The following is a 54,550-nucleotide window of genomic DNA, read 5'->3' on the forward strand; positions in this document are numbered from 1 at the left end:
GCGGGCGCGCGCTGCTGGTCGCCATGGGTTCGACCGAGACAGTGGATACGGTGGAGTTAGATGGGCTCGAATTTGCCGACCGCGTGTTCAACGGCATGGTCGCCCCATTGCTGGAGGGCCGTCATGTAGGAGCCGACGGGATCCTTGGACTCGACAGCCTGCAGGACCTGCGCGTGGCGATGGACTTCAAGGAAGACCGGATCGCGGTGGCCGATGCAGAGCAGCTTGGCGGCAACCGTGGCTACGAGATCATCGTGCGCGCGCGTAACAAGCTGGGACAGATGATCATCACCGATGCCAAGGTTGATGGGATCCGCACTGCGGTCATAATCGACACGGGCGCCCAGCATTCCTTTGGCAACCCCGCTCTCCTGAAGAGGTTGTCCCGCCGCAAGGGCGAACGCGACGAGCTTTTCATTTCCGACGTAAACGGGGCGAAGCTGAGCAGCGACCTCGCCTATGTAAGAGAGATCGCAATCGGCGGCGTCACTATAAGGAAGGCTCCAATCGGCTTTGCCGATAGCCCGGCTTTCCATGCGCTGGGCTATACGGACAAGCCGGCGCTGATCCTCGGCTTGCGCAACTTGTCCATGTTCGAGCGCGTCGCGATCGACTTTTCCAGCCGCACGGTATTGTTCGACCTGCCGCGTGGTACAGCGCGACCATCGCTGATGCAGAACGGCATCTTTCACAACCGTCCCGGCGCCTGAGGTTGTCGGCGAAGGCGGGGCGCCCCACATAGCGCCCCATGCCGCCAGACACGATCACATCAGACCAGCGGCACGACGCCGATAGCTGGGCGACCCTCAAGCGTTTCCTCCCTTACCTATGGCCGAAGGGCAATCCGTCCTTGCGGCGCCGGATCGTCATAGCCATGGGGCTGGTCCTGCTGGCCAAGGGCACGGTCCTTGCCCTTCCCTTCGCCTATAAGAACGCGGTCGACGCGATGACCGGGCCGGCGAACGAAGCGGCCATGGTCGCCATGGCGCTGGTGCTGGCCTACGGTCTCGGCCGGTTTGCCGGGACCGCGTTCGACAACTTGCGCAATATCGTATTCGAGCGGGTCGGGCAGGAAGCAACTCGCCACCTGGCCGAAGACGTCTTTCATCGCCTGCATCGCCTGTCCCTGCGCTTTCACCTGTCCCGCCGCACGGGCGAGGTCACAAAGATCATCGAGCGCGGGACGAAGAGCATCGATTCCATGCTCTATTTCCTGCTCTTCAATATCGCCCCCACGATTATCGAGCTGGTTGCAGTCGGCGTGATCTTCTACCTGAACTTCGGCTGGGGCCTGGTGGCCGCAACCGCATTCACGGTCGTCGCCTATATAGTAGTGACCCGGCAGATCACGGAATGGCGCACCAAACTGCGGCGCGACATGAACGATCTCGACGGGCTCGCCTTGTCGCGAGCTGTCGACAGCCTGCTGAATTACGAGACAGTGAAATACTTCGGCGCTGAACGGCGCGAAGAAGCGCGCTATGCCCGCGCAGCCAAGGCTTACAGCGAAGCGGCGATCAAGTCCGACTCATCGCTTGGCCTTCTCAACATAGTGCAGGCCTTCATCACCAATGCGCTGATGGCCGGCGCCATGGCTTATACAGTGTGGGGTTGGAGCCGCGGCGAGCTGTCGGTTGGCGACCTGGTCTTCGTGAACACCTATCTCATGCAACTCTTCCGTCCACTCGATCTTCTCGGCTGGGTTTATCGCACGATCCGTCAGGGCCTGGTCGATATGGCCGCCATGTTCGACCTTATCGATACCAATGTCGAAGTGGCCGACCGGCCGGACGCGCCGGCACTTGTCGTACGCCAGCCCTCCATCGCCTTCGAGAACATTTCATTCGGATATGACGAGGACCGGCAGATTCTGAACGATTTGTCATTCGAGGTCCCTGCCGGAAGCCATGTCGCCATCGTCGGTCCATCCGGCGCGGGCAAGAGCACCATCGCCCGCCTGTTGTTCCGCTTCTACGATCCGCTCTCGGGCCGCATTCTCATAGATGGTCAGGATATTGCAGGGGTCACGCAGGAAAGCCTGCGCGCCGCGATTGGCATCGTCCCGCAGGACAGCGTCCTGTTCAACGACACCATCGGATACAATATTGCCTATGGCCGCGAGGATGCGAGCGAGGACGAAATTGTGGCCGCCGCACGCGACTCTGCAATCCTGCCCTTTATCGACAGCCTGACCGACCGGTTCGACACCGAGGTCGGCGAGCGCGGCCTAAAACTGTCGGGCGGCGAAAAGCAGCGAGTCGCGATTGCCCGCACGCTGGTGAAGAACCCGCCGATCCTGGTGTTGGACGAGGCAACCAGCGCGCTCGACACCAGGACCGAGCAGGACATCCTGCAGACGCTCGACCGGGTCAGCGCAAATCGCACCACCCTCGCCATCGCCCACCGACTTTCAACGATCGCCAATGCCGACAGGATCCTGGTGCTAGACCACGGCCGCCTCGCAGAAAGCGGCACCCATGCAGAATTGCTGACACGCGACGGTCTCTATGCGGAGATGTGGGCCCGCCAGGCGGCAGAGCGCCAGGCGGACCCGGTTACCTGATCATTCGCCGGCCATGGTGAGGGTCGGCGTGGAGAGATCGATCGCTTCGGCATCGATTACCTCGACATCGGGCCGAATTGCCTTGAGGTCGTCGAGAAACTCGCTCGCATTGCCCACCACGATGACGGTGGCCTTCTCCGATCCGACGTAATCGGCCGCTGCCTTGGTCGCGGCTTGCGGCGAAACGGCAGCAAGGCGGTCGGCATAGCGGGCGGCTTCGGCAGGCTCCAACCCGTCGAGCAGCAGGTTCGCGACGATCGAGTTGAAGCCCGAGGAGGTTTCGAGACGACGGGCATAGCCGCCGCTGAGGTAAAGACGCCTTTTCCCGAGCAGCTCGTCATCAATGGCCTCATCACCCAGCCGGTCGAATTCGTCGAGGAACACCTGCACGACCTCGTCCGCAGTGCTGTTCTGCGTCTGCGCGGAAGCAATCAGCATATCCGTGCCGAGCCCGCTGCCCGCGCCGTAACTGATCGAGCGCTTGGTCCGCACCTCTTCGAATAGACGCCCGCTCGAGCCGCCGCCGAGAATGGCATTGGCAATTTCGAGCGGGTGGTAATCGGCAGCCGTGCGCTCGGGCGCGCGCATTCCGGCGTAGACAGCCGCCTGCCCTGCATCGGGCATATTTATGACGATAGTGCGGACGGGCTCGCCCTGCCCGGTCGGATCGGCGATCTCCGCAGGCGGTGCTGCTTCCACCATCCAGCTACCCAACAAGCTCTCGGTCAGAGTGATCGCCCGCTCTGGCGAGATGCCGCCGCTAACAATGACTTGCGTCCGTTGCGGGTGCCAGTATTTCGCCCGGTGCGCGACCAGGTCTTCGCGCGTCAGGGTCGCAAGGCTTTCCTGCGTACCGCTGGGAATAGTGCCGAAAGGCGCGTCACCGTATAAGACGGGCCGGGCAACCATACGGGCAAGCCCACCGGGATCTTTCAATTGAACGGCGAGGCCATCGACTGCTCGCTTGCGTTCTCGCTCGAAGGCCGCCTGCGGATAGTCGGCACTAGTGATGATTGCCGCCAACACCTGGCCTGCTTCATCCATGTTTTCGACCGGGGCGGTGAGGCTGAAGAAAGAGCCTTGTGAGCCCGCAGTCGCACCGAAGCTAGCACCCAGGCTTTCCAGCCGGCGAGCGATCTCGCTTTCGTCCATGCCGCCCGCACCCTTGTCGGCCAGCGTCGCAGCCATCTCGGCGATACCGGCCTTGGCGCGCGGGTCGCTGATCGATCCGCCGGGGACGAGCACTGTCATCGTCGCAAGCGGGACATCGCCGGTTTGCGCGGCCACCACCTGAATGCCATTATCGAGCGTGCGCTCTACGATCTCTGCTGCCTCGACCACCGGACGCTCGCCGGGTCCGGGCACGGGGTCGCGCTCGCCTTCGGGAGCAACAGAGAGCGGCTCGCCGTCGGCCGGCGGCAAGGTGCGGAACTGCGGCATCGGGACCGGATTGGCGTAGGCCGAAGGATCGTCCTCGCCAGCCGTATAGGTAATGTCCGTGCGCGCATCCTCATTATAGTAAGTGCGCGCGACGCGCTGGACGTCCTCGACAGTAACCGCTGCAATGGCTGCCAGCCGCTTGTCCGCGAAGCCGGGATCGCCGGTGCTGACCAGCGCCTCGCCCAGCTCGAAGGCGCGACCGCGGGCGGTTTCGCGTTGACGCAGGGCAGAAGCGATAAGTTCGTTCTTTGCTTCCGCAAGCTCGGCAGCGGAGACCGGCTGATCCATCATACGTTTGCGTTCGGCGACCAGTATGGCGCGCACTTCTTCGGCATCAGCCTGGGGATTGGTAACGGCGAACTGCGCCAGCATCCCGCCTTCTTCCTGGAGATTGGCGAAATGGACCGCCTGGACCGCCTTGCCCGTGCGAACGAGGGCGGCGTGCATGCGGCTGTTGTCACCGCGCGACATGATCGCATCCATCACCTCGAGCGGCGCTGCGTCAGGGTGGGTCAGCGGGGGCAGCTTCCACACGGTCCCGACCAGCGGCAGCGGAACGTTGGGAGCCGTCGCATTGACCGTGCGCGGCGCGGTGCGCTCCATCGCTACCGCGTCGACGGTTACGTCGACCGGATCGGAACGGCGCGGAATATCTGCAAAATAATCCGAGACCATCGTGCGCAGACGATCCATCTCGAAATTGCCGGCAACGATCAGCGTCGCCGTGTCCGGCCCGTAATAGGCCTGATAGAAAGCGCGCGCATCGTCGAGCGTCGCGGCGTCCAGTTCCTCGATGCTGCCGATGCCGGGGCGGCGATAGGGCAGCGTGTCATAGGCGCTTTCGGGCAGCACGAAGCGGCTAAAGCGGCCATAGGGCGGCGCAAGCACGCGCTGGCGAAGCTCTTCCTTCACCACGTCGCGCTCCTTGTCGAAGACCTCCTGGTCGATCACTGGGAAGCCCATGCGTTCGCGGTGGGTCCAGAGCATCGCCTCGAGATATTCGGCAGGGACGGTCTCGTAATAATTGGTGCGGTCGGAGCTATTCGAAGCATTGCGCGTCCCGCCGACGTCGGCGGTCAGGCCATAGATCATGTTGTACGGCATGTTCCGCGTCTTGCGGCTGAGGATATGCTCGAACAGGTGCGCAAAGCCGCTGCGGCCTTCGGGGTCGAGCTTCGAGCCGACTTCGTACCACATGGAGGTAGTCACCGTGCCGGTGGAAGTGTCGGAAATGGCGATGATCTGTAGACCGTTGTCTAGCGTCCAGCGCTCGTACTCGATGGCGGGTGCGGAGATCGCTCCGCCGGCGCCTGCATGGTCGTCGGCGATGGCCGGACCCGTAGCGAGGATCGCAAGCGTCGCTACGCCGGCGCTCAGAATGGCGGATTTCATCATGTCCCTACCCCTGTCGATTGATTTGCCCGAATCTGGCTAGCAAGCGGCAGCCTGTAAACTGACCCCGGCTCGACGGAGGGGCGAGCAGGTTCTGCGAACCACAGGGCACGGCCTTTGCCCCCGAAGGTTGTGTTGCAGCGCAACATAGGCCAAAGGGGCGTCACATGCAGGCCGCTGCCTGCCCAATTCCATGTAAGACGAACGGACAAACGCATGCTCGACCGCAGCGCGATCAAACGCGACTGGTTCTCCAACATCCGCGCAGACATCCTTGCCGGCATCGTTGTGGCCCTGGCCCTCATTCCAGAAGCGATCGGCTTTTCGATCATTGCGGGCGTAGACCCGCGCGTGGGTCTTTACGCGTCGGTCGCGATTGCCATGGTAATCGCGTTCACCGGCGGACGTCCGGGCATGATCAGCGCGGCCACCGCCGCTGTCGCAGTGGTCGTCGTCCCGCTGGTGCGCGACCACGGGGTCGAGTACCTGTTCGCAGCGACCATCCTGATGGGCATCTTTCAGGGCATCGCGGCGCTGCTGCGGCTCGACCTGCTGATGCAATTCGTTTCGCGTTCGGTAATCACCGGGTTCGTCAACGCTCTCGCCATCCTGATCTTCATGGCGCAGCTGCCGCAGCTCGATCCGACCGCAGCGGGCATCGGCTGGATGACCTATGCCATGGTGATCGCCGCTCTGGCGATGATCTACATCATCCCGAAGTTCACCACCGCCATTCCCAGTCCGCTTATCGCGATCATCGTGCTGACCGCGCTGACGATTTGGCTGGATGCACCGGTCAATACCGTGTCGGACATGGGCGAGCTGCCGGAGGGCCTTCCCTATTTCGCCCTGCCCGATGTGCCGCTGACCTGGGAAACGCTTGTCATTATCGCGCCTTATGCTGCGACCATGGCGGCGGTCGGCCTGCTGGAATCGCTGCTGACCGCGCAGATCGTCGACGACATGACGCACACAGGTTCGAACAAGCGCCGCGAGAGCGCGGGCCAGGGCTTGGCCAATGTCGTCGCCGCCATGTTCGGCGGCATGGGCGGCTGTGCCATGATCGGCCAGTCGGTTATCAACGTGACCAGCGGTGGTCGCGGTCGCCTGTCGACCTTCACGGCAGGCCTGTCGCTACTCATCCTTCTGGCGGTCTTGGGCGACCTCGTAGGTCGTGTGCCGATGCCGGCCCTGGTCGCGATCATGATCATGGTGTCGATCGGCACCTTCTCATGGAACTCGATTCCCAACATTTCCAAGCACCCGTGGCAGTCGAGCGTGGTCATGCTCGCAACCGTCGTGGTCGTGGTCGCGACGCACAACCTCGCACTCGGCGTGCTGGCAGGCGTCATCCTGTCGGGCGTGTTCTTCACCCACAAGGTGATGACCATGTTCGAGGTGGTCCGCGAGCGCGAGGGCGACACTGCCATCTACCGCGCCAAGGGCCAGATCTTCTACGCCAGCGTCGAGCGGTTCGAAGCTGCGCTCGGCCCGGAAAGCACCATGCCCGACCCTGCGGATCACGTGATCATCGACGTGCGCAAGGCCCACTTCTGGGACATCAGCGCCGTCGGTGCGCTCGACAAGGTGGTGGAGCGCATGCGCCGCAACGGTCGCAGCGTTCAGGTCCGCGGCCTGAACCGCGCAAGTTCGGACCTGGTCGACAAGTTCGCTCTGACCGACAAGACCGGTGTCGAAATCGGACTGGCGCCGCACCCCTGAGGCCGAGTTTGCCCTTGCGCATCTTGGCCGGTGTTCCATACTCCGGCCATGGCGGAGGGTAAGACACCGGTATTTCTGAACAGGATCGCCGCGCATCTGCGTGAGCAGAACTGGTTCGCTCTTGCGGCTGAGTTCCTGATCGTCGTGAGCGGTGTGTTCCTCGGTCTGCAGGCCGCAAACTGGAAAGAAGAACGTCAGGAGCGCGAAGACGAGGCGAAGATCCTTGCACGGCTTCAGGCCGAAACCGCCACGCTTCTCGGGGTGGTTCGTCAGGAACGCGAAGAACTGCAAACCAGAGCGGACCTCTACACGCAGGCCCAAGGCGTCATCTTCACTTCGGCAGTTCGGCGGCAGCTGACCGAGAAGGAATGCAGCGTAGTGGCTGCATCGCACATCTATCGGCGCGAAGCTGACCAGTTACCAATTCTCGAAGAATTGCTGTCGACCGGGCGATTCGACCGCCTGAAAGATGAGGGGATCAAGAGCCAGTTGCGTCGCTATATCCTCTTTCGGGACCGTCCGCGCGCCAATCACGAAGAACGCACGAACGAGTTGTTCCGCCTGTACAGCCGCCATCCCGATGCAATCCAGATTGCCGCTCTCCCGAGGGGGGCGGATACGGAACTAGATTGGGGCTACATGAAGAATCCGGACGTGCGGTTCGCTCCGCAGTGCAATGTCGAAGAGATGCGCTCCAACCGGCAGTTCCTCAACGAGCTTTTCGACAACATGGGCCGCAACGGACACGTGCTGCTTGGCTATGAAGAGCGCGAAGCCCTGCTGGCCGAACTGCAAAGACGACTGGACGAACTTCCGTCTTCGTGACCCCTGCCCGGGGCGACACACACCAGGTCGGAAAACGCCGAAAATAAGCCTCGCCATGTCAGGGAATTGGCCAGGCATTCCCGCCCGGCCTCAAACAAAGCGGGACAGGCGCGAGCACTCGCTAGAGCCTGTCCCATTGCGAGTTACATTTTCATCCGCAGCTCGCGAAGGATGTAGGTCCCCTTGATCTTGCGGATCTTGTTGTAGAGTTCGCGGACCGTCTGGTTGCTGCTTTCCATGTTGGAATTGCCCCAGGCTTCCATGAACTTGTCATATTCGGCCTTGTCGGGATCGAGCGATTCCATGTTCGGATAGTTGATGCGCAGAACCAGGTTCACTTCGTTGCTGCCGAAGGGCACGACATAGATCCCGTAATCGGTGATCCGGCCCAGATCCTTGGCCACTTCGTTGGCTTTCACCCAGGTCGACCTCAGCCCTTCGAGATAATAATCCAGCTGGCCTTCATCGACCTTCACATAGGTAAGTTCGATTACTGTTTCCTGAGGCGTGTAATCTTCCCAGACGTTCAGCTGGGCAGACGCCGGTGCGCTGAGGGCCAAGGTGCCCGCTGCAGCCGCGATGATCGACGATTTGATGATACGCTTCATATGTATTCTCCGGTTCAGGAGTTAGCGACCCTGATCCGAGGAAATAAGCGACTTGTTATGGTGTGTTCCCCCGCACGCATGATGTCACTCTACCGATCTAGTGTCAAAGCGACGACGGCAAGGTGAGGGCCTGATATACGGCAAGTGTGCGGCCAGGCTCGCTAGCTGGCTGTTATCGCCCGATTTCGAAATCACCATCAGGCAATTGAGACAGCGATTACCGTTGCTGTGATGCCAGATTGCGCAGGACCAAAAGCGCCTCTTCGTTTTGCGCGGCAGGCACGAACGCGTGATCGTGGTGCATCGCGGCAACCATGTTGCAGGCAATGCCCGCCTCGGCCAGGGCGGTCGAAACTGCCGCAGTCAGTCCGACGCCTTCAAGGTCGGAGTAGACCCCCAACGTGATCCTTGCCATGTCCGGACCGTCGACGTCGGCCTGGTCGGCGATCGCCGCCGGGACGATAGCGGATACGCCCTCGTCTTCGCGGAACGTGGCGATAGCAGCGCCGAGCAGTTGCGCCGCATTGGAGGGCTCGATCTGGACATAGCGATACCGGTCCGGGTCCAGCCGCGGCGATAGCTGTTTGAGCATCGCGGCAAGATCACGGACCGTATCGCGGGTCACAGGATATACTTGCTGAGGTCGGTGTCGCCCGCGAGATCGTCGAGCCGTTCGCGGACGTAAGCGGCATCGACCGTGATGGTCTCACCCTTGTGTTCTTCCGCTTCGAAGCTGATGTCTTCGAGCAGACGCTCCATCACCGTCTGCAGGCGGCGGGCCCCGATGTTCTCGACGCTTTCGTTCACTCTTGCGGCGATCTTCGCCACTTCGGCGATCGCGTCTTCGGTGATGTCGAGCGTCACTTCCTCGGTGGCGATCAGTGCGCGATACTGGTCCACCAGGTTCGCGCGTGTCTCTCTAAGGATGCGCACGAAATCCTCTTCCGTCAGCGCACGCAGTTCGACGCGGATCGGCAGGCGGCCCTGCAATTCGGGCAGCATGTCGGAAGGCTTGGCGACGTGGAACGCGCCGCTGGCGATGAAGAGCACGTGATCGGTTTTCATCGGACCGTATTTGGTCGCGACAGTCGTGCCTTCGATCAGGGGCAGCAGGTCGCGCTGGACGCCTTCGCGACTGACCGAACCGCCGCGCACGTCACTGACGGCAATCTTGTCGATCTCGTCGAGGAACACGATGCCGTTCGTTTCGGCATTCTCCAGCGCGACGCGGTGTACGTCCTCCTGGTCCATGCGCTTTTCGGCTTCTTCTTCGACCAGCTTGTCCCAGGCATCGGGGACCTTGAGCTTGCGCCGCTTGGTCGGCGCCTTGCCCATTGCCTTGCCGAGCATGTCGGAAAGATCGATCATGCCGACATTGCCCGGCATGCCGGGAATTTCCATATTGCTGGTCGGCTGGTCCTTCACGTCGATTTCGACTTCGGTGTCGTTCATTGCGTTCTGGACGATGCGCTCGCGAAAGGCCTCGCGCGTCGCTTCGCTGGCGTTCTCGCCGACAAGCGCGTTGAGCAGGCGGTCCATGGCCGCCTTGCTAGCTGCCTCTCGCACCGCTTCGCGGCGGCGTTCCTTCTCGAGCCGGATCGCTTCTTCGACCAAGTCGCGGGCGATCTGTTCGACGTCGCGGCCGACATAGCCGACCTCGGTGAACTTGGTCGCCTCGATCTTGACGAAGGGCGCTTCGGCCAGCTTGGCCAGGCGGCGGCTGATCTCTGTCTTGCCGCAACCGGTGGGGCCAATCATCAGGATGTTCTTGGGCGTCACCTCGTCGCGCAAATCCGCGTCGAGGCGCTGGCGACGCCAACGATTGCGCAGCGCCACGGCCACGGCGCGCTTGGCGTCCTTCTGGCCGATGATGTGTTCATCCAGCGATCCGACGATCGCCTTGGGGGTCAGATTGTCCATGAAATCTCTCAGACCTCTTCGAGGGTCACATTGCCATTGGTGAAGACGCAGATGTCGGCGGCGACCTTCATCGCCTTGCGTGCAATCACCTCGGGATCGTCTTCGTATTCGGCGATCGCCTTCGCAGCGGCGAGTGCATAATTGCCGCCCGATCCGATGGCCGTGATGCCGCCTTCGGGTTCCAGCACGTCACCATTACCGGTGAGGACGAGGAGGTTTTCCTTGTCCGCCACGATCATCAGGGCTTCGAGATTGCGCAGGTATTTGTCCGTGCGCCAGTCCTTGGTCAGCTCGACCGCAGCGCGCAGCAGCTGCCCGCTGTATTGCTCCAGCTTCTTTTCGAGCCGCTCGAACAGGGTGAATGCATCCGCCGTCGCCCCGGCGAACCCGGCGACGACTTTGCCGCCTTCACCGATCCGGCGGACCTTGCGGGCATTGGGCTTCATCACCGTGTTGCCCATGGAGACCTGTCCGTCCCCGGCAACGACGATCCGATCGCCCTTACGTACGCCGATAATTGTGGTGCCATGCCACTGGGTCAGCCCGTGGCGATTGTCTTGTTCACTCATGCCGCCGGATATGGGGTGCCGAGCGAAGGGGTCAAGCGATCAGCGCCCCGGACCGCCCTGACCGCCAAGACCCGGCTGGCCGACCGTGCCGATATTGCCGAACAGGTCTTCGAGGAAGCCACGCTCGCGGCCGAGGGTCGGCGTCTCGTCGCCATCGGGCGAAAGGTAGACGACCTTTTCGATACCGCTTCGGTCGGCGGACACGACATTGCCTGCCGCATCGAACTTCACTGCCAGCACCTGATGCTCGCGGATCGAGGGGCGGACGAAGGGCTTACGGCCTGTCGTACTGGACACGTAATACCAGGTCGGCTCGCCATATTGGCTGGTAAAGGTCGGACGGCCGAGCGTGTCTTCCACGCTGCGCTGATTGTCGATGCCGGGCTGGACCGTTCCGAGCAGGAGCGAATCGACAATGTAACCGCGCGGCTCGCGAATCGACGAGCAAGCAGTCGTTGCGAGACCCGCTGCGAGAATGGCAGCGATACCGAAAATCTTGGACCTGTTCATGGGAACAGCATGTCTCCATCCTGGTGCGCGCTTGGCGTGTTCGCCAGCGCATCCTATATGCGGCTCACGCCCTAAACCGAAAGGCGCGCGCCTTGCAACGTGCGTATCGCGAACCGGTGGGGATGGCGGCTTTAATTGCCGCTGAACGATAGTCGAAGAAAGCGCTTTACCCGATGACCTTTTTTGCCCGCCTGTTCGGCACCCAGGAAGACCCGCGCGAGCAATGGCGCCCGCTGTGGCACCGCGTGGTCGAGGAAGCCCGCGACCCCGACTGGTACCGTATGTGCGGAGTGGCCGACACGCTGGAAGGCAGGTTCGACATGGTCACGCTGGTCCTCAGCCTTGCTATCCTCAGGATGGAAACGGACGAAGACCTTGCGCCGCATACAGCGCTCCTCACCGAATTGTTCGTGGAAGACATGGAAGGCCAGCTTCGCGAAGCCGGGATCGGCGATCCGACGGTTGGCAAGAAAATCGGCAATCTGATGAGCAGCATGGGCGGCCGCCTCGGCGCCTACCGCACGGCGCTCGCCGCCGAAGACCGCGTCGCGCTGGCAGATGCGCTGAAGCGCAATGTCACCATGTCCCAGGAAGACGAAGCCGAAGCTCTCGCTGAACGGATGATCCGCCTGCACAAGCGGCTCGCCCGCACGGACGCGGCGCAGCTTCGCGCAGGGGAGTTCGCCGCTTGAGCGCACCCGAACTTTCCCGCCCGATCAAGCCGCGCGCCCTGCCCGCCGGCACGATGACCATCGAGGCGGACGAGGCAGAACGTGCCGCGCTGGCAAGGCGTTTTGGGATCACCGCGATCCACAGCCTCAACTCAGAAGTCGAGTTCGGCGAAAAGGACGGAGCGGTGCTGGCTGAGGGCAAGCTGGCCGCCACGCTCGAACAGCCCTGTGCGGTGACGCGGGAAGACTTTACCTACAAGGTGTCGGAAACGTTCTCGCTGCGCTTCGTGCCCGAAGGCCAACTGGGCGAGTACGAGGAAGACGCGGAATTCGAGCTAACCGAAGAGGATCTCGACGAGATCGAATACGAAGGCGAAACTTTCGATCTCGGCGAAGCGATCGCTCAGGAACTGGCTCTTGCCATCGACCCTTACCGCGAAGGGCCAAATGCGGATGACGCACGGACCGAGGCAGGGATCGCAAGCGACGAAGAACGCACGCCAAGCGGGCCGTTGGCCGAGGCGCTCAAGGAGCTGAGGAAGGGCTGATCAAAAAGGATTCGGCGGTCGGTTGAAAAGTTCGATGCGCTCGAAGTTCCCGGACACATTGCGCCAGATTCGTACGTCCCAAACCATATTACCGAAGCCATCGGGGAGAAGTTGGAGGCGGTATCCGGTCCAATAGGAATTCCCCGGGTCCATCTCGCTAACTTTTAGAGTCTTTGCCCAATCCATCGACAGGAAAGCGTCTCGCGCTCCAAGGTTGGCCGATTCGTGTGACGCGGAAGCGCCTGAAAGAAGAGCGAAATAGATCTTCTCACCGGAACGAAGTTTAGCTTGCGCGGCTTCTAGCTCACGAACGAGCTCTTCGGCTTCCGTACGCTCCACGCCCTGCAAATAAAGCTCGGCTGGGATTTCCTTCTCCGGCATCTCGCCCGCTTGGGCTGGTGCAGCGGACCAGAGAACCGCAGCTACGGTCAAACAGACTACCGGAATTCTCGCCATATCATCAGTCCTCTCCCAGACGATCTTATCCGCAGGGGAGCACGATACAAGCAATTCGATTAAAACGGGATGTCGTCGTCCAGATCGTCGTAGTTCGATCCGCCGCCGCCGGAACCGCCACCCTGCGAGCCGCCCGACGAACCGCCGCCGCTGCGCCAATTGTCGCCGCCACCCGAGGACTGGCCGCCGCCCTGGTCCCAGCTGGAACCGCCGCCACCGCCGCCGCGATTGCCGCCCTGGGCACCGTCGAGCATGGTCAGCGTGCCATTGAGGCCGCGCAGCACGATCTCGGTCGAGTAGCGATCGTTGCCGCTCTGGTCCTGCCACTTGCGGGTCTGGAGCTGGCCTTCGATGTAGACCTTCGAACCCTTGCGCAGGAAACGCTCGACCACGCCGATCAGACCTTCGGAGAAGATCGCGACGGTATGCCATTCGGTGCGTTCCTGGCGTTCGCCGGTATTGCGGTCCTTCCACGTTTCGCTGGTCGCGATGCGGAGGTTGGCGACCTTGCCGCCGTTCTGGAAGCTGCGGATTTCCGGGTCTGCGCCCAGGTTTCCGATCAGCATGACTTTGTTGAGGCTACCGGCCATCGAATCGTTCCTTCGTAACTGTTAGCCGTGGCCTAACCGAGCGAGCGCACAGGTTCTAGGTCGCAGACGACCTTTCCCCCGAAGCGGAGCTAAAGACCCGCCGCTGTCGCGATCCAGTAGGTCGCCCCGGCGGACAGCCACGCGAGCGCGAAGAGGTAGACCACCATGACGGTTGGCCACTTCCACCCGTTCGTCTCGCGCCGCGCGACGGCAATGGTAGAAAGGCATTGCGGGGCGAATACAAACCAGGCGAGGAAGGCCAGCGCAGTCGGCAGGCTCCACAGCGCAGCGATCTTCGCGGTCACGCCCTCGGCGGCGATGTCCTCATCTTCCGCATCCACAGCATAGGTCGTCGCGAGCGCAGACACGGCCACTTCACGCGCGGCCAGCGCCGGAATGATAGCTAGGCTCATTTCGCGGTTGAAGCCCACCGGTTCTAGTACGGGATGCAGTGTATCGGCCACCGCGCCTGCAAGGCTTGCGTCGAGCTGGCTTTCGCCCGGATCCGCCTTGGGGAAGCTGAGCAGCACCCACAGCGCGATCGTCGCGACGAAAATGATCGTACCTGCGCGGCGCAGGAAGACCCATGCGCGCTGCCACAGGCCGATGGCGAGGTCCTTGAGGCGCGGCAGCTGGTAGCGCGGCAGCTCCATGATGAAGCCCGACGCCGCACCCTTCGTTACTGTGCTGCGCAGGACAAGGGCGACGACCATCGCGCCCACAATGCCTGCTACATAGAGCGCGAACAGGACAAGGCCCTGGAGGCCGATACCCGGCCCTACCGTAGTCTGCGGAATTACCGCGGCAATGACCACGGCATAGACCGGCAGGCGCGCCGAGCACGTCATCAGCGGCGCGATCAGGATGGTGGTCAACCGGTCCTTGGGATCGGAGATTGAGCGCGTCGCCATGATGCCGGGAATGGCGCAGGCGAAACTGGAAAGAAGCGGGATGAAGCTGCGGCCCGAAAGGCCGACCAGTGCCATCAGCCGGTCCATCAGGAACGCCGCGCGCGCCATGTAGCCACTGGCTTCCATCACGAGGATGAAGAAGAACAGGATCACGATCTGGGGCAGGAAGACGACCACAGATCCGACACCCGCAAGTACGCCTTCGACGAGGAAATCCCGGAATAGTCCTTTGGGCAGCCGCTCTGAAAACACGCCCGAAATCGCGCCCACGCCGCCTTCAAGTGCATCGGCGAAGGGCGTGGCCCACGCGAATACGGCCTGGAAAACGACGAACAAGAGACCGAACAGGATGACCGGCCCAATCCATGGATTGAGAAGAATGCGGTCGACACCGTTCTCGATAGTGTGACGGGTCGACTTCGAGAGGATCGCGCTGCGGGCAATGTGCTTGGCCGTGAGTCGGCGTTCGGGCAGCGTCAGGTGCCAGCGCGTATGCGCTTCTTCGTCGGCATGTGATCGTGCTTCTGCGATAGCATCGGTTAGTTCCGCGATGCCTTTGCGGCGCACGGCGACGGTCGGCACCACGGGAACGCCAAGAGCCTCGGACAATGCTTCGGGATCGAGGGTCAGCCCGTCGCGCTCGGCGAGGTCGACCATGTTGAGCGCCACGACTGTGGGCTTGCCCAGTTCCAGCACCTCTTGCGCGAACACGAGGTGCTGCTCGAGGTTTGCTGCATCCAGGACGAGGATCAGCACATCGGGCGCCGCTTCCCCGTCGAACACGCCCTTCACCACATCGCGGGTGACGGCTTCGTCAGGGCTCGCCGCATCGAAGCTGTAGGAGCCTGGAAGATCTAGCAATTCGACCGGCGCACCACTGGGCAAGGTAAGGCGCCCTGCCTTACGCTCGACTGTCACGCCGGCGTAATTGGCGATCTTCTGACTCGCGCCGGTAAGCGCGTTGAACAGGGCCGACTTGCCCGAATTGGGATTGCCGACCAGTGCTGCTGTACGTTTCGCACTCATGCCGCTTCCACCTCGATGGCGCGGGCATGGATGCGGCGGATGGCGATTGTCATGTTGCCGAGGCGGAGCGCCAGCGGGTCGCGCCCACCGAACACGCCGCGATGCACGACCGCGATCTCCGCGCCTTCGTCAACGCCAAGCGCCTTCAGTCGCTTGCCTTCGTCTTCGGCCAGACCGGCCCAGTCCACGGCGACAATGCGCGCCGGTTTTCCGCTGTCGAGAACGTCCAGAGTCATGCTGCCGCCCCTGTCAGAGCGGACAGCTAATTGCAACTGGTTATCAATAGCGTCTTAGCGCGCCGGATAGCGCAGGCGACCGAGGAAGCGTGAGAGGCTGAAGCTTTCGCGATCGGGATTCAGCCATTTGGCCTTCACCTTTTCGAACTTCATCACGCCTTCGATCCGGCGATCAAGGAAGGCCTTGGTCTCGGCCTTGCCCTCGCTGTCGTCCTCTACGAACACCGCGAGTGTCGCGCCATAGAGCGATGCAAGGATCGCCCGCTTGGTATAGTGATTGTAATCGGTCGCCGCATCCCCTGCGAGGCGCCACATCAGGTCGGCGGTCTGCCAGCCGCGCTTGGCGGAAGCGGGCGCATTCTGTGGCATCGCCATGATCGCGAGCGCGCGGCGCAAGGCTTCTTCCTGTCCTTCGACAGCATCGAGGCGGAACTGGACAAGGCTGCGAATTCGCTCGCGAATCTTCATCTGCGCGACCTTCTCTTCCGGGAAGGCGGCTGCCATCACCATGTCGACCGCCTCGATCCAGGCAAAAACCATATCGATGGCACCGCCCTTGAAGGCGAGACGCGCGACATCGATGTCCGCGCCCATCTGGTCGGCAGCCATTTCCAGGGCCGCATCGCTCCAACCGTCGAAAATCGCGGCATCTGCGATGGCCGGAGCCAGCGCGAGCCTGAGCTCATCCAGCGTGAGATCGGCGATATCGGGCGTTTGCGTATCGTCCATCAGCTGGGCCCGTAGGTTTCGGGTTCGGCTTCGCGCGCGGTTTCGGCCTTCTCGATGGCAGCCATCACCTTTTCGTTTGAGGCGAGCAGCTTGGCATAATCGCGCGCGGTGCGGCCGCTGTTGTCGGTCCGGTCGAGATTGGCACCTGCCTCGATGAGGACCTCGATCATGCCGGTGTCGCGGCGATGGATCGCAGTCATCAGAGGGGTCTCGCCGGTCGAATTGGCGACATCGACGTTGGCCCCGCCCTTGATCAGGCGCGCAACGCCTTCGATGAAGCCCAATTGCACGGCAATCTGCAGCGGCGTGACGCCGTTGTTGTCGGCAATGTTCGGGTTGGCACCGCGCTGGAGAAGGAAGCGCACCCAGGTCAGGTCGCGCCGCTGGACCACCGCATGCATGGCGGTTTCGCCCGAGGTGATCTCGCGCGCGTTGACGATCGTACTGCCCGGCTGGTCGAGCAGGGCCGTAGCCTCGGTCCCGTCACGGTCGCGGACTGCCTTGATGAACTTGTACCCATCGGATTGTCCCTGCGCGGCAAGCGGCGTTGCCACCAGGCTTGCCATGCCGATGGTGAGGGTCAGGAAACGAGTGACCGGATTTACGCGCACCTTGTGGGAACTCCCGTGATTTTCCGTCTGAGAACAGTCTGCATGCCCTTGAATGCGGGCGCTTAGCAGACCATGAACCAACCTGTCATGCCCTACAAGTTTCCCGCCGTATTGGCCGCGCTCCTCCTGACCGCCTGCAACGCCCAGCCTGCTGAAGAACCGCCTCTGGCAGGCGCCGCTCTTGGCGGCGATTTCACGTTGACGGGAGAAAACAATTCACCGGTCAGCTGGAGCGACTTCGACGGCAAGTACCGGATCGTCTATTTCGGCTATGCCTTCTGCCCGGACGTATGCCCCACCGACGTGCAGCGCGCCATGGCGGGTCTCAAGCAATTCGAGGCGAGCGAGCCGGAACTCGGCGCTCAGATCCAGCCGCTGTTCGTGACCATCGATCCGGAACGCGATACGCCGCAGGTCATCGCGGAGTTCACCGACGCCTTCCACCCCCGGCTGATCGGGCTGACCGGTTCGCCCGAAGAGGTGAAGGCCGTGGCGGACAAGTTCGCCGTTTATTATGCGCGCGGCGCAGATAGCGAAGCAGGCGGCTACCTCATGGATCACTCCAATATCACCTACCTTTTTGGCCCTGCTGGCGACCCGATCGCCATGCTGCCGACCGACGAGGGGCCCGATTCTGTGGCCGCGGAACTGGCGAAATGGGTGCGTTGAGGGACCGTTTCTGGGAGCTTCCGCTGGCGAAGCTGAACCAGGAAGAATGGGAGGCGCTGTGCGATGGCTGCGGGCGCTGCTGCCTGCACAAGATCGAATATGAAGACACGGGCGAGATCGAGGAGACGAATGTCGCCTGCACCCTGCTCGACTGTTCGACGGCGCGCTGCAAGGACTACAAGAACCGCAAGGCCTTCGTGCCGGACTGCCTGCGCCTCACGCTCAAGCTGGTCGACAAGGTTCCCTGGCTGCCCGACACCTGCGCCTATCGCCGCCGCGCCGACGACCGCCCATTGCCAAGCTGGCATTACCTGATCTCGGGGGATCGCGAGGCCGTGGTTGCCGCAGGGGTTTCGGTCGCGGGCCGCGTAATCAGCGAGGACGAGGCTGGCCCGCTGGAACACCACATCGTCGAATGGGGTGACGACGAGGAGGAGCCCGCGTGATCGAATGGCTCCGGTCCGAAGCGCTTGAGCCGGCCATCGAACTTGGCGGCCGGAAAATCCCCATCGAACTGCGTCGTCATGCGCGTGCCAAACGGCTGACGCTGCGCCTTGCACCCGACGGCCAAGCCGTGCTCATCACCCTGCCGCGATGGTGCGCCAGCAAGGAGGCTATCGCCTTCGCCCATGCCCGAGCGGCGTGGCTGCAAGCCCAGCTCGACAAAATCCCCGAGGCCTTCGATCCGGTCGCCAGCCGCTTGCTGCCCTACAAGGGCGGCGAGATTGCCATCGACTGGCGTGAAGACGCACCGCGCAGGCCGAAGCTGGAAGCGGGCACGCTGCGCCTCGGCGGGCCGGAAGAAACGCTCGGCAAGCGTTTGCAGCGCTTTCTCGAAACCGAGGCAGAATCTCACTTCGTTGAGGACGCCGCCTTTTACTGCGCCCGCGCCGCACTGCCCGCCGCACCCGTCAGGCTCACGCGCGCCAAGCGCCGCTGGGGCAGCTGTTCGAGCGAGGGCGTGCTGCGTCTCAACTGGCGGCTCATCATGGCGCCCGATTTCGTCCGCCGCTCGGTCGTGGCGCACGAAGTCGCCCACCTTGTGCATTTCGACCATAGCGAGGCATTCCACGCCCTGCTGGACGAGCTTTACGAAGACGACATCGAGAGGGCCAATCGCTGGCTGTCTGCCAACGGGCGCAAACTCTATGCCTGCTTCACCTAGCGCCGGGCGCACAACCCTACTATCTGTATAGCATGCGCTATTTTCGCAGAGTGAACCCCGTCGGGGGCATTTCCGATTTCTGGAGCTATATCCGGCAACCGCAGCCCTATCGCTGGGCATTCCTGCTGGTATCGCTGCTCGCCTGTCTCGGCCTCATTTCCATCCTGACGCACGAACGGGTGTTCATGCCGCCGGAACAACCCGAGGTAGAATATATCCGCACCTTCGCAGCCGACCGGACGGATGAGGAAATTCGCCAGTCGAACCTCGAAAACCAGCGCCTGAAGGAAGAACGCCAGGCCGAGCTGGACCGGATCGAAGAAGAAAAACGCGACCTTTATCGCCGTGTCGGTGCAGCTACCGGCGTCGACACTGCTGCCGCAGAAGCAAAAGCCGAAGCGGAACGAGCCGCTGCCGAGCGGGCCGAGCGCGAGCGGCTGGAGCGGTTGTTCGGCGAAGAGGACCAAAACACGGGTGCAGCGGTTGCAGACCAGGGGGAGTGACATCCGCTGGCTGAACGCGGCAGCGCGTCTGGCCGCGCGCGGACGCCCGATGTCGCGCCCAAATCCGGCTGTCGGTTGCCTGATCGTAAAGGAGGGGACAGTCGTTGGTCGCGGGTGGACCCGCGCCGGCGGGCGCCCCCACGCCGAGGCTGCCGCGCTGGCCGAAGCCGGCGGTTTGGCAGCTGGCGCGACCGCTTACGTTACGCTTGAGCCGTGCGCCCATGTCTCGCCGCGCGGTCCGGCCTGTGCCGATCTGCTTCGCGAAGCGGGCGTTGCCCGCGTAGTAGTCGGCTCGCCCGACCCTGATCCACGCACGGCAGGAGAAGGTGTCGCAAGAATACGCGATGCCGGGATCGAAGTGGATATTCTCCCCACTCCCGAGGTCGCGGACAGCCTTTCTGGGTATCTGACCCGTGCTCGTCTTGCCCGCCCTTTCGTGACGCTCAAGCTCGCTGTCTCGCTGGACGGCCAGATTGCAGCCGCTTCGGGCGAGAGCCAGTGGATCACTGGCGAAGTCGCTCGCGCACACGTCCATTCCCGCAGAGCCATGCACGACGCCATTCTGGTCGGCGGGGGAACATGGCGCGCGGACCAGCCGAGACTTGATGTTCGCCTGGCTGGCCTTGCGCACCAGTCTCCACGCCGCGTTCTGTTATCGCGAGGCATCGCGCCGGACGGGGTAACCGTCATCAACACTCCTTCACAGATCGACCGACTTGAACAGGTCCAATATCTCTATGTCGAAGGCGGCGCCCAGACGGCGGGCAGCTTCCTTGCCGAAGATCTCGTCGACCGCATCGAGCTTTACCGCGCACCGATCCTGATCGGCGAAGGCCGCTCGGCCTTGGGAGACATCGGCCTAGAGAGCCTCGCGGATGCACACGGACGCTGGACTCTGACCGAACGCCGCCAGCTTGGCAGCGACAGCTTCGAGGCTTACAGCCGCTCGCGCCCAGAGGAGAATTGACCGCAATGTTTACCGGCATCGTCACGGCGATAGGCACCATCGAAAAGATCGAGAAGCGCCAGGACGCGCGCGTCACAGTCGCTTGTCCGTTCGATCCCGAAGCGATCGATATCGGCGCTTCGATCGCCTGCTCGGGCGTTTGCCTGACCGTGGTGGACCTTGCCGGCGAAGCTGGCGCGGCACGGATCGGCTTCGATGTTTCGGACGAAACCGTCCGCCGCACCGTCCCTCAGATGTGGCAGGAAGGCCGCGCGCTAAACCTGGAGCCTGCCCTGCGGCTTGGCGACGAGCTCGGCGGGCACCTGGTCACCGGTCATGTCGACACGGTCGGTGAGGTCGTGGCCGTAAAGGATGCCGGCGGTTCGACAATGCTGGCCATTCGCATATCGCGCGACTTCGCTCCGTTCGTGGCCGAGAAAGGCTCTATCACCGTCGATGGCGTCTCGTTGACGGTGAACGACGTGCGCGACCGCGAGGACGGCGCGTGCGACTTCGCGCTCAACATCATCCCGCATACCGGCGAGGTCACGACGCTGGGCGCTCTTCGCCAAGGGGACAGCGTCAATCTCGAGATCGACGTGCTCGCCCGTTATCTCATGCGGATGCAAAGCCTGAAGGGCTGAGAAACCCTCTCCCAATGCAAAACGGGGCGGCCCATCGGACCGCCCCGCTCGATAGACCCGGTGGAAGCCGGAGATGCATTACATTCCGTCGACGCTCTTGCTGACGAGAATGTTGACCGAAACGCGGCGGTTCTGCGCCTTGCCTTCGGGCGTGCTGTTGTCTGCCAGCGGATCCGAAGCGGCCATGCCGGTCGGGCTCAGCATACGCCAAGGCTGCCAGCCACATTCCTGCTGGAGGAAGTTGACCACGCGTCCGGCGCGCCGTTCGCTGAGTTCCTGGTTGATCTCGTAGCTGCCGGTCGAATCAGTGTATCCGACTACAAGCAGGAGAGCGTTGTCCATCGCGTTCGCTTCGTCGGCTGCAGCACACAGGTCCTGGCGGGCTTCTGCCGACAGGTTGTACTTGCCGGTGTCGAAGAAGACGTTCGTCGAACCCTTGATGTTGTACTTATCGATATCGCCCATGCGGCCGCGAAGCGATTCAGCAAGCGCAGCATTGGCATCGATATCTTCACGCTGTGCAGCGAACTGCTGCGAAGTGCCGTTGCGGATCATCGCTGCGGTTTCGAGATCGTCGTCCTTGAGTCGCACATCCGTCGCGATCAGGCCGCGATTACCCCACTGGACCGTCTTGACGGTGACCGGCAGGCCATTGAGCAGCGAGGCAGCGGTAAGCTCCTTGCTGCCGAGACCGAGAAAGCCACCCTTGGCGCGGATTTCGGTACCTTCGCTGATGACGATCAGCGTGTTCTGGCCGCCAAGCGTGGTAACCTGCATGCGGTTTCCGCTACGTGCCGAGATAAAGCCTTCGACTTCGGGGCCTTCGGGCATATCCGAAAGATCCCTGGGCACGGTGCCTTCGACGATCGTCAGAACTTCTGCTTCTTCGGCTTCGGCCTGGGCTTCGCCAACTGGGCGAAGTTCCTGGGCCGAAAGACTGGCCGACAGCGGCAGCGAGAGTGCGGCAAGCCAGACAAGCGTCTTCGGCTTCTTGGAAATGGTAGTCATTGCAATCCTCCTTCAAACTCTGACAGCCGACCCCGCGAATACGCCAGTTAGGTCCGTTCGCCCCCTGATGGCGCACCCGGCTATCATAAATCCATGCATTTGGCTGTAAGCGCCCGCGACCCGAATGCCGCACGTCGACGCTATGGATTTCGCCCCCTGTTCAGAGCCACCTTTCGCTCAGGTGAACGTTTTCTGCGACTCCTGCCAACTCGCAGGCGATCTGGGCGGAAGGTGCGGTGAACCGTTAAATTTCGTCAGAACGAAACACGTAAACGGCGCGGCAAGAATCGGCTCGATTGTACCGAATTCCGTTCAATCCGCGCCCGAAAGCGGCCCTTTGCAGAAACTGTCACGGGCGATTTCGTAGACCAGGTGGACGATCCGCTTGCCGTCGTAGCGGCCCAGTTCGTACCGGTCCGTGCGCACCGCACCGATTGCCTCCAGCGCATTGCGCGAACGGTAATTCGTGTCGCCAACGCGGAATTCGACGAGGGCGACATTTGCAAAAACGTGCCTCAGGAGCGCTGCTTTCATTTCCGAATTTAGGCCCTTCCCCCAGCACGGGCGCTCCAGATAGGTCCAGCCGATTTCGATCACGCCGCCTTCTTCGGGGTCATATTTGTCGAGGCGCGTGTGGCCGACGATGCGATCCTTGTCCCTGCGGATCACGGCAAGGCCGCCGCCGCTGGCGAGGCATTCGTCGAAGAAGGCCTCGAAGACCTCGCGCCTCCAGCGGTCGTGCACCGGATGCTGTTCCCAGACCATCGGATCGCTGGCGACTTCGAATAGCGCGCTGCGGTCCTCCTCCTGCAAGGGGCGGATCAGCAGGCGCTGGGTTTCGATGACCGGCTGGCGATCCATGCGGGGATCAGCCCTTCGTCACATCCGCAAGCGCCGCGATGAATTTTTCGGTATTGCCCGCATGGAGCCCGGCAACGTTAATCCGGCCAGACCCCGCCATGTAGATGGCGTGCTCTTCGCGAAGCTTCACGATCTGCTCCTTGGTCAGCGGGAGCATGGCGAACAGGCCGTTCTGGTCGGCGAGCGATGCAAGGCCGAGACCCGGCGCTTCAATATCCGCTTGGGCCATTCGCGCGCGGACACGGCGCATGCGCGAACGCATTTCGTCCAGTTCATCCTGCCAGACCTGCGTCATGTGCGCGTCTTCCAGAGCGATGCGCACGGCAGCGCCACCGTGATCGGGCGGCATGGACCAGTTGGCCCGGGCGAGCGCATTCGCATTGGAGGCGATCGCGGCGAGCTGATCCGGCTGCTTGGCCATCATGTAGAAAGCGCCCACCCGGTCGCGATAGAGACCAAAGTTCTTGTCGCAGCTGTAAGCGATCAGGGCCTCTGGTACGCGGTCGAGAACAGTGCGCACGCCAGCGACGTCCTCTTCCATGCCCTGCCCCAGCCCCTGGTAGGCGATGTCGAGAATGGGCAGCGCTCCGGAAGCCACGAACGCCTCGGCAATCTGGGCCCATTGCTCGGCCGTGTAGTCGATGCCGGTCGGGTTGTGGCAACACCCGTGGAGCAGCACCGCATCTCCCGCCCCTGCGGCATCGATGGTAGCCAGGACGGCGTCGAGATCGGCCGTGCCCTTGCCCGTCGAATGTCTGAAAGTGACTGTCTCTACACCTACATCATCGAGGATCTGGGCGTGGTTGGGCCAACTCGGGACGCCGAGATGGACGCGCTTCACCCCGGCTTTTGCAGCCAGGGCGACCGCAAGGCGAACTGCGCCGGTCCCGCCGGGTGTCTGCATCCCCTCGATACGCGCTGCGAGCGTTTCTTCGTCGCCGAAGATGTAAGGCATCAGCGCCTTGACGAAGCCGCTGTCGCCTTCCGGGCCTAGGTAGGACTTGCTGTCCTGCTCGTCGATCAGGCGTTGTTCCGCCAGCTTGATCGAACGGAAAACCGGCGTCGCGCCGTCATTCGTTCGATACACTCCGACGCCAAGGTCGATCTTGTCCTCGCGCTCGTCGGCGGCATACATCTTGATGAGTGCGAGGAGGGCGTCGGGCGGCTGGGCGTCTAGTCTGTCGAGCATGGGAAGCCCTTTCGCCCAACATGTCGAGGGCCGCAACCGAAATACGGTTGCGGCCCATCAAGAATGCCTATTTTTTCGTATAGCCAGCCGCTCAGAAGGGAAGCCAGCGCTGCTTCTTGGAAAAGCGGAGGTAGCCCGCGTTCACTCCGAGCCGCAGGCCTGCGCCCATCCGGATCGGGATCAGGACCACGTCGCCCTTCCGTACATAGCTCGCGTGCAGCCCGCCGATCACATAGGCTTGGCCTTCCGCTGCCGGGAAGCGTTCGTAAAGCTCTTCGGTATCGTAGAGATTGTAGACCAGCACGAAAGTGCTGCCTGCATTGGCACCGGCATCGAAACCGACGGACGGTCCCGTCCAGTAGACGGGCATCTCGCCTTCAACCTTGTGGAACAGCGTGCCCGAACCATAGCGCGCACCGACCACGAAAGCACCGCCAGCCTCGCGGCCGACGATATATCCGTTCGGTTCGCCCTGGTCGGCCAGCAGCTTGCGGATCATGTTGGCGACGCCTTCGGCACCCTTGCCGAATACGCCCTCCGCCGCGCCGATCAGGTCGTCTTCGCGATAGGTCGTCGCCGGATTGTCGACATTGGCACCTTCCACAGCGGCAGAAGCAGCCTCTTCGGCCTGCTGTTCGGACCAGACGGGCGGCGAACCGGCGGCTTCCTCCTCCTCGACACCATAGGCCGGGTCTTGCGGTGCTGCGGGTTCGTCAGCCGTCGCCTCGTAGGGCGAGGGTTCTCCCGGCGCTTCCTCAAGGTCGCCATCGATCGGCGCGTCATAGGCCGCATCAGGGTCGACGGTTTCGACCTGCGCCACGACAGGGGCGGCAATCAGTCCCAGTCCGGCTGCGAAACTCGCCAGGAGCATGCGTGCGGTATTCATCTCGAGATCCCTTCCTTTGCCTCGCCTGCATTCGAGCCGACAAGGCTGCGCCGATGAGGAGAATCGCTTTGGAGCAGGTGGGCAATGACAGGGCGATGAACCGAATCGATTTCGCGGCGAAGCGAGTCTTTCGCGCGTTGGAAAGAAGGCAGTGGATTCACCCTTGAAGGCATCCCAACCCCTAGCTATAGCGCGCCCCTCGCAGCCGAGGCTTGCGATGCGGAGACGTGGGTGAGTGGCTGAAACCAGCTCCCTGCTAAGGAGCCATACCTGGTAACGGGTATCGAGGGTTCGAATCCCTCCGTCTCCGCCACCTTTTACTGGAATGGACGGCCTTGCCTGGTGAAAGGTGTGCTGGGGCGAACGCTGTTCGCTCAATCATTAAAGGCTCATGCCGCTACAATGGTGTCGATTTCGAAGCAGCGCGCCAGAATCAGCAGTGCCGGTATAGTCCCGACCTAGAAGCTATAGCCCAGGCTGAGGCTGACAATCGGTCCCCCCAACGATCTCTCGCGATCCTCTATGCGGGCGATAGCTGCCCCATCGCGGCGGCCTGTATAGATTTTCCGCCTGAATTTCGATTTCTGGCCGAGGAATTCTGAGAGCTGCAATCGCGCGCGTAGTCCGAACACATCTTTGTGTTCGATGAAGACTGCGTTGGTGCCAGGCGTGAGTGCACCGCCAGGGACATTGCGGAATTCGATCAGGGTCGCCCGGAAGACCGGGCCGAGCTTTATGTCGCGAAATTCGAAACCGTAAGACCAGTCGGTTTGCGCGAGATCGTGCCTGAAACGTACGGCCAGCTCGCGCTTTCGCAAATTGCTGATGTCCCTTTCAAATCCCTCGATGGGATCGGAAACCGCCGACCATTGCCAGGTCCCGTCGAGATCGAGCTGCGCGCCAGTCAGCCCGAATTGCGTGCCGGTCAGGGTGAGGCCGGCATCGATACGGGTTTTCGATGCGCGCGGAATATTGCCGATTGCGTCACCGTTCGCTCCGAGAGGAATGCGGTCGACCAGATCGGAAATCCGCTCGTGAGCAATGGCCAGGTAAAAGGTATGGCCGTTCTCGAAAACACGATCGGTTCTGCCTGACACCACCCAGCTTTGCTGTGGAACCAGATCGAGGTTGTCCTGCGTTTCCACACCATCGATTAGCGAGACATTCGCCGCAAAGTCGCGGAAATTGATTTGGCCGACCTGCCGAGCAAGGCGGGCCGAGACGCTCCAGCCCAGCCCAGGTTTGAACGTGTAGGCGACAAAACCCTTGGGCCTGAAGAATGACCGCTTGAATTCGGAACGGCCGATTTCCGACAGCTCTCCCCCTATGGATGCCTGGATGCTGGAATTCTCGCCCAATTGCCGTTGATGTCCGAAGGTAAGCTCGCCGCGCAGTTCCTCGATCCTCGTTTCCGATGGGACACTGGTCAGGATCTTTCCTGGGTCATCCGTGCTGAAATCCAGCAGATCAGTCACCAGGTGGAGCGAATTGAATGCCCCTTCCGCAGCCAGTTGCCAGCTTGATTTGTCACGCCCGATCCATTGCTGCTCAAGGCGCACAACTCCTTCACTAGAGGTGCTGTCTTCTTCGAATGCGCGGTCAGCGATGGTGCCGCCAAGCGCATCGAAGAGCGTAAAGCGCGTTGCGGCATCGTTGCTGCGCCGCCTTGCCAGGACGATACCCTTGAACGTTCCTTCGAAAGCCGGGAACGAGTAGTCGGCATCAAACCGCAAATCGTCCGTGACGCCGCTGGTCTCGGCTATGCTCGAGCCCTCTCTTCCGAGCGGAGTGAGCGCCGCACTCTCGCTGGCCTGCCCCCTTTTAATATCGAGCCGATTCATCGAAGCCTTCGCGTTCAGGACATGTCCGTCTGAAAGCCTCCAGACGATGCCGCCAGACAGGTCTGGCTGCACGCCTCGAATCGTGAATGCTTCGTCTCGCGTTTCGTAGACTTCTCCAGCCTCGTTGCTGATCGTTTCCGGTCCTTCGAACAGAACACTCACCATATCGATATCAAGGGCCGCCGAATAATCCAGCGAGCCAGCGCTTCCTGAAACGCTCAGCGTGCCATTGCCGTAAGCAGGCCCCGTATTATGGCGGAAACTCGGTTCCCACTGAACTGTGCCGGCGAGTGATGCCCGCCGGGTCACGATATTCGCCACCAGCCCGTCGAAACCGGGAATACCGAGCGAGGCGCCATCGAGGATTTCGATCCTGACCACATTGCTTGCAGCGATCTGTGCGATCCTGGCCCTGGCCGTGCGCCCTTTTCCGGTGACCGGCTCGCCATTCACAAGAACATTGGTGCCGCCTTGGCCCAGTCCGCGCGCCTCGTCGGCGTCCTCCAGCGAGTAACCCGGCAGGCGCTCCAGCATTTCAAGAGCGGTCTGGGGCGCAAACTGATCGAAATAGGTTCGTTCGAACAAGCGCGGCTCAGCCTCCGAAGCCAAGGCAGGGCTGCCTGCAACGGCCATTGTTGCGCTCGCAATTAGATAGAGAACTCGTTTCGATGACATCCCACACTCCGTTTGAATGATGGGAGTTTTGGCGGAGCGCTTGTGCAACGTCGTGGATTGATATGCGCGTTAATTGGTGCAAATACGCACCGATGGAATGGAGCGACTATCAACTCGTCCTGACGGTAGCCCGTGAGAAATCAATCCGCGGCGCGGCACGGATGCTGGGCGTCAACCATGCAACGGTTTCACGAAGATTGGCGCAGCTGAATAATGGGCCAATGGGGCCTTTGCTTCACCGCTCGAACACTGGCTTCTGGCCGACCAATACGGGTCAGAGCGTGGTCGAGGCAGCGATGAAAATGGAACAGATCAGCGATGAGGCGGTGCGCAAGCAGCGGGCGTCCGAGCAATCGCTTTCAGGCCCTCTTTCCATTTCCGTGCCATCCCTGATGCTCCAGCATTTGCTGATTGGCGACCTGGCAAAGTTCGGCGAGCAACATCCCGAAATAGAGCTGACCGTCGATTCAACTGACAGGTTCGTGGATCTTGACCGGGCAGAGGCGGATATGGTGCTGCGCGGCTCGGACAGTCCGCCCGACCATTGGGTGGGCCGCCGTCTCTTTCCTTACTCGCTCTCGCTGTACGCTCATAAGGACTACCTCGCGAATACGAGCGCTGCGGATCTGCGCTGGATCGCTCCGCCGGACGGAGATGTGCGGTGGGCCTCTTGGCTCGAACAGTCACCTTTCCCCGATGCCGCCATCGGCATGAGGATCACAACCATTGCGGGCCGGTTCACGGCTCTCAAGGAAGGGCTCGGGATGGGCCGGGCGGCTTGCTTCATGGCTGACAGGGATCCCGATCTCGTGAGGCTTCCGGGTGCGCCGGTCATAGAGGCAGAAACCTTTTGGCTCCTTTGCCATCCTGATTTTGCAGGCACCTCGCGAGCGAAGGCCGCCCTCGCCTATTTCTCGAATGTCATGAACTCCTATCGCCCCTTGCTCCAAGGCGAGCAGCGCTAAGGCCTTGAAGCAAGAGGTATAGGTCCGGTGGTCAGAGAGACGGTCGAAGGAGGTAGAAGGACAGATCTGTTGTTCCGGATGCGCCCAGATGCTTGGCCGCTTCGTATGCATCAGACCGCAAGAGCCGGCTTGCCCCTTCAGCGTCGTTCCATTCGATAAAGGTCAGCTGATCCGGCGATTTCGCGTTCGACAGGGATTCAAGGTTCGGATCGAACAGCTTCAGGATGAATTTGCCGCCTTGCTTTGCCACTTCGTCTTCCAGGCGGGCGAGGTACTCCTGATAATCCGCTGCATTCTCCGGATCAGTATAGGCAATCGCTAGGGTGTAGAACTTGTCGCTCCGCAAGGTGAGCGAGAGGCCTTCCTCCTGGACATCGCGGTAATAGCGGATGTCGTTCCAGATCGAGCGCCGCAGCTCGCTGTATTCGGGCCACCGCGGATCGCTTTCGAAGCGGTCGAATGCTTCCTGGCTTGGCCAGCTGGTCAAAAGAAAGCCCTGCGGACTAAATGCCCCGAAGCTTAGGCCGTCGACCATGAGCGCCCCGTGGCGGGTAAAGCCATTTTCTACGGCTATCGGAATGGCAGAGGACTGGAAGTCGGCCCGCGCCCGCATGGCTTCGTCGGTGCGCATGTAGTCAAAGCCGATAACGGAAAACAGCGCGCCGGCGGGCAAGTCGATGGTAACGCTCTTGTACTCATCAGCTTTGACGGAAACCGCTTTTTCTGAGGGCTTCGCAGTCTCGTGCGCCTGCAGCGAAGTGCATCCCGCGATCAAGGCGATCGCTGCCGTTGTCGTAAACGCCTTAAACAAGGAAGTGGGGCTGTTCATCTCGGACTCCGTCTTAAAATCTGTCCGATGACTAACGCAGCTGAGCCCTGTCGTGGTGGATCGATTTAGCGAGCGCCTGGTTAGATTCTGCACCACCAGACGCTCATCGCATCGATAAGCAATTAGAGCGCTGGCAAAACTCCAGCCCAATGAAGTGTCGCTCCTTGGCATGTTCGCTGGGGACGGGTATCGAGTACCGATGGAAAGCATCCAATCCGAAGCTGCCCTCAATTTCTGCCAGGCCTGCGCAGTGCGCAATCGCGCGATTTGCGCGGACTTGGACAACGATGAAATTAGCATCCTCAATTCGATCGGCCGCCGTCGCCATCTCGAAGCGGGCGAACAATTGTTCTGGGAAGGCGACGAGGCGATCGTTGTCGCCAACGTTATCGAAGGATTGCTTAAGCTGTCGACCCAGACGAGCGACGGCAAAGAGCAGATCCTCGGACTCGCTTACCCCAGCGACTTCATGGGCAGGCCGTTCGGCAGCTCGACGCCCTATGGCGTCGAAGCACTGACGCCCGCACTGGTGTGTACCTTTCAGCGCGCGGATTTCGACCGTTTCGCGAGAGAGCATCCCAAGCTCGAACACAAACTTCTCGAACGCACCCTTTCGGAACTGGACCGAACCCGGCGCTGGATGCTCCTGCTCGGCCGGATGAACGCAGAACAGAAACTGGCCACCTTCCTGCTCGACATGTCCGAACGGCTCGCCCCGAAAGGCTGCGCGCCATTCGAACAGAGCGCGGACGCCTTCGAATTGCCTCTGTCGCGGCAACAGATCGCCGATGTCCTCGGCCTGACCATCGAAACCGTCAGTCGCCAGTTCACGAAATTCCGCAAGCAGGGCCTGATCGATCTCCCGTCACGCCGCGAAGCCGTCATCCAGCAACGCGAACGGCTGGAGGAACTGGCCCAATAGGCAGGGATTGCAGCTTTTTCCGAAGGCGGTGGTGCCGCTTACGTGACTCGAACACGTGACCCCATCATTACGAATGATGTGCTCTACCAACTGAGCTAAAGCGGCACATTCTCATCGAAGAGAAGTGGAGGCCCGAGCCGGAATCGAACCGGCGTGCAAGGATTTGCAGTCCTCTGCGTAACCACTCCGCCATCGGGCCTCGCCCGACCTCTCGGAACGGGAAGCGGCCCACTAGCGATTCTATGCAGCCTTTGCAATCGGCTTTGCGCGAACGGCCTTCCGTAACGTCAGTCTGGACGCAGGCGCGGCCAGCGGCAATGAAGCGTGCATGAGCATTGCCAGCCTGATCGACCCGATCACTCCCGATGGCGGTCACACCCGCTTCGACAACCTCGACCACTGGTTGCAGGGCCGCACGCTGTACGGCGGAGCCTCGGCGCTGATCGCTTACACGGCCGCGGTCCGTGCGTTTCCCGACCTGCCCCCCTTGCGCGCCGCACAGGTTGCCTTCGTCGCCCCGACTGCGCCCGAGGCTGAATTGCGCCGCGAGATCGTGCGCCAGGGCCGCAACGTTGCGCAGGTACGCAGCGAGATCTGGTGCGAGGGCAAGTGCACCCTTACCGCCTTCTGGCTCTTCGGCACATCGCGCGAGGCCAATGCGACCCACCCGGCCGCACCGGTCGCCGACTGGCCTGGACCACCCGAGGAAGCGGAGACCGCGATGAAGGGCAAGGGCCCCGCCTTCATCCAGCACAATTTCGAAATCCGCCGCGCGCAGGACATCCGCGGGCCCGGCGATCCAGTGGTGCGCCGCTGGGCGCGGCTGGAAGACCGCGAGGGCCTCGACCCGTTGAGCGAGCTTATCCTGCTTGGCGATGTCATGCCGCCCGGCGCCATGCGCGCAATGAAGCGCCAGGGCCCGATCAGTTCGATCAACTGGTCCTTCAACCTGCTGGAGCCTGCGCCGACGACGCGCGATGGCTGGTGGCTGTCCGAAAACGCCAGCCAGCACGCCGACGACGGCTATTCGTCGGAACGGCTGCGCCTGTGGAATGCGGACGGCAAGCAGGTGCTCGACGGAATGCAGAGCGTCGCCATCTTCGGGTGACGAAGGCGACACAGTGTCGCTTTCGGTTTTGCACCTCAAGACACTGAAAACAGGGCGATAACCGGATGCAGGACAGGGTGACACCTGCGCGGCCCGTTTTCACTCGCCTCATTCGGCGCCTGCCTCCCCATCCTCCTCATACCGCAACTCGAGTTCTGCATCGGCGTCCTCGAGCCAGTTTTCCGGGCCATGCTCTACCCGGTCGGCAAGCTCACGCACTTCGTCGGGTTCGTAGGCATAGGCGGGATGGTCGGCCCACTCCGGCCGGCGCACGAAGTGGGACCGCATGGCGAGCAGCCCCAGCGTCAGCCGCTCGTCGAAACGGCGCGACGTGCCGATCAGCTCGCCCTTGTGGTAATGCGGCACTTCCACGCCGTTCAGCGCACGGTCGAGCGCGGCTTCGGCAAGCACGTCGAAACGCTGGACGAAGGCGGCTTCCCACCCCTTGTCGAACGGCTGTCCGCGCAGGCGCGCCCGCAGTTTGTAGGCGGACTGGCGGCTCATCCCTACCGCTTGCGCAGCGGCAGTGACATTATGCGTCGCCGCCAGTTCGCGCAGGAACGCCGCCTGCCGCGCGGGCGTCCAGCCGTCGTGGCGCTGGGTCTCGATAACAGGGGAGGAAGGTCCGGGCTCGGCGAAGGCTTTGCCTGCCGGCACGAGCGATGCGATGGGCTGATGCTTGTTCATTCACCAGGATAAGGCAAATTCCGCGCGAGTAGGAAAGGAGCTAGGTTTCCGAGAGATTTTCATCGCTGCCGGTTGGAAAATCGATGTCCGCTATCGCAGCAATCTATAAAACACGGGAACGTCCGGGAATGGGTGGTTAGCTGCCGTTGTCCTTGCCCGATGAGAAACCCGCTAGAACGCCCAGCCGGGCTCGAAACACGTAAGCAAGGAAGAGAAGTCCACCCGCCCAGAACACGGCCCAAGCCACGCTCCCCCCGAGCAACACGTGATAGCCGAATATCACCACGACAAAGGGGGCAAGAAGTACAATCCCCAGTGGAGCTGTGCGATTGAAAAACAGAGCGGACCCGCCGATGATAAAGCACGCCAGCATCACAGGAACTACAAATCCTGTTTCTTCCAAAGCCCTTTGAAAATCGGCGCCGGGTCCGGGCTTCACATCGAAGGGGTTACCGCCCCCCGAAAGAAGTGAATAGCTGCCGTACAGGCCGACAAATGCAAAGAATGCTCCGTATGCAATCCTAAAGATTGATTTCGCCCAGCCACCGACGTGCATTGTGCCCCTCCTGCTATCGCGGAGCAAAACTAACGCGCGACACGAATGTCCGCAATCGGGTCGTTAGCAGAAACTCTGTTCCTGGCGCACAGCCAACTCGGTGAATGCGGCTTCAGATGGGTGGAAAGCGGTCAACCCTGTTCGTTTTGAATAGCTGCGGACTCAACTTCTCCGGCGATCATCACATGCAATGTCCGATCAAGAGTCAGAACCACCAAGTGCTTCCAATCATGTTCGTCTATAGCACCATTGCGCGAAATCTTTTCGGCGACCCAAGATGAGTTTCGCACCTCCAGGAATGGCCATGTGTAGGTGGGCAATTTTGGATTGGCGAGACGCGGGAGTGGCGAGTCGATCGTGAGAAGCCAATCGGAAAACTCTTCACAAACTTCATGAGCTTCAACCGCTCCAAACTCAATTAAGACGCTGGTTCGCTCCGCACCATATGCAAACATCGCTTCTACTTTGAGGCGGTCGCCATCGAATGAACCGCTCACGAAACTCAGCGGCAGCTGCGGTAGATCGGGAAGTGGCTCCCATTTCAGAACTTGATTTTGCGGCCCGGACATTCGCAGAATGTGCCAAGGACTCGGCACGTCCGCAATCGGGTCGAAAGCCGACTGTCTGCTCCTGGCACATCATTAGCTCGGTGGAAGCGTCACCAGATGGGGTGGAGAGCGGAAATTGCGCATTTTCCACTCAGTGTTATGTTCACCATCATGTTCGAACTGTTCCTTATAGCAACTGGCTCGCTGTTCTTGATCTTTCCCCAATGGAGGGACCGGCGATCGACAAGGCGACTTCAAGCACTAAAGGCAGGCGCTCCGGAGGCATTCTTCGAGGAGCGACGCGCACTTGAGGCATACCCAACTCGCGGCGGATGGAGCCGCATTATTGGGAGCGTGATCGTGGTCACTGCTGTCGCCAGCCTAATTTTGAATTACTCCAACTGAACGGCCGCAATCGGGTCGCTAGCTGCCCGTCCGCCCACCGCGGCGGAGGGACGGGCTTCGCCTGCGGGCTCAGTGATCGTCGAAGTGGACGATGCCGAGGTTTTTGCAGTCGAGGTCCGGGTTCCACTGCGCATACATCCCGCTCGGATTGCTTTCGTATAGCCAGATATGCAGGTCGTAGTGCGGCATGAAGCCATGGGCTTCGTCCTGCGGTGTTGCCGGATCGTCGGCCATGTAGTCGTATTCGCGGCCGCGGAATTTCGGCGCCTGCTTGGTTTCGGCATGCCATGCCTCGGCAAAAACCAGCAGTTCTATGCCGACCAGCTTTTCGCCGCCGTGGCCATCGGGTGCGTAGAGGAGGATGGGCGGAGGATTGACGCCGGTGTAGGTGCCGGTGCCGTTCACGCGCCCGTCCACGGGCGGGGTCAGGCCGAGAAGGTCCGGGCGGACATAGTGGAAGCCCATCGCGCCCAGCGTCGGGTGAACTTCGCAGGCAGAGGTTTTGATATACCCCTGGTCCATGGCGTATTCGACGCTTTTGTAGGGTTCGAGCTGCCGAGCCAGTTGCTGGAGAGACTGGTCGGGCTGGTCGCGCGGCACTTCGGCAAGAGCGTTTGTCGCAAGGGCGACGGACATCAGGGCGCATAGCTTGAGTGATTTGGTCATTTCGATCTTCCCATTTGTGGTCAGGTTGCGCGCCCGTTCTTCTTTGGTCTTGTTCTCCGATTCGCGATGATGCGACTGGCAGCTTCGGCGTTTATCCGGCCGATCGCACCTGCCAGTTCTCGTGGACGATCTCCCGCGATATGAGGCCGTCGCGCATGTGGAACACGTGGACGAGCCGCAGCGCGACCGGGCTGCCGATGGGGACCGGCGCCCCGTCCATCCCTTCGCCTGCAAGCGTGCAGTGGACGAGCATGTCGTCGACCACGCGATCTTCGGTGGCGAACCGTTCGAAGGGGATCAGTTCGACGTCCTCGATGGCTTCGAACATGCGGCGATAATTCGCCTCGATCGCAGCCTTGCCTTCGAAGCGCAGCCCGCGCGTGGGAAATTCCTGGACGATGTCGTCGGTATAGAGCGACAGGATCGCCGCCGGGTCGCGCGCCTCGTTCTCGATATGCGCTGCCACCGTCGCCAGGTTCTGTTCGATCGTCGCCATGCCCTGTCCCCAGTTTGTTGCCGGAGATAATAGACAGAATGTCTGTCTAATGGCAAGTGTGACATATGAGTGATGTTTTGAAACCCCGCATTGGTCGCCTGCTCAGCCAGTCATATGGCCTCTGGCAAAGGCTGACTTATGCCGATCTCGCGGACCGGGGATTTCCGGAAGTCAGGCCCTCGCACTCGCCGGTTTTCCGTCATATCGATGAAGGGGGCACGCGGATCGTAGACCTCGCCGAGCGTGCCCGGATTACCAAGCAGAGCATGACCTATCTAGTCCGCCAGCTCGAGCATAAGGGCCTGGCGGAAATCCGCGAGGATCCGGCAGACGGGCGGGCGCGATTGGTCGCTCTCACCGATCGGGGGCAGGCTGCGTCACAGGCACTGGTAGAATCGAGCCTCGCTCTCGAAACCCGGTTCGCCAGCGAGTTCGGAAACGCAAAGCTGGAAAGCCTGCGCATATTGCTGGCAGACCTGCATTGCTGGAATTTCGGCGAAGAGGGCTAACCCGGGTCGCTGAACAGCAATGGGTGGGCCAGCCTCACCCCTTACACGTCGGTAAACTTTGCGGGCCGTTTCTGCATTCCCGCCATCACCGCCTCGGCCTGGTTCGGCTTGCGCATGATGGCGGCCTGTTCGACGCTTTCTTCCATCAGGATGTCGTCGCCCGATTTTTCCAGCATTGCCTCGGACAGGCGCTTGGCGCCGCGGATGGCCTCGGGATTGCGATTGGCGATTTCGTTGGCGATGTCGTTGGCCTTGCCGAGCGGATCTTCGCTGACGAAGGTGGCGAGGCCGTATCCTTGCGCCTCCTCGCCGGTGAATTCGCGGTTGGTGTAGACCAGTTCGCGCAACACGTCGTCGCGCACGAGGCCGCGCCACAGGTGATAGCCGCCCATGTCGGGCACAAGACCCCATTTCATTTCCATGATCGCCATGCGGCTGGCGGGGTGGACAACGCGGATGTCCGCTCCGCTTGCGATCTGCATGCCGCCGCCAAAGCATACGCCGTGCACGGCCGCGATTACCGGCACCGGGCACTTGCGCCAGGTCATGGCCACTTCCTGGAAGGTGTTCGCATTGCCATGCGTGCGCTCGGTCAGGGGCTTGCGTTCCCCATCGGGCGCAGCGGTGAAGCTCGACACGTCGAGACCGGCGCAAAAGCTGCGGCCTTCGCCTGCCAGAACGACAGCGCGCAGGCCCTTCATCGTGCGCAATTCCTCGCCCGCGGCGATGATCGCTTCGAACATCGCCGGGTCCAGCGCATTCATCTTGTCCGGACGGTTCAGGCGGACCTGGGCAACGCCGTTATCGGCGAGTTCAATCGTTACGCGTTCGCTGGACATGACACTCCGCAAGGTTTGGCTGATTGGAGCGGCGACCTTGCGACATGGTGGTTGCGCTGTCCAGCATGGACCTGCGCTCGCGGGCGAAAGCGGGAAAGGTGGAGCGCGCTTCCGTGCAGATGAAATACCCGCCGTCGGGATGCGTCTGGACCAGCCAGCCTAGGCCCGAGACGGCCAGCTTGGCCCTGAGGCGCGACACGTGCACCTCAAGCGAGTTGGTCTCGGGTTCGTGGCGCAGGCGCCAGACGTCCTTCAGCAAGGCCGGCTTGTCGACCCTTTGCCCCGGATCCGCGGCCAGCCGCCACATCAGCGCGAATTCGCGCGGGTGCAGCCCGATCCAGCGGCCGTCCACATAGGCATCGCGATAGAACAGGTCGAGCCGGACGGGGCCGATGATCCGGTATTGCGGGATCATCTCTCCCAGCCCTTCGAGCTTGAGCATGCGCGCGCCAAGTTCGACCATCGCGACCTGGCTCGACAGGGCGTCTGCGAAACCTTGCTCGAGGAGACCCGCGCGGGTGTCGGCATCGTCAGCCCCGACGATGACGGCGCATTTCCTGTCCGCGACGAATTTCCAGTCGGGACACCGTCCTCCGATTCGCCAGTCGAGCAGGCGCAGGTCCCACCTACCGGGCGGACAGGTCGACATGGACAGCCAGGTGAAATTGAGTTGCGACACGGCCTGTCTCCTAAGGCCTCCCGTCGACTTACCCAATATGAAAGGTTTATCTCCGGACCAATCCGGACGAATACCTAGCGGGCGTGTTCGGCCAGGAATCGCTTTACGTTGCGCGCCGCCTGCCGGATGCGCTGCTCGTTCTCGACCATGGCGATGCGGACGTATCCCTCGCCCTCCTCGCCGAAGCCCACGCCGGCCGCGACGGCCACTTCGGCATGCTGGAGGAGCTGCTTCGAAAACTCGAGGCTGCCCATGTGTTCGAAACCGGGCGGCAGCTTGGCCCAGGTGAACATGCTGGCAGGCGGGGTCGGGATTTCCCAGCCCGCCCGGGTGAAGCTTTCGACCATGACATCGCGGCGAGCCTGATAGCGCGCGCGGTTCTGGGCGATCACGTCTTCCGGCCCGTTGAGCGCAGCACAGGCAGCCGCCTGCACCGGCGTGAAAGCGCCATAGTCGAGATAGCTTTTGACACGGGTTAGCGCCGCGATCAGTTTCTGGTTGCCGACGCAGAAACCGATCCGCCAGCCCGCCATGGAGAAGGTTTTCGACATCGAAGTGAATTCCACTGCGACATCCTTGGCACCCGGCACTTCCAGGATCGAGCGCGTCGGCTTGCCGTCGTAATACAGTTCCGAATAGGCGAGGTCGGACAGCACCCAGACTTCGTTCTTCTTGGCCCAGGCCACCAGCCGTTCGTAGAATTCGAGGTCGACGGTCTCGGCCGTCGGGTTGCTGGGATAGTTGCACACAAGCACAGTCGGACGCGGCACGGTATAGGCCATCGCATTGTCGAGCGCGCGCCAGTAATTCTCGTCCGGCGTCGTCGGCACGCTGCGGATCGTGGCCCCTGCGATCATGAAGCCATAGGTATGGATCGGGTAGGCAGGACTAGGCGCGAGGATCACGTCGCCCGGGGCGCTGATCGCGGTCGCCATCGAGGACAGGCCCTCTTTCGAGCCCATGGTGACGACCACCTCCCGTTCGGGATCGAGTTCCACCCCGAAACGGCGCTGGTAGTAATTCGCCTGGGCGCGGCGCAGACCGGGAATGCCCTTGGACTGCGAATAGCCGTGCGCATCGGGCTTGGCCGCGACTTCGCACAGCTTGTCGATTACGTGCTGCGGCGGCGGCTGGTCGGGATTGCCCATGCCGAGGTCGATGATGTCGCGACCCGCCTGACGTGCCGCGTGGCGCATCGCATTGACCTCTGCGATGACATAGGGCGGCATACGTTTGATGCGGTAGAATTCGTCGGACATTCATTGCTCCTGCGACGCCGGCCTTAATGCTGGCCGAAAGTGATTTGCGTCGTCACATTGATTACCTATTCAAGATGCAAGCGCAAAGCCGCTCGCTATCACAAGTGTGCGAATTATCGTGTAAGTGACTAAAGACGCGCTTCGACGCCAGAGGATTGCCATGACCGATACGCCCGATCCCTTCACCAATATGTACGAAGGCCCCGCCAAGCTGATGCGCGCCATGTTCGCGCCGATGATGGGAACGATGGATGCGGCCAAGGGGATCGACGGCGCGGTATCGCCCGAAGACGCAAAGCATTGGGCAGAGGTCGGGGCCAAGCTGCAGGCCATGTGGCTGCAGTACCAGTCGGAACAATTGTCCAACCCTCAGGCGCTCGTGCCCTATTTCGATCCTGCGCGCTGGATGGCGCTGGCGACCGACTGGTACCAGAAGATGCCGCTGGCGCAGGCGGAACAGCAGAAAGCCCTGATGGAAGAGGGCATGCGCCTGTGGGAAGACGTGCTGGGCCAGTACGGCCTCGGCCCCAAGGCATCGGAAAAGCACGGCGGCGAGGTCGAACTGCCGCGCAAGGATCGCCGCTTCGCCGACGAGAAATGGCGCGCCCATCCCGCCTACGCCCTGATCCACCAGACCTATCTTTTCCTGGCCGAACGCGTTGCGGAAATGGTCGAGAAGGCGGACAATCTCAATCCGCAGCAGCGCGAGCAATTGCGCTTCACCACCAAGGCAATCACCGAAGCGGCGAGCCCTGCGAATTTCCCGCTGCTCAATCCGGTGGTGATGGAGCGCACGCTGGAAACCCGCGGCGACAACCTCGTCAAAGGCATGGAGCACATGCTGGCCGACATGCGCCGGGGCCAGCTGTCGCATACCGATGCGAACGCGTTCACCCTGGGCGAGAATATCGCCACCACGCCCGGCAAGGTGGTGCACGAGACCCCGCTCTACCAGCTGATCCAGTATTCGCCCACGACCGACAAGGTCATGGAAACGCCGCTCATCATCTTCCCGCCGTGGATCAACCGCTTTTACATCCTCGATCTCAACGCGAAGAAGAGCTTCGTGAAATGGGCCGTCGACCAGGGCGTGACCGTTTTCATGGTCAGCTGGAAATCGGCCGACGCCAGCATGAAGGACGTGATCTGGGACGACTACGTGCGCGCACAGATCGACGCGATCGACCATGTGCGCGAGCGGCTGGACGTGGCGAGCGTTCATGCGATCGGCTATTGCGTGGCCGGAACCACGCTGGCCGCCACGCTGGCGATCCTCCACCGTCGCGAGCAAGAGGACAAGGTCAGGAGCGCGACCTTCTTCACCGCCCAGGTCGATTTCGAAAAAGCGGGGGAGCTGCTCAATTTCATCGACGACCAGCAGCTGGCCGCGATCAAGGGCCTGTCGCCCGACGGCTATCTGGACGGGCGCTACATGGCCGCGACCTTCAACCTGCTGCGCGGCACGGACCTGATCTGGAATTACGTGGTCAACAACTACCTGCTGGGCGAGGACTACCCCGCTTTCGACCTGCTGCACTGGAACGGGGACGTCACCAACCTTCCCGCCAAGTGGCACCAGCAATATTTGCGCGACCTCTATCGCGACAACCGGCTGGTCGAAGGCGACGCGCTGACGGTCGACAATACGCCGGTCGACCTCGGCAGGGTGAACACCCCCACCTATGTGCAGGCGGGCAAGGAAGACCATATCGCGCCGGCCGAAAGCGTCTGGCGGATCACCGAACATTTCGGCGGTCCCTTGCGCTTCGTGCTGGCCGGATCGGGCCATATCGCAGGCGTGGTCAATCCCCCCTCCTCCGGCAAGTACCAGTACTGGACCAATGCCGGCTCACCGCGCAGCCTCGCCGAATTCCGCGAAGGAGCGGAAGAGCATCCGGGAAGCTGGTGGCCGGACTGGATCGACTGGCTGCGCGAACAGGACGGCGAAACCGTGCCCGCGACCGGCAAGCGAAAGCCGGGCGGAAAGGGCGACAAGGTCATAGAAAATGCGCCTGGACGCTACGTGGCCACCCGCTGAGCCCGGTATAACCTGCTGAAAACACGCCTCGTCGCGGATTATTGTGCACTGCACAAAAAGCCCTTGACTTCGCAGTTGCAATGCCTATTTTGTGCACTGCAACAAAGTGAGGTTTCCCATGGCTGATAGCCAGAGCAAAATTGACGCCGCTGCCGAGAAGGCATTTGCCGACGCAGCGGAAAAGAAGGCTGCTGACGCGGCCAAGGGCGACGTGAACGTGAAGGCCGTCGAAAAGGCAGTCGAAGCGGGCACGAGCGCGCCGGTCAAGGCCGACAAGGTCGCCAAGGCCGTTGCCGCACCTGCAAAGAAGAAGCCGGTCGCAAAGAAGAAGGCCGCTCCGGCCAAGGCCAAGAAGGTCGCTGCCAAGAAGGCACCGGCGAAGAAGGCCGCTCCTAAGAAGGTCGCTGCCAAGAAGGCAGCACCTGCGAAGAAGAAGGCCGCAGCCAAGAAGCCCGCGACCGCCACCACTCCGATTTCCAAGTTGAAGGATACCATCATGGCTACTGCCAAGAACGCAAAGACCACCGACTACACCGCCAAGGCGAAGGAAGTTGCTGCTGACGTGCAGACCCGCGCGAAGGCCGCTTACGACAAGGGTACTGAAATGACCCAGGACGTCGTTGAATTCCAGAAGGGCAACCTCGAAGCTCTCGTCGCTTCGGGCAAGATCCTCGCCAATGGCATGCAGGACATGGGCCGCACCTACGTCGAAGAAGCCAAGTCGGCTGCCGAAACCGTCCAGGGCGACGTGAAGAAGTTCGCTGCGATCAAGTCGCCGACCGAACTCTTCCAGCTCCAGGGTGAAATCGCACGTCGTAACTTCGACGCGATGGTTTCGACCACTTCGAAGAACACCGAAGCCATGGTCAAGCTGGCCAACGAAGCTTTCGCTCCGCTTTCGAGCCGCTTCAGCCTCGCTGCCGAAAAGGTCCGCAAGGCTGCCTAAGGCAAATTGACTTCAATCCGCCGGGCTCTCTCTCCTCTCTCCCTCGCCCGGTGGTTGGACAGGACGGGTCGGACGACATCACTGTCGTTCGGCCCGTTTCCTTTTTCGTACCGCAAGCGCGCGTTTCGACGTTTTCTTAACCCGCGACGGCGCACGGGGAGACTGACGCCTTGCGATTTGGTGAAACGATACGATATTGCCGCTTCTGATGACCGACTACACCGCCCTCCCCGCTATCCGCGCCGCTAATGGCGACGACGACGATACCCGCGAGGGCGAAGGCCAGACCGGTCTCGCGACCAAGACCCGCGCCAAGCCCAAGAAGCCGAGCCAGTACAAGGTCCTGTTGCTGAACGACGATTACACGCCGATGGAGTTCGTCGTCATCGTGCTGAAGCGCTTCTTCCGCATGAACATGGAAGAAGCGACCCGCGTCATGCTCCATGTCCACCAAAAGGGCGTCGGCGTCTGCGGCGTCTTTCCCTATGAAGTGGCCGAGACCAAGGTGAACCAGGTGATGGATTTCGCCCGCGAGAACCAGCACCCGCTGCAATGCACGCTAGAAAAGGCCTGACAGCCATTCCTTTCCTCATTTCCGGTAGGGCATGACGCGCGGGTAATTTCTCGCTAGAGCCGCCCGCAACGCCCAAGAAACCGGAAACCGCGTGCTCAATTTCCTTCCCGCCATCGACCGCTACATCTTCCGGCTGGTGATCGTGCCTATGCTGGGCGTCTTCGCCCTCGCGGCATCGCTGCTCACTCTCGACAAGATGCTGCGCCTGCTCGATTTCGTGGCGGTGGAAGGCGGGCCGATCGGCGTCGTCTTCAAGATGCTGGCGACGCTCGTTCCCGAATATGCCAGCCTTGCGATCCCGCTTGGCCTGCTGCTGGGCATCCTGCTCGCTTTCCGCAAGCTCGCCACCACGAGCGAGCTCGACGTCTTCCGCGCGGTCGGCCTAAGCTACGGCCGCCTGCTGCGGGTGCCCTACATCATCACCATGGTCTTCATGGCCATCAACGTGGCGCTGGTCTTCTTCGTCCAGCCCGTCAGCCGCTTCACTTACGAACGCCTCGAATACGAGCTTCGCTCTGGTGCTCTGGGGGCATCGATCAAGGTGGGCGAGTTCACCACGCTCGCCGACCGCATGGCGCTGCGCATCGAGGAAAGCGAAGACGACGGCCGCCGCCTGATCGGCATTTTCGCGCGTGTCGCCAACGACAAGGGACAGGTGCTCTCGATCTCTGCGCGCGAAGGCTCTTTCCTCGCCACGACCGACGACCCCGACACGATCATCCTGCGCCTGACCGAGGGCACCATCGTCCAAGACACCGGAGGCCAGACGCCGCGCGTCCTGACCTTTACCCGCCACGACCTGCCTATCGATCTGCCCGCAATCGAGGAATTTCGCGCGCGCGGAGAGGACGAGCGTGAATACATCCTGCCAGAACTGCTCCGCATCGGCTGGGCCGACAACCAGACCGAAGACAAACGCGACGCCAGCCAGGCCAGCTTCAACTTCCGCCTGGTCGAGGTGGTGATGATGGCGCTGATGCCCTTGCTCGCCGTGGCACTCGGCATACCGCCCAAGCGATCGACTAGCGCGCTGGGCGTCTTCCTGTCGATCATCATGGTCGTCGCCTATCACAAGATAAACCAGTACGGAGAGGATGTTGCCGCACTCGGCCTTGCCGATCCGATCCTGGCTTTGTGGGGGCCATTCGTGGTCTTCGCCACGCTGATATTATGGATGTACTGGCGTGTGGCTTTCGTGCCGGGCGGTCAGGCCATCGGCGCGCTGGAGAACTGGTTCGCCAAGATCTCCAAGAAGATCGGCAAGCTGTTCAGGCGCAAGCGCCGACACCATGTCCATACGGACGACGATCTGGCGGCGGAGGGCTGATCTGTGCAACTCGACTTCTTCCCCTCGCGCACGCTGACGCTCTACCTCGCGAAACTGTTCGTGGTCCGAATCCTGGCGGTGCTGGTCATGCTGGTGCTGGTGCTGATGATGCTCGACCTGCTGTCGAATAGCGGCAAGATCCTGGCGGTCGAGGGCAACGGCCAGGGCGAATTGCTGACCTATGCCAGCCTCAGGATACCGCAGCTGATCCAGCGCTTTCTGCCCTATTCCGTGCTGCTGGCAACGCTCATCTCGCTGGTCACGCTCAACCAGAACAGCGAGGTCATCGCGATGAAGGCGGCCGGATTGTCCGCCCACCAGGTGCTTGCCCCGCTACTACTGACGGCGCTGGTCGTCGCCGCCTTTAGCTTTGTTTTCAACGAGCGTCTGGTCACGCGCGCGACTGCGACTCTCAAGGCGTGGGAAGCGGCGGAATACGGCCCCATTCCCGAAGAATCGAACGTGCGCGCCAACGTCTACCTGACCGATGGCGAAAACGTCATGACCGCCGCTCAACTGGCCGGACGCGGCAATGCCATCGCCATGCGCAAGGTCACTTTCTACCGCCGCAACGCAGAAGGCGCGATCCTCGAACAGATCGTCGCAGACCGCGCCACGTATGCGGCGCCGGGCTGGAAGCTGGAAGGCATCGAACGCTTCGAAGTGGCCACGGCCAATTACGCCACGGGTGACGAGATCGTGGTGGGTGAAGGCCTCACCCCCGACCAGATCGATCTTGCCCGGATCGATCCCGATGCCGTGCCCTTCTGGGAGCTCGGCCCGACCATCGACGCATATGAGGAAGCCGGCAGGCGTACGGGCGAAATGCGCGCCAAGTGGTGGCACAAGCTGTCCGGCCCGCTGTCTTCATTCCTCATGCCGCTCCTCGGCGCGGTGGCCGCCTTCGGACTGGCGCGATCGGGCCAGCTTTTCGTGCGCGCCTTGATCGGCATGGCTCTGGGATTTGCCTATTTCGTGGTCGACAACGCCGCGCTGGCGATGGGCAATTTCGGCGGGTATCCGCCCTTCCTTGCCGCCTGGGCGCCCTTCTTCCTTTTCCTCCTGATCGGTGAAACCGTCCTGATCCGGACCGAGGAATGACCGGCTGGAGCATCCGGCTCGCAAAGCCGGAAGATGCCGAGCACCTGCCGTCAATCGAACGTGCGGCAGGCAAGCTGTTCCTCGAAGTCGAAGGTCTGTCTGGAGTGGCGGGCATGAATGCGATCCCGACGGACGCGCAGCGCGCCATGATCCGCAAGGGTCACTGCCTGGTGGCCGAAAGCGACGGGCGCATCGTCGGCTTCCTGTCGACCCAGCCGCACCGCCGCGAACTGCACATCCGCGAGCTTTCGGTCCATCCTGACATGCAGGGGCAAGGGATCGGCGCGGTGCTGCTGCGGGCCATCGGCGTCGATGCGCTCAACAGCGGGTTTGCCGCGCTCACGCTGACGACCTTTACCGACGTCGCGTGGAATGCGCCCTTCTATGCGCGGCTTGGCTTCGAGACGGTCGAGGACCTTGATGCCCATCCGCGCTTGAAAGCCGATATCGAGCAGGAGGTCGCGCACGGCCTCCCGCGCGAGCGACGCTGCGCGATGATCAGGTTTTTAGCCTGAGGGCGCTCAGCCCTTGCGGCCACCCATCGTGCTGCGGGCAATGCGCGCAACCAGCACGCCCATCCCGGCGTGGTTCGCACCGTGATAGGTTGATTCCGTGCCCAGTTCGCGCACGAGGCGGCGGTGCGCTTCGGGCAGCGAGTGGTAGGGCATCGACGGCATGAGGTGGTGCAGCGCGTGATAGCGCAGGCCCACCGGCGCCCAGATTTCGGCGATCACGCCCGGCGGCGGCACATTCACGCTGTCGAGGAACTGCGCAGTGACAGTCATGGCCTCACCCTCGTTCTCCCACAGATGCGCGACCAGCGTACGCAGCTGGTTGAGCAGTGCGACGACGGAGGCAACGCCCAGGGCGAAGAGCAGCGGTTTCCAGCCGAAGGCGAAGACGCTGCCGATCAGCATCCACGACCAGATGAACCCGCCCAGCTCCAGCAGCATGACCCGCGGACGCAAGTCGCCTTCGGGTGGGCGACGGCGAAATTCCGGATTGATCGCCAGCGCGCTGGCACGCTGCCAGGTCAGGCGGCGGATCGGCGGGATGATCGCGCCCAGCGGCACGAGCACTGCGAAGCGGAACAGCAGGGCCACCGGCGCAAGGATCGCGATAATGACGAACAGCGGCAGGCTCCACGGCTTCATCAGGGCGAGCGGGAGGTATTCCGGATCCTCGACCGTACCGTATTGCGTACGCTTGTGGTGGAGCGTGTGCACTTGCTCGTACATGAAGGATGGCGTCAGCATCGGGATGCCGACCAGCGCGTTCCACGCTCCGCGGAAACCGGGCAGCGCCCCGTTCCGGAAATGCGAGATTTCGTGGATGAACAGCAGCGCACGATAAAGTGCCAGCACCGATACGATAGACAGGACGACTGCCAGCGCGGTGCTTTGCGTCAGGATGGCCCCGGCAAGCGAGGCGTAACCCAGCAGCGCCGAGCCGACCATGTCGGTCCAGTAGATCGAAGCACGGTGCTCGGCGATATCCTTGGTCAAATCGCGCGCACCGCGCAGCATCGCCTTGTCGTCGGCGATTTGCGAATGCCAGCCGCGCATATCGCGCGAAGGCGCAGGATTTGCAGCAGGAATTGTCTGTTCAGCGTTCATGGTCGTTTCCTGGGGGGAGCCTTAGTGGATCGGCGCGAAAAATGACAGTCTCGGGTCTCGATCATAGTGATCGACCGCGTGCGATTCCTTGACAAAGATCATATGCCATACGCAGGGCTAACCCCGGCTGAACAAGGGAAGTGCTGCGTGGCTGACCAGAATATCGTGATCGTAGAGGCAAATGACAAGAAAGGCCGCGCTGCCTTTGTCGACCTCGGGCGGGAATTTGCCTCGCGGGAGCCGCATTTTGTCCCGCAATTACGCTCCGAGCAGCTGGAACTGGTCAATCCGGCGAAAAACCCGTTCTTCGAGCATGCCGACGTCCAGCTTTTCATTGCCCGCCGCGAGGGAAAGCCCGTCGGACGGATCTCGGCCCATATCGACCATCTCGCCCTCGAACTGCCACGCGAACAGGGCATGGGGCCGGGGACCGGCCTGTTCGGCTATTTCGATGCCGAGGACGAGGGTGTGGCCAGCGCCCTCCTTGCCAGGGCCGAGGAATGGCTGCGCTCACGCGGGATGACGCGCGTGCTGGGCCCGATTTCCCTGTCGATCTGGGAAGAGCCGGGCCTGCTCGTCACGGGGCAGGACCATCCGCCGATGATCATGATGGGACACCATCCAGCGCACTACGCGCGGTGGATCGAACAGGCAGGTTTTAGCAAGGCGAAGCGCCTCCTCACCTACGATCTCGACGTGCAGCAGGAATTCCCGCCCCTGATCCGCCGCATCGTCAAATCCGGCGAACGCAACGAGCGCATCCACGTGCGCAAGGTCGACAAGTCGAAGTGGGACGAGGAAGTCGAGACGATCCTCCACATCCTCAACGATGCATGGTCGAAGAACTGGGGCTTCATCCCCTTCACCGAAGCCGAGATCGCGCAGGCCGGTAAGAAGCTGAAGCCGATCATCCATGAAGACCTGAACATGATCGCCGAACTGGACGGCAAGCCGGTCGCATTCATGCTCACCTTCCCGGACATCAATCGCCCGCTGAAGGAAATCGGCGGCAAGCTACTGCCCTTCGGCTGGTTCAAGCTGCTGCGCTGGCTCAAGAAGCCCAAGCAAGCCGATATGCGCGTGCCGCTGATGGGCGTCCTCAAGGAACTCCACAATTCGCGCCTCGCCAGCCAGCTTGCCTTCATGATGATCAGCGAAATCCGCGATGTGGCTGCAACCAAATACAAGGCACGCCGCGGCGAGATCGGGTGGATCCTCGATGACAATCAGGGAATGAAGGCGATCGCCGATGCAATCGACAGCCGGGTGAACCGCGAATACGTGGTCTACGAAAAGGCCCTGTAAGCGCGCACCAGTTGCATTGGGGCAACGCCCGGGCTGAATGTGTGACAGTCGGGAACCGGCTGGCTGCTCCCGCCTTTCGAAAATAGGCGCTGATTTCCTGCGCCTTACCATCGGGACCAAACGTCATCGCACGCGCGCCATCATCTGCTTGTAAAATGCCCGGGCATGTCCTTGTCGTGGAAGACGAGGCTATTCTCGGCATGATGCTCGAAGATGCGCTGGAGGCGGCGGGGGTGAAGCATGTCGAGATATGTTCGACCACCGATACCGCTCTGGAGGCGCTTCGCCGCAAGCAGCCCGATGCCATCGTCCTCGACGTTCACCTGGCCGATCGCGACGACGGCTGGGCTATTGCGGAATTGGTGAAGGCGCTCGGCCCCGACAGCCCGCAGATCATCTTTTCGACCGGTCAGCCGAAGGATATTCCGGCCCATATAGCGGAACTGGGGTGTGTCCTCGAGAAGCCTTACGATCCCGAAGTCCTGGTCGATGTGCTGTGCCAGCCGGAAAAGCGCGGCATGATTTCGCGCCTGCGCGGCGCCCTGCGACCGAGCTGACCGTTCCCGGCCGACGAGCGTTTCGACCGATCTTTTTTCAATTTCGATATTCGCCAAGAAAAAAGGCCTCCGCTCTCTTGGAGCGAAGGCCTTTCGGGATCGTATCACCAGCCGCTTGGACGGGAGGGGGGTCTCGGCGGTGACATAGTAGAAATGTCCCGACTGGAATGGAGTTCCCCGCGCCGCAAATTTTTTTCGAATTTTTTCTTCTGCCGGTTCAGACGAAAGGACGCTGTCCTTTTTCGGACCGCTCGAAACTGGCGAATTTGGCCGCCTCGTCCATGTCCGGGACACAAATTTCGCGAGAGCTCCATTCCACCAGCCCGTCGCGATCGAGCGACTTGATCGTCCGGTTCGTGTGAACGAGGGACAATCCGAGCATGTCCGCGATCTGGGACTGTGTGATAGCCATCGACAGCTTGTTGCCATCGCGCGCGATACCGGTAGCCAGGGCGCGGTCAAGCAGCCAGGCGGCCAGATAGACGACCCTTTCGCGTGCGCTTCGCTGGCCGAGCGATACGATATGCCCTTCCAGCGCGTTTTCTTCCTTCGCAGCGAGCCAGGTGATGTCGAAGCCGAGCCGCGGGTGTTCCTTGATGAGGTGCACGAAATCGCTGCGACGGAATCGGCACAGGCGCAGGGGCAGAACCGCTTCGACCGAATGACTCAGCGCCTCGTCGAACGCGCCCTGCAGGCCGACCAGATCGCCCGGGAACATGAAGTTGATGATCTGGCGGCGACCGTCTTCCAGTTCGAGATAGCGAATGGCCACCCCGTCGAGGATGGTGAAAAGGTGGTCTGTTTCCTCGCCTTCCTTCAGGACGACGTCGCCGCGCTCGAAGCTGACTTCGGCCTGCTTGACCGACTGCATGTATGCCTGCTGCGCATCCTCGAGCGGGCGCAGCCCGGGGCAGTCCTGCAGCGGGCATTCCTGACAGGCGTAAGGCTCTGCAATTTCGAACATCGGCTTTTCCGGATCCCCTCCTTGAAGGTCGACTTCGTCGCCGCGAATGAAACAATTGTCAAACAAGATGATTTCGAGCGGCGCAGTAGGAACCGTTCGCTCGGCGGCGCGTTCAATGCGCGCAAACCACGGAAGGGGTTCTATGTCGCTTGGTGACCAAATCGCGAAAAACCTGCCTTACCTGCGCCGTTATGCGCGGGCACTTACCGGATCTCAGGCTACCGGTGACGCGTTCGTACGCGCAACCTTGGAGGCTGCTCTGGCCGACGACGACCTGAAGGCGTCGCTGGAGGGTGGCCGCGTCCCTCTCTATCGCGCATTCAACAAGGTCTGGTCGAGCGCCTATCTCGATGTTCAGGAGCCTTCGGGCGACGATCACGAAGGTGCAGCGCAGGATCGACTCAAGTCGATCACGCCGCTGAACCGGCAGGCCCTGCTCCTCACGACGCTCGAAGACTTTTCGGTCGAACAGGCCGGCGAGATCATGGAAGTCGAACCTTCCGAGATCGAAAGCCTGGTGCAGGAAGCGGTCAGCGAAATTGATCGCGAAAGCTCGACCAGCGTCCTCATCATCGAGGACGAACCGCTCATCTCGATGCAACTGGAAGATCTTGTCACGTCGCTGGGCCACGAAGTTTGCGGTACAGCCGCGACCCGCACCCAGGCCCAGGAAGTCGTCGCCCAGAAAACGCCCGGACTAGTGCTTGCCGATATTCAGCTGGCCGATGGCTCGTCGGGCCTCGATGCGGTCGACGACATCCTGGCGATCGACAGCGTGCCGGTGATCTTCATCACGGCCTATCCCGAGCGCCTGTTGACAGGCGATCGTCCCGAACCGACGTATCTCGTGACGAAGCCGTTCCAGGAACAGACGGTGCGCGCTGCCATTAGCCAGGCGCTCTTCTTCGGATCCAGCCGCCCGCTCGGCTGACCGGGCCAAACGCCAAACAAAAACGCCGCCCGGACCATCGTCCCGGCGGCGTTTTTTGTGCGTCGTTGCGGCCAGGACCACTGGCGGCAGGACCGGTGGTAGAACCTATTCCTGCTCGCGCTGGGCGGGCGGGCTCCGCAGCGCGAACTCGCTCGGCTCGCGGACAGGCACCAGCAATTTGCAGCGCACGCCCGTCGGCAGGAAGTCCAGTTCCACCGGGTGGCGCAATTCATGCGCGACGATCTTCTCGATCAGGTCGGTGCCAAAGCCGCGCTTGGTCGGCTCGGTCACGCGCGGCCCGCCGCTTTCGGTCCAGTCTATCCGGGCCAGGTTTTCGCTGACGAGGGTCCAGATGATCGAAACCTTCCCGCCGCTCGTGCTTAGGGCGCCGTACTTGGCGGCGTTGGTCGCCAACTCGTGGAGCGCAAGGCCGAGCGAGAGCGCATCATTGGGCGCAAGCTCGACTTCCGGCCCCTCGATCACCAGCTCGTGATCCTGGTCGTTGGCATAGGGGGCAAGCTCTACCTCGATCACCGACCGGATCGGCGTGGTCCCCCATTCGGACTGGGTGAGAAGGTCGTGCGTAGCCGACAAAGCACGGATTCTTTGGTCGATGCCTTCGGCAAATTCATCCAGATCCTCTGCCCGGCGACGCGTCAGGGAAACGATAGAAAGGACATTGGCGAGGGTATTCTTCACGCGGTGATTGAGCTCACGCGTCAGCGAATTGCGGATCGAATTCTGTTCGGCAAACCATTCAAGAGACTTGCTGTCTTCCTGCGCCTGCTGGGTCAGGAGACGCGCGACGATCAGCAGCAGGCTGGCGACGGCAAGGCCGAACAGGAGGGTTATCATCGAGAGCGGCGACAGCGTGTTATCGCGGACTGCCTGGACGGCGACCAGCATTTCTCGGCCGGCGAGGTCAACCTCACGTTCGACGACAGGGCGATCGCCAACCCAGCCTTTACGTTCCGCCATAAGGACCCTGCCATCGTCTCCGACATCGAACAGGCGGACCGGCGCTTCCTCGATTGAAACGAGGTCTGCTGCCGACGCCAGAAACTGCGACGCATTGAAAGGGCTGTAGACAAAACCCTTCAGGCTTCGGTTACTCGCCCCGCCTTCGAAAACCGGCATATAAATGAGAAAGCCCGGCTGCTCTTCCCCGCCTTCCTGTACAAGGGTCACGCGCCCGGTTGCCGTCGGACGTTCGGTCCGCGTCGCCTCGTCCAGAGCCTTGCGCCGTACCGGTTCGGAATACATATCGAAACCGATGGCGCGCCTGTTGCGCAAGGTATCGGGCTGAAGGAACATGACCGGCACGAGCTGCTGGCGCGGTTCGCTGACCAGGCTCGGCGTGATCCTGACCGAATGCAGTTTGCCTTCGTTCAGTATGGCCTCGGTCGCGGCTATTTCGCCAACTCCGATCGCCGGGGCCCACCCGATCCCTTCAGCGCCGCGATAGTCGGAATCGAGCCTGAGTTCGGCCACGAATTGCCTGAAAGTCTCCGCATCCACCTGACCTTGCGAACCGAACAGGGCGCCGGCTGCGCGCAGGAATGCCGAGTTGGAGTAGGCGCGCCGCTCGATTGCGAAAGCCATTGCCTGTGCCTTGCGGTTCAGATCGGCTTCTTCGCGAATGCGTTGTCCGCTTTCGATCGCGAACACACTAAGCGCCGTGACCGCGGCAACGAGAGCGAAAATGGCGAGAGGCACGGCGCGCGGGTAGTCGACCAGCCAACGCTGGCGCACCTTCTTGCGCATGAGTTTGTCCTCAACCACCTCGATATCCCGTCTGGTATTGCGGTCTGCCCCCTAATATCCCTCGGGAAAGGGTTGGTTCCGGACGATTGGCCGGGGTGGCATATTTATATCGTCCGGTGTGGAACCCGATTCCTCTTGCGGCGTTACGGGTGCACTAGAGGGATCGTAACGAGCGACATGGCCGAACCTACCGGGCACTCCCGTCGCGAGGACAAGGACATATTTTTAGCACGATGACTTCTCCTGCACCTTCCGAAGGAAAGTTGCCCAAGGGCACCGACCGGATGTCGAAGAAGAAGAGCGAAAGCCAGCCCGAATGGGCCAATGGCTTGCGCCAGCTTTACGATTCCGTTGTCGACGAGCCACTTCCTGATACATTCAAGGATCTCCTGTCGAAATTGGACTCGAAGGACTGATGGGAAGTGAGAAGCGGACGGCTTCCGAAAAAGCCGACTTCAAACGGGAATTGACCGAGGTCGTCCCGCACCTCCGTGCCTTTGCGCGCGGCCTGTGCGGCCGTGCCGACATGGCCGATGATCTGGTGCAGGAAACGCTGCTGAAGGCATGGGCTGCACAGGAACGTTTCCAGCCGGGCACAAGCATGCGTGCCTGGACCTTCGTGATCCTGCGCAATGCCTATCTCACCGACATGCGCCGCAATCGGTTTCGCGGCGAATACGACGAGACGGTTGCCGAGCGTGTTCTTACCGCTCCGGCGGGCCAGGAAGAACCGATCCACCTGTCGGATATGCATCGCGCCCTCCTCACTCTTCCGCCGGAAAGGCGCGAAGCCTTGCTGCTCGTTGGCGCGGGCGGCTTCTCCTACGAAGAGGCTGCGAATATATGCGGATGCGCCGTCGGCACCATCAAGAGCCGTGTCGGCCGTGCACGTGCGACGCTCAACTCCATGCTCGCAGACGGATCGATCCCGAAGCGCTCCATCGATGACGACACGGCACATCGCGCCATCCTGGAAGAGCTCGACGAAGTCGCCGCCGGCCAGGGTTTGGCTTCGCGCAACTGACGGGTGATCCCGAACTTGTCCTGCCGGCCGCTGAACGGCACATAGTCTATTCATGACCGACCAAGAGCCTGCACCGCAAACGCCGCCCCCGGTTCGCCGGCCGGGTCAGCGCAACGCGTTCGCGCAGCAGGAACTGCGGCTGATTTCGGCCCTCGTGCTGTTGCTCGGCGTGGGCCTGTTCCTTGCCCTGCCCTTCGTGCTCTCGATCGGGGCGATCGTTTTCCTGCCCGTGGTAACTGCGGTGATCCTGACTGTCATCCTGTCGCCGCTGGCGGACAAGCTCAATGGCTGGGGTCTGCCCAATGCGCTCGCCTCGCTGGTTTCGCTGCTGGTCTTCTTTGCGATCCTGCTCCTCGCGCTCGCGCTGATCCTGCAGCCTGCAATCACGCTTTTCGACGAATTGCCCGCACTGGTGCAACGTGTCGGCGAACGCTTCGGCGAATTGCAGGAGCGTTTTTCGTGGGTCGCCCAGGTCAATGACCAGCTGGCCGACCTGATGGCCCGCGAAGGACAGCCGCGCGAAGTCGTCCTCGCTACGCCCAGCTTCCTCGAAGAGATCGCCTTCGCCACGCCGACGGTGGTGATCGAGGTGATCCTGACCCTCCTCATGGCGTTCTTCATGATCGAATCGCGCATTCGCCTGCGCCAGAAACTGCTGTTCGGGAGGACGAGCTTCGGGACCAGCATCAAGGCGGCGCGCGTGCTGCGCGAAGTGCAGGACCGGGTGGCCGCCTACATCCTCACTGTTGGCTGGATCAATGCGCTGGTCGGCGTGATCGTGGCGCTGGGCGCATGGGCACTCGGCGTCGATGCCCCGATCATGTGGGGCGGCCTCGCGGCTATTCTCAACTTCCTGCCCTATATCGGCCCGACCCTGATGGTCGGCCTGCTCGCGCTATTCGGGATCGGGACTGCCGACACGGTCTTGCTGGGCCTCATTCCTGCCCTCGCGTACCTTGCCCTCCATACGATCGAAGCCAATGCGATCACGCCATCCATCCTCGGCGCGCGGTTCACCATGAACCCGGTCATGATCCTGATCGCCCTGTCCTATTTCACATGGATCTGGGGCGCGTTCGGGGCATTGCTGTCGGTGCCGATCCTGCTGATGCTGACCGCCTTGTTCGACCATATCGGCAGGCCGAACCTGGTCGGTTTCATCTTCGGCGAGCCCCTGTTCACCGCCAGCGTCTTCAACGACGAGAGCGACGAGCAAATCTCTTCCTGACACGAAAAAGCCCGCCGCATCGGAGTGCAGCGGGCCTTCCTCAATTATGCTGGACTTACGAAGGGTAGGTCCAGGTCGAACCGCGCGACAGATTGTCGTGGGCGAAGCTCCAGTTCAGCTTGCCGCTGACCGCGTCGAGATAGGCCGGGCGCGCATTCTGGTGGTCGAGGTAATAGGCGTGCTCCCAAAGGTCGATGACGAGAAGCGGGTTTACGCCCTCGTGATCGGCAAGCGTGTCGCCGTCATGGGTTTCCTCGATGGACAGCTTGCCGTTCTTTTCGGCGAGCCAGACCCAGCCGCTGGCGAAGTGGCCCGCGCCGCGATCCTTGAGTTTGGACTTGAGTTCGTCGACCGAACCGAAGGACGCTTCGATCATGCTCTTGAGCTCATCGGAAATCGACGTTTCCGACGGAGCCATCGAGTGCCAGTAAAAACCGTGGTTCCAGCTCTGTGCGGAGTTGTTGAACAGGCCCTGGTTGCTGTCACGCGCTGCGGCGATGACGTCTTCAAGGCTCTTGTCCGCAAGATCGGTGCCTTCGATCGCGGCATTGGTCTTGTCGATATAGGCCTGGTGATGCTTGCCGTGGTGGTAGGACAGCGTCTTGGCGGACACGGCCGGCTCCAGCGCAGTGTCGTCGTAAGGCAGGTCGATCAGCTGAAATGCCATGAATGGATCCCCTTTTCGGTATTCGTGTTGAACTTTCGGTTTGCCCTGACAACGCATGGGCAGGCACGTGGTTGCATAGCGGCTCGGAAAAATGGCGCCATGGCTTTTATTCCTCATCAATCACGGCCAAGAAGCGGTCACAGACAAGGGAGCGCATAGAGAAATGTCACGCAAATTCTTCGGCACCGACGGCATTCGCGGACGCACGAACGAGGGCGTGATGACCGCCGCCACGGCGATGCGCGTCGGCCAGGCCGCGGGAACGCACTTCCTGCGCGGCGGTCACAGGCACCGGGTCGTCATCGGCAAGGACACGCGGCTGTCCG

At 61.8% G+C, this 54,550-nt stretch carries 59 protein-coding genes and 3 tRNA genes (2 of these 62 cut by a window edge); 30 read left to right on the plus strand and 32 right to left on the minus strand.

Translation table 11 applies throughout. The annotated features are described in order from the left end of the window. Together GRI34_RS08185 and GRI34_RS08190 are read left to right on the plus strand one after the other, a co-directional pair. Positions 1-710: the 3' portion of a retroviral-like aspartic protease family protein gene (locus tag GRI34_RS08185; protein ID WP_160595502.1), read on the plus strand. The gene continues 283 nt to the left of window position 1, outside the view; 710 of the gene's 993 nt are visible here — the last part of the coding sequence; the start codon falls outside the window, past its left edge; its stop codon occupies positions 708-710. A 38-nt stretch (positions 711-748) separates the two neighbouring features. Next, positions 749-2,563: an ABCB family ABC transporter ATP-binding protein/permease gene (locus GRI34_RS08190; RefSeq protein ID WP_160595503.1), complete on the plus strand. Its 1,815-nt coding sequence runs from the start codon at positions 749-751 to the stop codon at positions 2,561-2,563. Here GRI34_RS08190 and GRI34_RS08195 read toward each other — a convergent pair whose 3' ends face one another. After that, complete coding sequence (locus GRI34_RS08195) at positions 2,564-5,398, minus strand: M16 family metallopeptidase (RefSeq protein ID WP_160595504.1); 2,835 nt, start codon at positions 5,396-5,398, stop codon at positions 2,564-2,566. A gap of 213 nt (positions 5,399-5,611) precedes the next feature. On the opposite strand from GRI34_RS08195, the gene GRI34_RS08200 reads away from it, so the two are divergent. Next, positions 5,612-7,117 carry a SulP family inorganic anion transporter gene (locus tag GRI34_RS08200; protein ID WP_160595505.1) on the plus strand — a complete coding sequence of 502 codons (1,506 nt, stop codon included), beginning with the start codon at positions 5,612-5,614 and terminating at the stop codon, positions 7,115-7,117. A gap of 48 nt (positions 7,118-7,165) precedes the next feature. Continuing rightward, positions 7,166-7,942: a hypothetical protein gene (locus GRI34_RS08205; protein WP_160595506.1), complete on the plus strand. Its 777-nt coding sequence runs from the start codon at positions 7,166-7,168 to the stop codon at positions 7,940-7,942. A gap of 143 nt (positions 7,943-8,085) precedes the next feature. Here the strand turns inward: GRI34_RS08205 and GRI34_RS08210 are convergent, their stop codons facing one another. From GRI34_RS08210 to GRI34_RS08230, 5 genes are all read right to left on the minus strand, one after another. Then, positions 8,086-8,550: a hypothetical protein gene (locus GRI34_RS08210; RefSeq protein ID WP_143089617.1), complete on the minus strand. Its 465-nt coding sequence runs from the start codon at positions 8,548-8,550 to the stop codon at positions 8,086-8,088. A gap of 217 nt (positions 8,551-8,767) precedes the next feature. Next, complete coding sequence (locus GRI34_RS13425) at positions 8,768-9,175, minus strand: ACT domain-containing protein (RefSeq protein WP_325065202.1); 408 nt, start codon at positions 9,173-9,175, stop codon at positions 8,768-8,770. After that, positions 9,172-10,470 (minus strand): ATP-dependent protease ATPase subunit HslU, encoded by a 1,299-nt coding sequence (gene hslU / locus GRI34_RS08220; RefSeq protein ID WP_160595507.1) that lies wholly within the window; start codon positions 10,468-10,470, stop codon positions 9,172-9,174. The genes GRI34_RS13425 and hslU overlap by 4 nt, the downstream gene beginning before the upstream one ends. Before the next feature lie 8 nt (positions 10,471-10,478). Continuing rightward, positions 10,479-11,039, minus strand: coding sequence for an ATP-dependent protease subunit HslV (gene hslV, locus GRI34_RS08225; RefSeq protein WP_100259606.1), 561 nt, complete (start codon positions 11,037-11,039; stop codon positions 10,479-10,481). A gap of 39 nt (positions 11,040-11,078) precedes the next feature. After that, positions 11,079-11,549, minus strand: a complete 471-nt coding sequence (locus GRI34_RS08230) for an outer membrane protein assembly factor BamE (protein ID WP_160595508.1) — start codon at positions 11,547-11,549, stop codon at positions 11,079-11,081. Between the two features lie 173 nt (positions 11,550-11,722). Here GRI34_RS08230 and GRI34_RS08235 point away from each other — a divergent pair, with 173 nt between their 5' ends. Both GRI34_RS08235 and GRI34_RS08240 read left to right on the plus strand, forming a co-directional pair. Further along, positions 11,723-12,241, plus strand: coding sequence for a ubiquinol-cytochrome C chaperone family protein (locus GRI34_RS08235; RefSeq protein ID WP_160595509.1), 519 nt, complete (start codon positions 11,723-11,725; stop codon positions 12,239-12,241). After that, positions 12,238-12,768 carry a YceD family protein gene (locus tag GRI34_RS08240; RefSeq protein ID WP_234028180.1) on the plus strand — a complete coding sequence of 177 codons (531 nt, stop codon included), beginning with the start codon at positions 12,238-12,240 and terminating at the stop codon, positions 12,766-12,768. Before GRI34_RS08235 ends, GRI34_RS08240 begins: the two co-directional genes overlap by 4 nt. Here the strand turns inward: GRI34_RS08240 and GRI34_RS08245 are convergent, their stop codons facing one another. The 6 genes from GRI34_RS08245 to GRI34_RS08270 all read right to left on the minus strand — a co-directional run bounded on the left by GRI34_RS08245 (position 12,769) and on the right by GRI34_RS08270 (position 17,327). Then, the gene (locus GRI34_RS08245) at positions 12,769-13,224 is read right to left on the minus strand and encodes a hypothetical protein (protein WP_160595510.1); all 456 of its coding nucleotides are present in this window, start codon (positions 13,222-13,224) and stop codon (positions 12,769-12,771) included. A gap of 59 nt (positions 13,225-13,283) precedes the next feature. Further along, positions 13,284-13,814 carry a single-stranded DNA-binding protein gene (gene ssb / locus GRI34_RS08250; RefSeq protein WP_160595511.1) on the minus strand — a complete coding sequence of 177 codons (531 nt, stop codon included), beginning with the start codon at positions 13,812-13,814 and terminating at the stop codon, positions 13,284-13,286. Between the two features lie 89 nt (positions 13,815-13,903). After that, on the minus strand, positions 13,904-15,751 hold the full coding sequence (feoB, locus tag GRI34_RS08255; protein WP_160595512.1) for a ferrous iron transporter B: 1,848 nt from the start codon (positions 15,749-15,751) through the stop codon (positions 13,904-13,906). After that, a complete protein-coding gene (locus GRI34_RS08260) occupies positions 15,748-15,987 on the minus strand; it encodes a FeoA family protein (RefSeq protein ID WP_090480421.1) in 240 nt (79 codons plus the stop codon). The genes feoB and GRI34_RS08260 overlap by 4 nt, the downstream gene beginning before the upstream one ends. Before the next feature lie 54 nt (positions 15,988-16,041). Further along, entirely contained in the window at positions 16,042-16,716 is a 675-nt protein-coding gene (locus GRI34_RS08265) for a COQ9 family protein (protein ID WP_160595513.1), read from the minus strand. Further along, positions 16,716-17,327, minus strand: a complete 612-nt coding sequence (locus GRI34_RS08270) for an ankyrin repeat domain-containing protein (protein WP_325065203.1) — start codon at positions 17,325-17,327, stop codon at positions 16,716-16,718. Before GRI34_RS08270 ends, GRI34_RS08265 begins: the two co-directional genes overlap by 1 nt. A 72-nt stretch (positions 17,328-17,399) precedes the next feature. Here GRI34_RS08270 and GRI34_RS08275 point away from each other — a divergent pair, with 72 nt between their 5' ends. Genes GRI34_RS08275 through GRI34_RS08300 form a run of 6 tightly spaced genes read left to right on the plus strand, consistent with a single transcriptional unit; the run spans position 17,400 to position 21,254 of the window. After that, complete coding sequence (locus GRI34_RS08275; protein WP_160595514.1) at positions 17,400-17,996, plus strand: SCO family protein; 597 nt, start codon at positions 17,400-17,402, stop codon at positions 17,994-17,996. Further along, complete coding sequence (locus tag GRI34_RS08280; RefSeq protein ID WP_160595515.1) at positions 17,984-18,442, plus strand: YcgN family cysteine cluster protein; 459 nt, start codon at positions 17,984-17,986, stop codon at positions 18,440-18,442. Before GRI34_RS08275 ends, GRI34_RS08280 begins: the two co-directional genes overlap by 13 nt. Beyond that, on the plus strand, positions 18,439-19,161 hold the full coding sequence (locus GRI34_RS08285; RefSeq protein ID WP_160595516.1) for a M48 family metallopeptidase: 723 nt from the start codon (positions 18,439-18,441) through the stop codon (positions 19,159-19,161). The genes GRI34_RS08280 and GRI34_RS08285 overlap by 4 nt, the downstream gene beginning before the upstream one ends. Before the next feature lie 32 nt (positions 19,162-19,193). Further along, entirely contained in the window at positions 19,194-19,664 is a 471-nt protein-coding gene (locus GRI34_RS08290; protein WP_160595517.1) for a hypothetical protein, read from the plus strand. 10 nt (positions 19,665-19,674) lie between these two features. Beyond that, on the plus strand, positions 19,675-20,631 hold the full coding sequence (gene ribD, locus GRI34_RS08295) for a bifunctional diaminohydroxyphosphoribosylaminopyrimidine deaminase/5-amino-6-(5-phosphoribosylamino)uracil reductase RibD (protein ID WP_160596456.1): 957 nt from the start codon (positions 19,675-19,677) through the stop codon (positions 20,629-20,631). A 5-nt stretch (positions 20,632-20,636) separates the two neighbouring features. Continuing rightward, positions 20,637-21,254, plus strand: a complete 618-nt coding sequence (locus GRI34_RS08300; RefSeq protein ID WP_160595518.1) for a riboflavin synthase — start codon at positions 20,637-20,639, stop codon at positions 21,252-21,254. A gap of 78 nt (positions 21,255-21,332) precedes the next feature. Here GRI34_RS08300 and GRI34_RS08305 read toward each other — a convergent pair whose 3' ends face one another. From GRI34_RS08305 to GRI34_RS08320, 4 genes are all read right to left on the minus strand, one after another. Further along, positions 21,333-22,262 (minus strand): OmpA family protein, encoded by a 930-nt coding sequence (locus tag GRI34_RS08305; RefSeq protein WP_160595519.1) that lies wholly within the window; start codon positions 22,260-22,262, stop codon positions 21,333-21,335. Between the two features lie 312 nt (positions 22,263-22,574). Further along, the gene (locus GRI34_RS08310) at positions 22,575-23,123 is read right to left on the minus strand and encodes a GNAT family N-acetyltransferase (RefSeq protein ID WP_160595520.1); all 549 of its coding nucleotides are present in this window, start codon (positions 23,121-23,123) and stop codon (positions 22,575-22,577) included. 7 nt (positions 23,124-23,130) lie between these two features. Next, complete coding sequence (locus GRI34_RS08315) at positions 23,131-24,312, minus strand: amino acid aminotransferase (protein ID WP_160595521.1); 1,182 nt, start codon at positions 24,310-24,312, stop codon at positions 23,131-23,133. Positions 24,313-24,403: 91 nt separating this feature from the next. Beyond that, on the minus strand, positions 24,404-25,198 hold the full coding sequence (locus GRI34_RS08320; RefSeq protein ID WP_160595522.1) for a DUF1134 domain-containing protein: 795 nt from the start codon (positions 25,196-25,198) through the stop codon (positions 24,404-24,406). A gap of 221 nt (positions 25,199-25,419) precedes the next feature. Between GRI34_RS08320 and GRI34_RS08325 the strand changes: the two genes are divergently transcribed. Beyond that, positions 25,420-25,511, plus strand: a tRNA-Ser gene (locus tag GRI34_RS08325). 145 nt (positions 25,512-25,656) lie between these two features. Here the strand turns inward: GRI34_RS08325 and GRI34_RS08330 are convergent. Further along, complete coding sequence (locus GRI34_RS08330) at positions 25,657-27,672, minus strand: TonB-dependent receptor (protein WP_160595523.1); 2,016 nt, start codon at positions 27,670-27,672, stop codon at positions 25,657-25,659. Positions 27,673-27,806: 134 nt separating this feature from the next. Between GRI34_RS08330 and GRI34_RS08335 the strand changes: the two genes are divergently transcribed. Then, a complete protein-coding gene (locus GRI34_RS08335) occupies positions 27,807-28,679 on the plus strand; it encodes a LysR family transcriptional regulator (protein ID WP_160595524.1) in 873 nt (290 codons plus the stop codon). Positions 28,680-28,710: 31 nt separating this feature from the next. Here the strand turns inward: GRI34_RS08335 and GRI34_RS08340 are convergent, their stop codons facing one another. Further along, positions 28,711-29,679 carry a DUF1330 domain-containing protein gene (locus tag GRI34_RS08340; RefSeq protein WP_160595525.1) on the minus strand — a complete coding sequence of 323 codons (969 nt, stop codon included), beginning with the start codon at positions 29,677-29,679 and terminating at the stop codon, positions 28,711-28,713. Positions 29,680-29,707: 28 nt separating this feature from the next. Between GRI34_RS08340 and GRI34_RS08345 the strand changes: the two genes are divergently transcribed. Then, positions 29,708-30,430: a Crp/Fnr family transcriptional regulator gene (locus tag GRI34_RS08345; protein WP_234028182.1), complete on the plus strand. Its 723-nt coding sequence runs from the start codon at positions 29,708-29,710 to the stop codon at positions 30,428-30,430. A 29-nt stretch (positions 30,431-30,459) separates the two neighbouring features. Here the strand turns inward: GRI34_RS08345 and GRI34_RS08350 are convergent. Both GRI34_RS08350 and GRI34_RS08355 read right to left on the minus strand, forming a co-directional pair. Beyond that, positions 30,460-30,535, minus strand: a tRNA-Thr gene (locus GRI34_RS08350). A 20-nt stretch (positions 30,536-30,555) separates the two neighbouring features. After that, a tRNA-Cys gene (locus GRI34_RS08355) sits at positions 30,556-30,629 on the minus strand. A gap of 129 nt (positions 30,630-30,758) precedes the next feature. Here GRI34_RS08355 and GRI34_RS08360 point away from each other — a divergent pair. Next, positions 30,759-31,538 (plus strand): acyl-CoA thioesterase, encoded by a 780-nt coding sequence (locus GRI34_RS08360; protein WP_160595527.1) that lies wholly within the window; start codon positions 30,759-30,761, stop codon positions 31,536-31,538. 108 nt (positions 31,539-31,646) lie between these two features. Here the strand turns inward: GRI34_RS08360 and GRI34_RS08365 are convergent, their stop codons facing one another. From GRI34_RS08365 to GRI34_RS08385, 5 genes are all read right to left on the minus strand, one after another. After that, positions 31,647-32,225: a hypothetical protein gene (locus GRI34_RS08365; protein WP_160595528.1), complete on the minus strand. Its 579-nt coding sequence runs from the start codon at positions 32,223-32,225 to the stop codon at positions 31,647-31,649. Positions 32,226-32,361: 136 nt separating this feature from the next. Continuing rightward, entirely contained in the window at positions 32,362-32,781 is a 420-nt protein-coding gene (locus GRI34_RS08370; RefSeq protein ID WP_160595529.1) for a hypothetical protein, read from the minus strand. A gap of 131 nt (positions 32,782-32,912) precedes the next feature. After that, a complete protein-coding gene (locus tag GRI34_RS08375) occupies positions 32,913-33,350 on the minus strand; it encodes a hypothetical protein (RefSeq protein WP_160595530.1) in 438 nt (145 codons plus the stop codon). A gap of 453 nt (positions 33,351-33,803) precedes the next feature. Beyond that, complete coding sequence (locus GRI34_RS08380; RefSeq protein WP_160595531.1) at positions 33,804-34,400, minus strand: hypothetical protein; 597 nt, start codon at positions 34,398-34,400, stop codon at positions 33,804-33,806. Between the two features lie 91 nt (positions 34,401-34,491). Continuing rightward, on the minus strand, positions 34,492-34,896 hold the full coding sequence (locus GRI34_RS08385) for a nuclear transport factor 2 family protein (protein WP_160595532.1): 405 nt from the start codon (positions 34,894-34,896) through the stop codon (positions 34,492-34,494). A 65-nt stretch (positions 34,897-34,961) separates the two neighbouring features. On the opposite strand from GRI34_RS08385, the gene GRI34_RS08390 reads away from it, so the two are divergent. Beyond that, complete coding sequence (locus tag GRI34_RS08390; protein ID WP_160595533.1) at positions 34,962-35,405, plus strand: MarR family winged helix-turn-helix transcriptional regulator; 444 nt, start codon at positions 34,962-34,964, stop codon at positions 35,403-35,405. 41 nt (positions 35,406-35,446) lie between these two features. Here GRI34_RS08390 and GRI34_RS08395 read toward each other — a convergent pair whose 3' ends face one another. The 3 genes from GRI34_RS08395 to GRI34_RS08405 form a co-directional block, all read right to left on the minus strand. Further along, positions 35,447-36,244 carry a crotonase/enoyl-CoA hydratase family protein gene (locus tag GRI34_RS08395; RefSeq protein ID WP_160595534.1) on the minus strand — a complete coding sequence of 266 codons (798 nt, stop codon included), beginning with the start codon at positions 36,242-36,244 and terminating at the stop codon, positions 35,447-35,449. Then, positions 36,219-36,923, minus strand: coding sequence for a winged helix-turn-helix domain-containing protein (locus GRI34_RS13430; RefSeq protein WP_325065204.1), 705 nt, complete (start codon positions 36,921-36,923; stop codon positions 36,219-36,221). The genes GRI34_RS08395 and GRI34_RS13430 overlap by 26 nt, the downstream gene beginning before the upstream one ends. A 74-nt stretch (positions 36,924-36,997) precedes the next feature. After that, positions 36,998-38,182: an LL-diaminopimelate aminotransferase gene (locus GRI34_RS08405; protein ID WP_160595535.1), complete on the minus strand. Its 1,185-nt coding sequence runs from the start codon at positions 38,180-38,182 to the stop codon at positions 36,998-37,000. A gap of 160 nt (positions 38,183-38,342) precedes the next feature. Between GRI34_RS08405 and GRI34_RS08410 the strand changes: the two genes are divergently transcribed. From GRI34_RS08410 to GRI34_RS08435, 6 genes are all read left to right on the plus strand, one after another. After that, on the plus strand, positions 38,343-40,220 hold the full coding sequence (locus GRI34_RS08410) for a PHA/PHB synthase family protein (protein WP_160595536.1): 1,878 nt from the start codon (positions 38,343-38,345) through the stop codon (positions 40,218-40,220). 118 nt (positions 40,221-40,338) lie between these two features. Further along, the gene (locus GRI34_RS08415; RefSeq protein ID WP_160595537.1) at positions 40,339-41,166 is read left to right on the plus strand and encodes a phasin family protein; all 828 of its coding nucleotides are present in this window, start codon (positions 40,339-40,341) and stop codon (positions 41,164-41,166) included. A gap of 208 nt (positions 41,167-41,374) precedes the next feature. Beyond that, complete coding sequence (gene clpS / locus GRI34_RS08420; protein ID WP_160595538.1) at positions 41,375-41,740, plus strand: ATP-dependent Clp protease adapter ClpS; 366 nt, start codon at positions 41,375-41,377, stop codon at positions 41,738-41,740. A gap of 91 nt (positions 41,741-41,831) precedes the next feature. Continuing rightward, the gene (locus GRI34_RS08425) at positions 41,832-43,067 is read left to right on the plus strand and encodes an LptF/LptG family permease (protein WP_160595539.1); all 1,236 of its coding nucleotides are present in this window, start codon (positions 41,832-41,834) and stop codon (positions 43,065-43,067) included. 3 nt (positions 43,068-43,070) lie between these two features. After that, positions 43,071-44,168, plus strand: coding sequence for an LPS export ABC transporter permease LptG (gene lptG / locus GRI34_RS08430; RefSeq protein ID WP_160595540.1), 1,098 nt, complete (start codon positions 43,071-43,073; stop codon positions 44,166-44,168). Continuing rightward, positions 44,165-44,683: a GNAT family N-acetyltransferase gene (locus GRI34_RS08435; protein ID WP_160595541.1), complete on the plus strand. Its 519-nt coding sequence runs from the start codon at positions 44,165-44,167 to the stop codon at positions 44,681-44,683. Before lptG ends, GRI34_RS08435 begins: the two co-directional genes overlap by 4 nt. 6 nt (positions 44,684-44,689) lie before the next feature. Here GRI34_RS08435 and GRI34_RS08440 read toward each other — a convergent pair whose 3' ends face one another. Further along, complete coding sequence (locus tag GRI34_RS08440; RefSeq protein ID WP_160595542.1) at positions 44,690-45,784, minus strand: fatty acid desaturase family protein; 1,095 nt, start codon at positions 45,782-45,784, stop codon at positions 44,690-44,692. 147 nt (positions 45,785-45,931) lie between these two features. Between GRI34_RS08440 and GRI34_RS08445 the strand changes: the two genes are divergently transcribed. Beyond that, a complete protein-coding gene (locus GRI34_RS08445) occupies positions 45,932-47,089 on the plus strand; it encodes a GNAT family N-acetyltransferase (RefSeq protein ID WP_160595543.1) in 1,158 nt (385 codons plus the stop codon). 155 nt (positions 47,090-47,244) lie between these two features. Continuing rightward, positions 47,245-47,646 carry a response regulator gene (locus GRI34_RS08450; protein ID WP_160595544.1) on the plus strand — a complete coding sequence of 134 codons (402 nt, stop codon included), beginning with the start codon at positions 47,245-47,247 and terminating at the stop codon, positions 47,644-47,646. 217 nt (positions 47,647-47,863) lie between these two features. Here the strand turns inward: GRI34_RS08450 and GRI34_RS08455 are convergent, their stop codons facing one another. Next, positions 47,864-48,676, minus strand: coding sequence for a Crp/Fnr family transcriptional regulator (locus tag GRI34_RS08455; protein WP_234028183.1), 813 nt, complete (start codon positions 48,674-48,676; stop codon positions 47,864-47,866). 76 nt (positions 48,677-48,752) lie between these two features. Here GRI34_RS08455 and GRI34_RS08460 point away from each other — a divergent pair, with 76 nt between their 5' ends. Continuing rightward, on the plus strand, positions 48,753-49,541 hold the full coding sequence (locus tag GRI34_RS08460; protein WP_160595546.1) for a response regulator: 789 nt from the start codon (positions 48,753-48,755) through the stop codon (positions 49,539-49,541). Positions 49,542-49,646: 105 nt separating this feature from the next. Here GRI34_RS08460 and GRI34_RS08465 read toward each other — a convergent pair whose 3' ends face one another. Next, entirely contained in the window at positions 49,647-51,305 is a 1,659-nt protein-coding gene (locus GRI34_RS08465) for a CHASE domain-containing protein (protein ID WP_160595547.1), read from the minus strand. 233 nt (positions 51,306-51,538) lie between these two features. On the opposite strand from GRI34_RS08465, the gene GRI34_RS08470 reads away from it, so the two are divergent. Genes GRI34_RS08470 through GRI34_RS08480 form a run of 3 tightly spaced genes read left to right on the plus strand, consistent with a single transcriptional unit; the run spans position 51,539 to position 53,557 of the window. Continuing rightward, positions 51,539-51,721, plus strand: a complete 183-nt coding sequence (locus GRI34_RS08470; protein ID WP_234028184.1) for a NepR family anti-sigma factor — start codon at positions 51,539-51,541, stop codon at positions 51,719-51,721. Next, positions 51,721-52,329 (plus strand): sigma-70 family RNA polymerase sigma factor, encoded by a 609-nt coding sequence (locus GRI34_RS08475; protein WP_160595548.1) that lies wholly within the window; start codon positions 51,721-51,723, stop codon positions 52,327-52,329. The genes GRI34_RS08470 and GRI34_RS08475 overlap by 1 nt, the downstream gene beginning before the upstream one ends. A gap of 52 nt (positions 52,330-52,381) precedes the next feature. Further along, positions 52,382-53,557: an AI-2E family transporter gene (locus tag GRI34_RS08480; RefSeq protein WP_160595549.1), complete on the plus strand. Its 1,176-nt coding sequence runs from the start codon at positions 52,382-52,384 to the stop codon at positions 53,555-53,557. 55 nt (positions 53,558-53,612) lie between these two features. On the opposite strand, the gene GRI34_RS08485 is transcribed toward GRI34_RS08480, so the two are convergent. Next, positions 53,613-54,224, minus strand: coding sequence for a superoxide dismutase (locus GRI34_RS08485; RefSeq protein ID WP_160595550.1), 612 nt, complete (start codon positions 54,222-54,224; stop codon positions 53,613-53,615). Positions 54,225-54,387: 163 nt separating this feature from the next. Between GRI34_RS08485 and glmM the strand changes: the two genes are divergently transcribed. Next, a protein-coding gene (glmM, locus tag GRI34_RS08490) for a phosphoglucosamine mutase (protein WP_160595551.1) crosses the window boundary here: on the plus strand, positions 54,388-54,550 show its beginning. 1,175 nt of this gene lie beyond the right edge of the window; 163 of the gene's 1,338 nt are visible here — the first part of the coding sequence; the start codon lies at positions 54,388-54,390; its stop codon lies beyond the right edge, outside the window.

The organism is Qipengyuania aquimaris (assembly GCF_009827445.1).
GTDB classification, from domain to species: domain Bacteria; phylum Pseudomonadota; class Alphaproteobacteria; order Sphingomonadales; family Sphingomonadaceae; genus Qipengyuania; species Qipengyuania aquimaris.

Excerpts from the sequence above, each read along its gene's own strand:
- GRI34_RS08190 (WP_160595503.1), top strand. The coding sequence starts at position 749 with ATGCCGCCAGACACGATCACATCAGACCAGCGGCACGACGCCGATAGC.
- GRI34_RS08195 (WP_160595504.1), bottom strand. The coding sequence starts at position 5,398 with ATGATGAAATCCGCCATTCTGAGCGCCGGCGTAGCGACGCTTGCGATC.
- GRI34_RS08200 (WP_160595505.1), top strand. The coding sequence starts at position 5,612 with ATGCTCGACCGCAGCGCGATCAAACGCGACTGGTTCTCCAACATCCGC.
- GRI34_RS08205 (WP_160595506.1), top strand. The coding sequence starts at position 7,166 with ATGGCGGAGGGTAAGACACCGGTATTTCTGAACAGGATCGCCGCGCAT.
- GRI34_RS08210 (WP_143089617.1), bottom strand. The coding sequence starts at position 8,550 with ATGAAGCGTATCATCAAATCGTCGATCATCGCGGCTGCAGCGGGCACC.
- hslU (WP_160595507.1), bottom strand. The coding sequence starts at position 10,470 with ATGGACAATCTGACCCCCAAGGCGATCGTCGGATCGCTGGATGAACAC.
- hslV (WP_100259606.1), bottom strand. The coding sequence starts at position 11,039 with ATGAGTGAACAAGACAATCGCCACGGGCTGACCCAGTGGCATGGCACC.
- GRI34_RS08230 (WP_160595508.1), bottom strand. The coding sequence starts at position 11,549 with ATGAACAGGTCCAAGATTTTCGGTATCGCTGCCATTCTCGCAGCGGGT.
- GRI34_RS08235 (WP_160595509.1), top strand. The coding sequence starts at position 11,723 with ATGACCTTTTTTGCCCGCCTGTTCGGCACCCAGGAAGACCCGCGCGAG.
- GRI34_RS08245 (WP_160595510.1), bottom strand. The coding sequence starts at position 13,224 with ATGGCGAGAATTCCGGTAGTCTGTTTGACCGTAGCTGCGGTTCTCTGG.
- ssb (WP_160595511.1), bottom strand. The coding sequence starts at position 13,814 with ATGGCCGGTAGCCTCAACAAAGTCATGCTGATCGGAAACCTGGGCGCA.
- feoB (WP_160595512.1), bottom strand. The coding sequence starts at position 15,751 with ATGAGTGCGAAACGTACAGCAGCACTGGTCGGCAATCCCAATTCGGGC.
- GRI34_RS08260 (WP_090480421.1), bottom strand. The coding sequence starts at position 15,987 with ATGACTCTGGACGTTCTCGACAGCGGAAAACCGGCGCGCATTGTCGCC.
- GRI34_RS08265 (WP_160595513.1), bottom strand. The coding sequence starts at position 16,716 with ATGGACGATACGCAAACGCCCGATATCGCCGATCTCACGCTGGATGAG.
- GRI34_RS08275 (WP_160595514.1), top strand. The coding sequence starts at position 17,400 with ATGAACCAACCTGTCATGCCCTACAAGTTTCCCGCCGTATTGGCCGCG.
- GRI34_RS08280 (WP_160595515.1), top strand. The coding sequence starts at position 17,984 with ATGGGTGCGTTGAGGGACCGTTTCTGGGAGCTTCCGCTGGCGAAGCTG.
- GRI34_RS08290 (WP_160595517.1), top strand. The coding sequence starts at position 19,194 with ATGCGCTATTTTCGCAGAGTGAACCCCGTCGGGGGCATTTCCGATTTC.
- GRI34_RS08300 (WP_160595518.1), top strand. The coding sequence starts at position 20,637 with ATGTTTACCGGCATCGTCACGGCGATAGGCACCATCGAAAAGATCGAG.
- GRI34_RS08305 (WP_160595519.1), bottom strand. The coding sequence starts at position 22,262 with ATGACTACCATTTCCAAGAAGCCGAAGACGCTTGTCTGGCTTGCCGCA.
- GRI34_RS08310 (WP_160595520.1), bottom strand. The coding sequence starts at position 23,123 with ATGGATCGCCAGCCGGTCATCGAAACCCAGCGCCTGCTGATCCGCCCC.
- GRI34_RS08315 (WP_160595521.1), bottom strand. The coding sequence starts at position 24,312 with ATGCTCGACAGACTAGACGCCCAGCCGCCCGACGCCCTCCTCGCACTC.
- GRI34_RS08320 (WP_160595522.1), bottom strand. The coding sequence starts at position 25,198 with ATGAATACCGCACGCATGCTCCTGGCGAGTTTCGCAGCCGGACTGGGA.
- GRI34_RS08330 (WP_160595523.1), bottom strand. The coding sequence starts at position 27,672 with ATGGCCGTTGCAGGCAGCCCTGCCTTGGCTTCGGAGGCTGAGCCGCGC.
- GRI34_RS08335 (WP_160595524.1), top strand. The coding sequence starts at position 27,807 with ATGGAATGGAGCGACTATCAACTCGTCCTGACGGTAGCCCGTGAGAAA.
- GRI34_RS08340 (WP_160595525.1), bottom strand. The coding sequence starts at position 29,679 with ATGCCAAGGAGCGACACTTCATTGGGCTGGAGTTTTGCCAGCGCTCTA.
- GRI34_RS08345 (WP_234028182.1), top strand. The coding sequence starts at position 29,708 with ATGGAAAGCATCCAATCCGAAGCTGCCCTCAATTTCTGCCAGGCCTGC.
- GRI34_RS08360 (WP_160595527.1), top strand. The coding sequence starts at position 30,759 with ATGAGCATTGCCAGCCTGATCGACCCGATCACTCCCGATGGCGGTCAC.
- GRI34_RS08365 (WP_160595528.1), bottom strand. The coding sequence starts at position 32,225 with ATGAACAAGCATCAGCCCATCGCATCGCTCGTGCCGGCAGGCAAAGCC.
- GRI34_RS08370 (WP_160595529.1), bottom strand. The coding sequence starts at position 32,781 with ATGCACGTCGGTGGCTGGGCGAAATCAATCTTTAGGATTGCATACGGA.
- GRI34_RS08375 (WP_160595530.1), bottom strand. The coding sequence starts at position 33,350 with ATGTCCGGGCCGCAAAATCAAGTTCTGAAATGGGAGCCACTTCCCGAT.
- GRI34_RS08380 (WP_160595531.1), bottom strand. The coding sequence starts at position 34,400 with ATGACCAAATCACTCAAGCTATGCGCCCTGATGTCCGTCGCCCTTGCG.
- GRI34_RS08385 (WP_160595532.1), bottom strand. The coding sequence starts at position 34,896 with ATGGCGACGATCGAACAGAACCTGGCGACGGTGGCAGCGCATATCGAG.
- GRI34_RS08390 (WP_160595533.1), top strand. The coding sequence starts at position 34,962 with ATGAGTGATGTTTTGAAACCCCGCATTGGTCGCCTGCTCAGCCAGTCA.
- GRI34_RS08395 (WP_160595534.1), bottom strand. The coding sequence starts at position 36,244 with ATGTCCAGCGAACGCGTAACGATTGAACTCGCCGATAACGGCGTTGCC.
- GRI34_RS08405 (WP_160595535.1), bottom strand. The coding sequence starts at position 38,182 with ATGTCCGACGAATTCTACCGCATCAAACGTATGCCGCCCTATGTCATC.
- GRI34_RS08410 (WP_160595536.1), top strand. The coding sequence starts at position 38,343 with ATGACCGATACGCCCGATCCCTTCACCAATATGTACGAAGGCCCCGCC.
- GRI34_RS08415 (WP_160595537.1), top strand. The coding sequence starts at position 40,339 with ATGGCTGATAGCCAGAGCAAAATTGACGCCGCTGCCGAGAAGGCATTT.
- clpS (WP_160595538.1), top strand. The coding sequence starts at position 41,375 with ATGACCGACTACACCGCCCTCCCCGCTATCCGCGCCGCTAATGGCGAC.
- GRI34_RS08435 (WP_160595541.1), top strand. The coding sequence starts at position 44,165 with ATGACCGGCTGGAGCATCCGGCTCGCAAAGCCGGAAGATGCCGAGCAC.
- GRI34_RS08440 (WP_160595542.1), bottom strand. The coding sequence starts at position 45,784 with ATGAACGCTGAACAGACAATTCCTGCTGCAAATCCTGCGCCTTCGCGC.
- GRI34_RS08450 (WP_160595544.1), top strand. The coding sequence starts at position 47,245 with ATGCCCGGGCATGTCCTTGTCGTGGAAGACGAGGCTATTCTCGGCATG.
- GRI34_RS08460 (WP_160595546.1), top strand. The coding sequence starts at position 48,753 with ATGTCGCTTGGTGACCAAATCGCGAAAAACCTGCCTTACCTGCGCCGT.
- GRI34_RS08465 (WP_160595547.1), bottom strand. The coding sequence starts at position 51,305 with ATGCGCAAGAAGGTGCGCCAGCGTTGGCTGGTCGACTACCCGCGCGCC.
- GRI34_RS08470 (WP_234028184.1), top strand. The coding sequence starts at position 51,539 with ATGACTTCTCCTGCACCTTCCGAAGGAAAGTTGCCCAAGGGCACCGAC.
- GRI34_RS08475 (WP_160595548.1), top strand. The coding sequence starts at position 51,721 with ATGGGAAGTGAGAAGCGGACGGCTTCCGAAAAAGCCGACTTCAAACGG.
- GRI34_RS08480 (WP_160595549.1), top strand. The coding sequence starts at position 52,382 with ATGACCGACCAAGAGCCTGCACCGCAAACGCCGCCCCCGGTTCGCCGG.
- GRI34_RS08485 (WP_160595550.1), bottom strand. The coding sequence starts at position 54,224 with ATGGCATTTCAGCTGATCGACCTGCCTTACGACGACACTGCGCTGGAG.